The sequence below is a fragment of the Streptomyces sp. ISL-66 genome (assembly GCF_018614135.1).
In the GTDB taxonomy this organism is placed as follows: Bacteria; Actinomycetota; Actinomycetes; order Streptomycetales; family Streptomycetaceae; genus Streptomyces.
This window is the reverse complement of the sequence record NZ_JAGGOW010000030.1, coordinates 1-47,560: the sequence shown is the minus strand read 5'-3', so window position 1 is coordinate 47,560 and position 47,560 is coordinate 1. Positions and strand designations below refer to the sequence as shown.

41 protein-coding genes and 3 pseudogenes are annotated in these 47,560 nt (G+C 70.1%); 21 read left to right on the top strand and 23 right to left on the bottom strand.

What is annotated here, in order from left to right:
- Nucleotides 1-581: 581 nt before the first annotated feature.
- Nucleotides 582-983: an STAS domain-containing protein gene (locus J7E97_RS06235; protein WP_215023215.1), complete on the top strand. Its 402-nt coding sequence runs from the start codon at nucleotides 582-584 to the stop codon at nucleotides 981-983.
- 158 nt (nucleotides 984-1,141) lie between these two features.
- Here J7E97_RS06235 and J7E97_RS06230 read toward each other — a convergent pair whose 3' ends face one another.
- Nucleotides 1,142-2,344: an NAD(P)/FAD-dependent oxidoreductase gene (locus J7E97_RS06230; protein WP_215023213.1), complete on the bottom strand. Its 1,203-nt coding sequence runs from the start codon at nucleotides 2,342-2,344 to the stop codon at nucleotides 1,142-1,144.
- Nucleotides 2,345-2,456: 112 nt separating this feature from the next.
- The gene (gene sigJ / locus J7E97_RS06225) at nucleotides 2,457-3,401 is read right to left on the bottom strand and encodes an RNA polymerase sigma factor SigJ (protein WP_215023211.1); all 945 of its coding nucleotides are present in this window, start codon (nucleotides 3,399-3,401) and stop codon (nucleotides 2,457-2,459) included.
- A 196-nt stretch (nucleotides 3,402-3,597) separates the two neighbouring features.
- On the opposite strand from sigJ, the gene J7E97_RS06220 reads away from it, so the two are divergent.
- The 5 genes from J7E97_RS06220 to J7E97_RS06200 all read left to right on the top strand — a co-directional run bounded on the left by J7E97_RS06220 (nucleotide 3,598) and on the right by J7E97_RS06200 (nucleotide 7,940).
- On the top strand, nucleotides 3,598-4,392 hold the full coding sequence (locus J7E97_RS06220) for a hypothetical protein (RefSeq protein WP_215023209.1): 795 nt from the start codon (nucleotides 3,598-3,600) through the stop codon (nucleotides 4,390-4,392).
- 2 nt (nucleotides 4,393-4,394) lie between these two features.
- Complete coding sequence (locus tag J7E97_RS06215) at nucleotides 4,395-4,835, top strand: phage holin family protein (protein ID WP_215023207.1); 441 nt, start codon at nucleotides 4,395-4,397, stop codon at nucleotides 4,833-4,835.
- Nucleotides 4,811-5,482 (top strand): DUF3618 domain-containing protein, encoded by a 672-nt coding sequence (locus tag J7E97_RS06210; RefSeq protein ID WP_215023206.1) that lies wholly within the window; start codon nucleotides 4,811-4,813, stop codon nucleotides 5,480-5,482. Before J7E97_RS06215 ends, J7E97_RS06210 begins: the two co-directional genes overlap by 25 nt.
- A gap of 258 nt (nucleotides 5,483-5,740) precedes the next feature.
- Nucleotides 5,741-6,964, top strand: a complete 1,224-nt coding sequence (locus J7E97_RS06205; protein WP_215023204.1) for an NAD(P)/FAD-dependent oxidoreductase — start codon at nucleotides 5,741-5,743, stop codon at nucleotides 6,962-6,964.
- A gap of 19 nt (nucleotides 6,965-6,983) precedes the next feature.
- Nucleotides 6,984-7,940, top strand: coding sequence for a sigma-70 family RNA polymerase sigma factor (locus tag J7E97_RS06200; RefSeq protein ID WP_215023202.1), 957 nt, complete (start codon nucleotides 6,984-6,986; stop codon nucleotides 7,938-7,940).
- A gap of 116 nt (nucleotides 7,941-8,056) precedes the next feature.
- On the opposite strand, the gene J7E97_RS06195 is transcribed toward J7E97_RS06200, so the two are convergent.
- Nucleotides 8,057-8,995 carry an alpha/beta fold hydrolase gene (locus tag J7E97_RS06195; RefSeq protein ID WP_215023200.1) on the bottom strand — a complete coding sequence of 313 codons (939 nt, stop codon included), beginning with the start codon at nucleotides 8,993-8,995 and terminating at the stop codon, nucleotides 8,057-8,059.
- A 130-nt stretch (nucleotides 8,996-9,125) separates the two neighbouring features.
- Between J7E97_RS06195 and J7E97_RS06190 the strand changes: the two genes are divergently transcribed.
- Nucleotides 9,126-9,773, top strand: a complete 648-nt coding sequence (locus J7E97_RS06190; RefSeq protein ID WP_215023198.1) for a TetR/AcrR family transcriptional regulator — start codon at nucleotides 9,126-9,128, stop codon at nucleotides 9,771-9,773.
- Nucleotides 9,774-9,874: 101 nt separating this feature from the next.
- Here J7E97_RS06190 and J7E97_RS06185 read toward each other — a convergent pair whose 3' ends face one another.
- The gene (locus J7E97_RS06185) at nucleotides 9,875-12,523 is read right to left on the bottom strand and encodes an RICIN domain-containing protein (protein WP_215023196.1); all 2,649 of its coding nucleotides are present in this window, start codon (nucleotides 12,521-12,523) and stop codon (nucleotides 9,875-9,877) included.
- Nucleotides 12,524-12,762: 239 nt separating this feature from the next.
- Complete coding sequence (locus J7E97_RS06180) at nucleotides 12,763-13,356, bottom strand: TetR/AcrR family transcriptional regulator (protein WP_215023194.1); 594 nt, start codon at nucleotides 13,354-13,356, stop codon at nucleotides 12,763-12,765.
- An 80-nt stretch (nucleotides 13,357-13,436) separates the two neighbouring features.
- On the opposite strand from J7E97_RS06180, the gene J7E97_RS06175 reads away from it, so the two are divergent.
- Both J7E97_RS06175 and J7E97_RS06170 read left to right on the top strand, forming a co-directional pair.
- On the top strand, nucleotides 13,437-14,705 hold the full coding sequence (locus tag J7E97_RS06175) for an FAD-dependent monooxygenase (protein ID WP_215023192.1): 1,269 nt from the start codon (nucleotides 13,437-13,439) through the stop codon (nucleotides 14,703-14,705).
- Nucleotides 14,702-15,163 carry a hypothetical protein gene (locus tag J7E97_RS06170; RefSeq protein WP_215023190.1) on the top strand — a complete coding sequence of 154 codons (462 nt, stop codon included), beginning with the start codon at nucleotides 14,702-14,704 and terminating at the stop codon, nucleotides 15,161-15,163. Before J7E97_RS06175 ends, J7E97_RS06170 begins: the two co-directional genes overlap by 4 nt.
- Nucleotides 15,164-15,304: 141 nt before the next feature.
- Here the strand turns inward: J7E97_RS06170 and J7E97_RS06165 are convergent, their stop codons facing one another.
- Nucleotides 15,305-15,727, bottom strand: coding sequence for a DUF6223 family protein (locus J7E97_RS06165; RefSeq protein ID WP_215023188.1), 423 nt, complete (start codon nucleotides 15,725-15,727; stop codon nucleotides 15,305-15,307).
- Between the two features lie 197 nt (nucleotides 15,728-15,924).
- Here J7E97_RS06165 and J7E97_RS06160 point away from each other — a divergent pair, with 197 nt between their 5' ends.
- The 6 genes from J7E97_RS06160 (at nucleotide 15,925) to J7E97_RS06135 (ending at nucleotide 26,288) form a co-directional block, all read left to right on the top strand.
- Nucleotides 15,925-17,058 carry a sensor histidine kinase gene (locus J7E97_RS06160; protein WP_215023186.1) on the top strand — a complete coding sequence of 378 codons (1,134 nt, stop codon included), beginning with the start codon at nucleotides 15,925-15,927 and terminating at the stop codon, nucleotides 17,056-17,058.
- Nucleotides 17,055-17,732 (top strand): response regulator transcription factor, encoded by a 678-nt coding sequence (locus tag J7E97_RS06155; protein ID WP_215023183.1) that lies wholly within the window; start codon nucleotides 17,055-17,057, stop codon nucleotides 17,730-17,732. The genes J7E97_RS06160 and J7E97_RS06155 overlap by 4 nt, the downstream gene beginning before the upstream one ends.
- 180 nt (nucleotides 17,733-17,912) lie before the next feature.
- Complete coding sequence (locus J7E97_RS35595; protein ID WP_251053935.1) at nucleotides 17,913-18,224, top strand: hypothetical protein; 312 nt, start codon at nucleotides 17,913-17,915, stop codon at nucleotides 18,222-18,224.
- A 363-nt stretch (nucleotides 18,225-18,587) separates the two neighbouring features.
- Nucleotides 18,588-24,728: a DNRLRE domain-containing protein gene (locus tag J7E97_RS06145; RefSeq protein ID WP_215023182.1), complete on the top strand. Its 6,141-nt coding sequence runs from the start codon at nucleotides 18,588-18,590 to the stop codon at nucleotides 24,726-24,728.
- 75 nt (nucleotides 24,729-24,803) lie between these two features.
- A complete protein-coding gene (locus tag J7E97_RS06140; protein ID WP_215023180.1) occupies nucleotides 24,804-25,253 on the top strand; it encodes a hypothetical protein in 450 nt (149 codons plus the stop codon).
- Between the two features lie 576 nt (nucleotides 25,254-25,829).
- The gene (locus J7E97_RS06135; protein ID WP_215023178.1) at nucleotides 25,830-26,288 is read left to right on the top strand and encodes an SCO4225 family membrane protein; all 459 of its coding nucleotides are present in this window, start codon (nucleotides 25,830-25,832) and stop codon (nucleotides 26,286-26,288) included.
- Nucleotides 26,289-26,404: 116 nt separating this feature from the next.
- Here J7E97_RS06135 and J7E97_RS06130 read toward each other — a convergent pair whose 3' ends face one another.
- From J7E97_RS06130 to J7E97_RS06105, 6 genes are all read right to left on the bottom strand, one after another.
- Nucleotides 26,405-26,965: a hypothetical protein gene (locus J7E97_RS06130; protein ID WP_215023177.1), complete on the bottom strand. Its 561-nt coding sequence runs from the start codon at nucleotides 26,963-26,965 to the stop codon at nucleotides 26,405-26,407.
- Between the two features lie 280 nt (nucleotides 26,966-27,245).
- Nucleotides 27,246-27,584, bottom strand: coding sequence for a MerR family transcriptional regulator (locus tag J7E97_RS06125; RefSeq protein WP_215023175.1), 339 nt, complete (start codon nucleotides 27,582-27,584; stop codon nucleotides 27,246-27,248).
- 1,436 nt (nucleotides 27,585-29,020) lie between these two features.
- Nucleotides 29,021-29,335 (bottom strand): SCO5918 family protein, encoded by a 315-nt coding sequence (locus J7E97_RS06120; protein WP_215023173.1) that lies wholly within the window; start codon nucleotides 29,333-29,335, stop codon nucleotides 29,021-29,023.
- A 49-nt stretch (nucleotides 29,336-29,384) separates the two neighbouring features.
- The gene (locus J7E97_RS06115) at nucleotides 29,385-29,789 is read right to left on the bottom strand and encodes a CBS domain-containing protein (protein ID WP_215023165.1); all 405 of its coding nucleotides are present in this window, start codon (nucleotides 29,787-29,789) and stop codon (nucleotides 29,385-29,387) included.
- A gap of 47 nt (nucleotides 29,790-29,836) precedes the next feature.
- A complete protein-coding gene (locus J7E97_RS06110; protein WP_215023163.1) occupies nucleotides 29,837-31,363 on the bottom strand; it encodes a DEAD/DEAH box helicase in 1,527 nt (508 codons plus the stop codon).
- A 330-nt stretch (nucleotides 31,364-31,693) separates the two neighbouring features.
- Nucleotides 31,694-31,897, bottom strand: a complete 204-nt coding sequence (locus J7E97_RS06105; protein ID WP_008734853.1) for a cold-shock protein — start codon at nucleotides 31,895-31,897, stop codon at nucleotides 31,694-31,696.
- 596 nt (nucleotides 31,898-32,493) lie between these two features.
- Here J7E97_RS06105 and J7E97_RS06100 point away from each other — a divergent pair.
- Nucleotides 32,494-32,947 (top strand): annotated as a pseudogene (locus J7E97_RS06100) (tyrosine-type recombinase/integrase); the annotation flags it as partial.
- 109 nt (nucleotides 32,948-33,056) lie between these two features.
- Here J7E97_RS06100 and J7E97_RS36570 read toward each other — a convergent pair.
- Nucleotides 33,057-34,571, bottom strand: coding sequence for a helix-turn-helix transcriptional regulator (locus J7E97_RS36570; protein ID WP_215023159.1), 1,515 nt, complete (start codon nucleotides 34,569-34,571; stop codon nucleotides 33,057-33,059).
- A gap of 331 nt (nucleotides 34,572-34,902) precedes the next feature.
- On the opposite strand from J7E97_RS36570, the gene J7E97_RS06090 reads away from it, so the two are divergent.
- A complete protein-coding gene (locus J7E97_RS06090; RefSeq protein WP_215023157.1) occupies nucleotides 34,903-35,634 on the top strand; it encodes a DUF4232 domain-containing protein in 732 nt (243 codons plus the stop codon).
- A 447-nt stretch (nucleotides 35,635-36,081) separates the two neighbouring features.
- Here J7E97_RS06090 and J7E97_RS06085 read toward each other — a convergent pair whose 3' ends face one another.
- The 6 genes and pseudogenes from J7E97_RS06085 to J7E97_RS06060 all read right to left on the bottom strand — a co-directional run bounded on the left by J7E97_RS06085 (nucleotide 36,082) and on the right by J7E97_RS06060 (nucleotide 41,874).
- Nucleotides 36,082-36,786 carry a restriction endonuclease gene (locus J7E97_RS06085; protein WP_215023156.1) on the bottom strand — a complete coding sequence of 235 codons (705 nt, stop codon included), beginning with the start codon at nucleotides 36,784-36,786 and terminating at the stop codon, nucleotides 36,082-36,084.
- 789 nt (nucleotides 36,787-37,575) lie between these two features.
- Complete coding sequence (locus tag J7E97_RS06080) at nucleotides 37,576-38,820, bottom strand: IS110 family transposase (protein WP_215023154.1); 1,245 nt, start codon at nucleotides 38,818-38,820, stop codon at nucleotides 37,576-37,578.
- A 484-nt stretch (nucleotides 38,821-39,304) separates the two neighbouring features.
- Nucleotides 39,305-39,954: pseudogene (locus J7E97_RS06075) on the bottom strand (contact-dependent growth inhibition system immunity protein); the annotation flags it as partial.
- Nucleotides 39,955-39,967: 13 nt separating this feature from the next.
- The gene (locus J7E97_RS06070) at nucleotides 39,968-40,267 is read right to left on the bottom strand and encodes an RNase A-like domain-containing protein (protein ID WP_215023152.1); all 300 of its coding nucleotides are present in this window, start codon (nucleotides 40,265-40,267) and stop codon (nucleotides 39,968-39,970) included.
- 57 nt (nucleotides 40,268-40,324) lie between these two features.
- The gene (locus J7E97_RS35585; RefSeq protein WP_251053934.1) at nucleotides 40,325-40,654 is read right to left on the bottom strand and encodes a hypothetical protein; all 330 of its coding nucleotides are present in this window, start codon (nucleotides 40,652-40,654) and stop codon (nucleotides 40,325-40,327) included.
- 260 nt (nucleotides 40,655-40,914) lie between these two features.
- Nucleotides 40,915-41,874, bottom strand: coding sequence for an RNase A-like domain-containing protein (locus J7E97_RS06060; protein ID WP_215023150.1), 960 nt, complete (start codon nucleotides 41,872-41,874; stop codon nucleotides 40,915-40,917).
- A 531-nt stretch (nucleotides 41,875-42,405) separates the two neighbouring features.
- On the opposite strand from J7E97_RS06060, the gene J7E97_RS06055 reads away from it, so the two are divergent.
- On the top strand, nucleotides 42,406-43,236 hold the full coding sequence (locus J7E97_RS06055; protein ID WP_215023148.1) for a hypothetical protein: 831 nt from the start codon (nucleotides 42,406-42,408) through the stop codon (nucleotides 43,234-43,236).
- The gene (locus J7E97_RS06050) at nucleotides 43,233-43,757 is read left to right on the top strand and encodes a histidine phosphatase family protein (RefSeq protein ID WP_215023146.1); all 525 of its coding nucleotides are present in this window, start codon (nucleotides 43,233-43,235) and stop codon (nucleotides 43,755-43,757) included. Before J7E97_RS06055 ends, J7E97_RS06050 begins: the two co-directional genes overlap by 4 nt.
- Nucleotides 43,758-43,777: 20 nt before the next feature.
- Here J7E97_RS06050 and J7E97_RS06045 read toward each other — a convergent pair whose 3' ends face one another.
- The 4 genes from J7E97_RS06045 to J7E97_RS06030 form a co-directional block, all read right to left on the bottom strand.
- Nucleotides 43,778-44,050: a hypothetical protein gene (locus tag J7E97_RS06045; protein WP_215016022.1), complete on the bottom strand. Its 273-nt coding sequence runs from the start codon at nucleotides 44,048-44,050 to the stop codon at nucleotides 43,778-43,780.
- A gap of 40 nt (nucleotides 44,051-44,090) precedes the next feature.
- Nucleotides 44,091-44,336: a hypothetical protein gene (locus tag J7E97_RS06040; RefSeq protein ID WP_215016071.1), complete on the bottom strand. Its 246-nt coding sequence runs from the start codon at nucleotides 44,334-44,336 to the stop codon at nucleotides 44,091-44,093.
- A 115-nt stretch (nucleotides 44,337-44,451) separates the two neighbouring features.
- The gene (locus tag J7E97_RS06035; RefSeq protein WP_215016023.1) at nucleotides 44,452-44,682 is read right to left on the bottom strand and encodes a hypothetical protein; all 231 of its coding nucleotides are present in this window, start codon (nucleotides 44,680-44,682) and stop codon (nucleotides 44,452-44,454) included.
- A gap of 5 nt (nucleotides 44,683-44,687) precedes the next feature.
- A complete protein-coding gene (locus J7E97_RS06030) occupies nucleotides 44,688-45,263 on the bottom strand; it encodes a DUF5994 family protein (protein WP_215023144.1) in 576 nt (191 codons plus the stop codon).
- A 223-nt stretch (nucleotides 45,264-45,486) separates the two neighbouring features.
- Here J7E97_RS06030 and J7E97_RS35580 point away from each other — a divergent pair.
- Nucleotides 45,487-45,791: pseudogene (locus J7E97_RS35580) on the top strand (RHS repeat-associated core domain-containing protein); the annotation flags it as partial.
- Between the two features lie 384 nt (nucleotides 45,792-46,175).
- Entirely contained in the window at nucleotides 46,176-46,646 is a 471-nt protein-coding gene (locus J7E97_RS06020; RefSeq protein WP_215023142.1) for a hypothetical protein, read from the top strand.
- Nucleotides 46,647-47,560: the final 914 nt, after the last annotated feature.

Here is a 47,560-nt window from a genome sequence, read left to right as displayed (position 1 = left end):
TGCCGTACGGCACCAGGGCCCCGAAGGAACTGCTACACCATCTACCGGCCTAGTGCTGCGCCGGCCTTCTGTTTCCGCGTACCTGGCCTGAACGCAGCCGGGGGCGCGGGGATCGCGATTGCTTGACCGGAGACCACCTCACTATCGATGTCCTGCGGTACCCGGGCTCAGCCTTCGACCCGGGCGATCCTGATGGCGGTCAACTCCTCCGTTCTTCCCTCTGAATCGATCACTTACCAAACGGGTACTGCGTACTACGGTGCTGCGTACTGCGGGTACTGCCTACTGCGGTACTGCGTACTACTGGTCCTGCATACGACAGCCCCTGATCACTGCGGGCCGCCCGGTCCGGTCGTCAGTTCCGTCGCCTTCCTACAACAGCCTGGCTTCGGAACTCCACCACCGCACCGCTCTGCTTACTGCGTGCTTCTTGCCCGGCAGTTCGTCCCTCCGGGCCTTGCTCGATCTCGGTTACAAGAGAAACCATAGCCACACCGCAACTGAATGTCTACCCTGGCCACGATAGATTTTCGCCTGTCTGACGAGGAAGTAATCGAGATTGCATGCAAGGAGATCCACCCATGGTCGAACGCCCTCCCCGTGAGCCCGGCGGCAGGAACATCGCCGTCGAGGTCCTGGACGGAGCCGTCGCGGTCAGGCCCGTCGGTGAGGTCGACATCGAGACGGCCCCCGTCCTGCAGCGCGCCCTCGCCCAAGCCCTCACCCACGCCTCACCGGCTAAGGCCGTGGTGATCGACTGCAGCCGCCTCACCTTCTGCGACTCCTCGGCACTCAACGCCCTCCTCGCCGCGCGCCGCGCAGCGGAGGAGTCCGGCACCGTCATCCGCCTGGCAGCCCCCCAGTCCCAGCTCCAGCGCCTCCTGGAGATCACCGGGGCCACGGCCCTCTTCCCCGTGGAGGAGCAGCCCCCACCCCCGGTCGCCCCCTCCCCGGGGCCCCTCGTGGACGACCCCACGCCGTAGACCCACGGCCCGAGCCGCAAAGGAGCCGCATGCGCAGGTGTGCGTAGCCTCTGAGCTGCGGGACGCAGGCCTCGGGGCGGCTCCGGCATCGCTCCGGAGCCGCACCGTCGGCGTCCTTGCCGGCCGCGGTTCACCGCGGCGGTTCGACCACCCCGGGGTCAGGCCGCCGCCTCCACCCGTGCACCGCTCCGGGACTCCTGACGCACGACACGTCGCTGCCGGGACGGCATGCCCACGGTCGGGTTGGCGACGCCCCAAGCCGCGCCCTTGCAGATCAGTTCCTTGTAGAAGGCGGCCACGCGGCCCGTCAGGGCCTTGTCGACCGCGCGGTCGTCGGCGGTGACGAACTGAATCAGGCCCTCCTTGCGGCCGAGGGAGACGCACTGCTGGGCGTAGCGGATGGAGATGTGGGGCACCTTGGTGCCGGCGAGCCGGGCGGCGATGGCGTCGGCGGCCTGCCAGGCCATGGGGACGCCCGAGGCGCAGGACATGCGCAGCGGCTTGCCGCCCGGGCCCATCGCCATCGCCGCGTCGCCCACGGCGTACACGTCCGGGTGGGAGACCGAGCGCATGGTGGAGTCGACCACGATCTGGCCGTGGTCGGAGAGCTCCAGGCTGGTGGCCCGGGCGATCGGGTGGACGGCGAAGCCGGTGGTCCAGACCGTGACCTCGGCGGGGACGGTCCGGCCGTCGGCGGTCGTCACGCCGTCCGCCTCCACGGCGGTGACCGCGGTGTGTTCGTGGACCGTGATGCCGAGCTTGTCCACCACCTTCCGCAGGTGGGTGCGGCCCTTCTCGGAGAGCCAGTCGCCGAGGACGCCGCGGGCGGCCAGGGCGACGTCGAGGTCCGGGCGGGTCTCGGCGATCTCGGTCGCGGCCTCCAGGCCGGTCAGGCCGCCGCCGACCACGACCACGGGCCGGCCGGCGTCCAGGGCGGCCAGGCGATCGCGGAGGCGGAGGGCGCCGGGGCGGCTGGAGACCTCGTGGGCGTGTTCGGCGGTGCCGGGGACGCCGCCGTCGTTCCAGCCGCTGCCGAGGGCGTAGACCAGAGTGTCGTACTCCAGTTCCTGCCGCTCGGGGCCGTTCGCGGGGGCGACCGTCACCGTCTTGCGGTCCACGTCGACGGTGGTGACCTTCCCCAGTTCCACTTCCACGCCGGTGCCCGCGAACATCTCGCCGAACGGCCGGGGCCTGAGGTCCTGGCCGACCGCGAGCTGGTGCAGCCGGACGCGCTCGATGAAGTCGGGCTCGGGGTTGACGAGGGTGATGGTGACGTCCTCGCGGTGCAGCCGCTTGGCGAGGCGGCCGGCGGCGATGGCTCCGGTGTAGCCGGCTCCGAGGACGACGATGCGGTGCTGCATGTCCGTGCTCCTGTCTGGGCGGGGGCTGCCGTTGTCCGGCGGGCTTTCGCCCCTTGAACCGGACAGCCCCCCGTTCCCTGACAGGATGGGAACGTGACCTGCGCCACATCCCTCAGAGCGTGTGGAGCGGGGCCTCCCGATGGTCCGCGGCGGCCCACTGCTCGGTCGCGCGGACGAGCTTGTCGGGGTTGACCTGGCTGAGGATCGCGGCGATGCCCTCCGCGGTGACCTCCAGGCAGGTGATCGCGACGACCCGGCCGTCCACGACCGCCACGAAGGCGGGCCCGCCGTTCGCGGTCGTGGCGTAGATGTCGGGCGCGCCGCCGATGTGGGCCCGCTTGGCCGCGCTGGGCTTGAACAGGCCGCGCAGGAACGTGGCGACCGCGCGCGCACCCTCGAACGCCTTCGCGCGGGCCGGGACCTTGCCGCCGCCGTCGCCGACCGAGACGGCGTCCTGGGTGAGCAGGCGTATGAGGGGTTCGGTACGGCCGCTGGTCGCGGCGGCCAGGAACTCCTCGACGATTCGCCGGGCGGTGACCTCGTCGATCTCGGTGCGCGCCTTGCCGTCCGCGATGTGCTTCTTGGCCCGGTGGTAGATCTGCTGGCTGGCGGCCTCGGTGATGTCCAGGATCTCGGCGATCTCCCGGTGCGGGTGGTCGAAGGCCTCGCGCAGCACGTACACCGCCCGCTCGCCCGGCGACAGACGCTCCAACAGGACGAGGACGGCGTACGACACCGACTCGCGCTGCTCGGCGGTGTCGGCCGGACCGAGCATCGGGTCCCCGGCGAGCAGCGGCTCGGGGAGCCACCGTCCCACGTACGTCTCGCGCCGGGCGCGCGCCGAAGTGAGCAGGTTGAGGCACCAGTTGGTGAGGACCTTCGTCATCCAGGCCTCAGGCACCTCGATCCGCTCGACGTCGGCTGCCTGCCAGCGCAGGAACGTCTCCTGCACGGCATCCTCCGCCTCGCTCGCCGAGCCGAGCAGCCGGTAGGCAATGGCCTCCAGCCGGGGCCTGGCGGTCTCGAAGCGCTCCACGTCACTGGTGATCAGGGCCATGGTCGTGATCCTAGGCGTCCCCCGGGGCGGAACGGCAGGGAGACGGCGCTCTCAGGTGAGCAGCGAGGACCAGCGCGGACCAGGCGTCGAAGACGCCCGGTGCCGACCGCGACACGCGGCGCCGGTACACGCGCCGTGCCGGGATGGCTGGCGCAAACGTGGGCAGGCGCCCCGATGGAACGGTCAAAGCGATCGATTGACCAAGATCGACCAAGGAGGAGCCTTGAGTGACTTCCAGGATGTGAGCCGTCAGCAGGAAGGCACCACGACGGCACTAGCACACACCGTTCAGGACAAGGCGGGCGAAGGCGCCGCCCTGGTCGGCGCCAAGGCCGCCGAGGTGGGCGGTACGGCCAAGGAGCAGACGGCCAACGTCGTCGGCGAGGCCACCGCGCAGGCCCGGGACCTCGTCGGGGAGCTGCGCTCCCAGGTGATGGAACAGGCCGAGACGCAGACACAGCGCCTGGCGGAGAACGTGCGTCGGCTCTCGCAGGAGCTGCGGGAGCTGGGCGAGGGCGGCAAGCCGGACTCGACCGTGGCGAGCATGGCCCGGCAGGTGGCTGACAGCGGCCGGCAGGTGGCGGCCCATATGGAACAACGGGGTCCGGACGGGCTGGTCAGCGACCTGCAGAATTTCGCGCGCCGCCGCCCGGGGGTCTTTCTGGCGGGCGCCGCGCTGGCCGGCTTCGTCGTTGCGCGCGCCGGGAAGGGCATCAGCGCGGCCGCTTCCTCGGACACCGCCTCGGGCGCCTCCTCGGGCGTCGGCGGCGCCACGCCTGCGATCGGGCCATCCGGTGGACCCGGCCCGTCCGGTGAACTCGGCCCGTCCGGTGAACTCGGCGCTGGCGGGCGTGCCGCTCCCGGCCGTAGCGGGATCCCGGAGGGTTACGAGGATCCGCTCGACACCTACGGCCAATCCCAGCCGCCACACGTGACCCCCGCGCCGCCGTCCTATCCGCCCGCGAGCTCGCCGCCGTACGGAGGGGTCTGACCATGGCTCTCTCCTCCCAAGAGCGGCCCGCGCCACCCGCCGCGCCCCCGCCTTCAGCGACGCCTCCCGACCCGTCGATCGGCGACCTGATCGGCGAGATCGGCCAGGACCTGTCCCAGCTGGTCCGGGACGAGATCGAACTGGCGAAGGCCGAGATCAAACAAGAATCCGCCAAGGCCGGCAAGGCGGTCGGAATGCTGGGCGGGGCCGGCTACGCCGGACATCTGGTGCTGCTGCTCGGCAGCCTGACCGTCGTGTTCGCCCTGGCCAACGTGATGGACCTCGCTTGGGCGGCTCTGATCGTCACCGCCGTGTGGGCGGCCGTGGGCGCGGTTCTGTACCTCACGGGCCGCAAGCGCCTGCGCACCGTCAATCTGAAACCCGAACAGACCATGGAGACCCTGAAGGAGGAAGCCCGATGGGCACGACACCCGACGAGCTGAGGAACGACGTGGAATACCGGCGCGCGCATCTGGCGCGCAAGGTCGACCTCCTGGCGGACAGGATGGCCCCTCGCAAGGTCGCCCGCCGCAAGGTGAGTTCGATGCGTCACCAGGTGAGCGGGGTCAAGGAGCGTGTGATGGGCACGGCACAGGATGCGGCGCACGGAACGGCGGGGAGCCTCGGCCAGGCCACGGACAGCATCGCGGAAACGGCGAAGGAAGCCGGCAGCAGCGTGCAAGAGGCCGTCCAGCAGGCACCGTCGCAGATCAAGCGCCAGACCCAGGGCAGCCCGCTGGCAGCAGGCCTGATCGCCTTCGGCGCCGGCATGCTCGCCTCCGCCCTCCTGCCGACCACTGAAGTCGAGGAGCGCGCGGGGCAGCAGCTCCGGGAGCACTCCGAGGAACTGCTGGAACCCGTCAAGCAGACGGCCCTGCACGCCGCCCAAGAGGTCCGGGAAGAGCTGCGGGAGCCGGCCGCCCAAGCTGTGGAATCGGTGAAGTCCACCGCGCGGGAAGCCGTCGCCACCACGACGGACCACGCACAGAGCGCCGGCGAGGAAACCGCCGAAGAACTGCGCCAGGTCGGCCGGAACACCGCGGAGGAGGTGCGCGACGCCCCCGGCAGCCAGAGGCCGCCGTCCCAGTGAGGCGGTCGGGCGGATGACGGGAATCGGGCCGCGCGGGCGGGCCTTGGCCCGGAAGCGGGCCAAGGGCCGCACCCAGGGCGGCCTGCCGAAGGACTTCGTTGCCGTCCTCGCCCATCGCGGTGCTGCCCCGGCGTCGCGAGCAGCGTCGGGTGACCCTCCCGCCGTCCCGTGACCCACTTCACACCAGGCTCCTGTCAGGAATCGGGTCGCTGTTCCGCTCAAGTCGCCGAGAGCCAAGCGAACCGACAGGAGCAGCACATGAAGCACCGCATCGTCGTCCTCGGCGCCGGCTATGCCGGGGCCTACGTGGCCGGGACCCTGGCCCGCCGGCTGTCCCCGGAGGACATCGAGATCACCGTGGTCAACGCCGAGCCGGACTTCGTCCAGCGGCTGCGGCTGCACCAGCTCGCGGCCGGCCGGGAGGTCGAGGCTCCACAGCTCGCCGACGTCTTCGTGGGCACGGGGGTACGGCTGCGCGTGGCCCGTGTCGCCGCCGTCGACCCCGAGCGCCAGGTCGTCGTCGTGGCCGACGGCGACGGCAGCGGCAGCGGCGAGCTCGGATACGACACGCTTGTTTACGCGCTCGGCAGCCGCGTCGCCGACCACGGCGTGCCCGGCGTGGCCGAGCACGCCTTCGACGTCGCCGGCCGGCCCTCCGCGCTGCGTCTGCGCGAGCGCCTGGACAGCCTGAGCCGGCTGTCCCGGCTGTCGCGGCCGGACGACGGCGCCAATGTGCTGGTCGTCGGCGACGGGTTGACCGGCATCGAGACCGCCACCGAGATCGCCGAATCCCGGCCCGGCCTGTCGGTGACGCTGGTCGCCCGCGGTGAGTTGGGCGCCCAGCTTTCCACCGGGGCCCGCCGCCACCTGCTCCAGGCCTGCGACCGGCTGGGCATCACGACCCTAGAGCACACGGAGGTCGAAGCCGTCGAAGCGACGCGGGTGCTGTGCGCCGACGGCACCACCCTGACCTCCGACGCGACCGTGTGGACGGCCGGGTTCGCGGTCGGCCCCATCGCCGCCGCCGGCGGGCTGGAAGTCACCGAGAACGGTCGGATCGTCGTCGATCGCACCATGCGCTCGCTCTCGCACCCGAACGTCTACGCCGTCGGCGACAGCGCCTACGCCATCGGCGACAACGGCAGGCCCCTGCCGATGTCCTGCGCCTCGGCCGGATACACCGGCATGCAGGCCACGGCCGCGATCGTGGGACGCCTCACCGGCCGCAAGATCGCGAACACCAAGCTGGAGTACCTGGGCAACCACATCAGCCTCGGACGGCGGGACGGGATCCTGCAGATGGTCGATGACGAAGGGCAGGCGAAGCCGAAGTTCGTGGGTGGCCGGAAGGCCGCGCGGTTCAAGGCGGGGATCCTGAGGATGTCGCTGTGGGCCAGCTCGCACCCGACCTTCCGCACGCCCAGGCGCAAGCACCGCCTGGCCGCCGTGCCGGACGCGTCCCCCGCGAGGGTGGTCGCGTAGGCCCCATAGGGTGATCCGCGTGGACAGCACCTCGATCGATCGCTTCGACACCAGTCGGTTCGAGGCCAGTCGGAACAGGCTGGCCTCGCTGGCGTACCGGCTGCTGGGCTCCGCCGCCGACGCCCAAGACGCCGTACAGGACGCGTTCCTGCACTGGCAGGCCGCCGACCGGCAGCAGATCAAAGTGCCGGAAGCCTGGCTGACCAAGGTCGTCACCAACCTGTGCCTCGACCGGCTCCGCTCGGCACAGGCCCGCCACGAACGAACCGCCGGTGCCTGGCTGCCCGAACCGCTCCTCGACGGCGACCCGATGCTCGGCCCAGCCGACACTTTCGAGCAGCGCGAGTCGGTCTCCCTGGCCATGCTGACTCTCATGGAGCGACTGTCACCCGTCGAGCGGGCCGTCTACCTCCTGCGCGAAGCGTTCTCGTACGGCCACGCCGAGATGGCCGAGATCCTCGACATCACCGAGTCCGCGAGCCAGCAGCACCTCCACCGCGCCCGGACCCGCATCGCAGCCGGGCGCCGCCGCGGCGGCGGCGAAGTCGACCCGGCGTCCGCCCGCGGGATCGTCGAGGAATTCCTCGCCGCTGCCACCTCGGGCCGCACCGAACGGCTGGTGGCGATGCTCACCGACGACGTGATCGCGATCTCCGACGGCGCCGGCCTGGCCAAGAAGCTGCTGCGGTACGACACTCCGCAGCGCGTCGCTGCCATCGCCCGGGGCGGCTTCAAACCCACGCCCGCGAAACGACGGCTCGCCGGCGGCGCGCCCGCCATCCACTACGCGCTCGTCAACGGCGCCCCGGCCATCCTGTTCGTACTCGGCGACCAGGTCATCGGCGCGGTGACGTTCGACATGGCCAACGACAAGATCTCAACCCTGCGCGGCATCGCCGCCCCCACCCGCCTCGTCCGCCTCACCGAAGCCTGGCGGCAGCAGGGACCGAACACCCCGCTCATCGCCACGTGGTGACCTGACACCGACACCGACACCGACACCGACACCGACACCGACACCGACACCGACACCGGCACCGGCACCGGCGCCGGCACCGGCGCCGGCACCGGCGCCGGCACGGCCGTGATCATTTATGCGTCGACCATGGTCGGGTCGAGGGAGTCGACGTCCTCCATGAAGCTCAGCATCCGGGCGTTGACCACGTCGGGGTGGTCGATCTGCGGCCCGTGGCCCGTCGCGGCGATGATCTCGGCGCGGGCCCCGGGGATCAGGCGCGGTACCCGCTCCAACTGCCGCTGCGGGTGCACCAGCAGGCTGCGCTTGCCCATGATGAGGGAGAGCGGGGTCCGGATGGAGCGCAGCGCGTCCTCGGTCAGCGGCAGTGGCGCGGGGCGGCGGATCCGGAAGGCGCGGGCGCCCACCTGGACCCACTTGCGCAGCTCGGGAACGGCGATGACCGGCTGCTCCAGCCAGGAGGCGAGGCGCGGGCGCAGTGCCTTGGGGGCGAAGCTGGCGAAGAGGCTGGCGAAGACCCAGGCGAAGAAGCGCAGGCCCACCTTTTCCAGGCCGCCGGGGTCGAGGGTGGTGACCGAGGCGAGCCGGCCGGGCCGGCGGTGGGCCTGGTTGAGCACCAGCCAGCCGCCGTAGGAGGAGCCGACGAGGTGGACCCGGTCGAGGCCGAGCGCGTCGAGGGCCTCGTCCATCCACTGTGCGGCGCGCTCGGGCTGCCACATGGGTTCGCGGTGGATGCTGCGGCCGGCGTCGCCGGGGGTGTCGAGTGCGTAGACGGGGCGTTCGGCGCTGAGCGCGGGGGTGTTGGGGTACCACATGGCGGAGCAGTAGCCCGCGCCGTGGATCAGGACGATCGGCGTGCGGGACTCGGCGGCGGGGTCCGTGGGGCCGTAGCGGTAGACGTGCGTGGTGCCGAAGCTGGTCTCGACGTCTGTCTCGGAGCGGATGGGCGCGCCCATCGCGTAGAGCGCGTCGCTGGCGGCGAAGTAGCGGTCGCGCAGGGTTTCGTTGACGTAGCGGCCGACGTCGCGGCGCACACGGGTCGTGTTCTCGGGCACGGGGCACCTCCGGGAAGATCCGTTCTTCGTGATACGACCGTACCATGATGGTGGTACGGCGGTACCATAAAGGTGTCCGCCGTCAAGGCCGGACCGCGAACCCACCACCGACGGGCGGAGACATCGGCACATGCCAAAGCGCGTGGACCACGAGGAACGGCGCGCCCAGATCGCCGAGGCGCTCATCCAGGTCGCGGGGCGCAGAGGACTGCACGCCGTCGGCATGCGTGACGTGGCCGCAGAGGCCGGCGTGTCACTCCGGCTCGTGCAGTACTACTTCGAGACCAAGGAGAAGCTGCTCTTCTACGGGCTCCAGCACCTGACCGACCGCTTCACCGCGCGGGTGGGTGCCCGTCTCCGCGCCGCCGGTGCGAACCCGGGCCCGCGCGCGACCGTCGAGGCGCTCCTGCTGGCCTCCCTTCCGACCGATGACGAGAGCCGCACCTTCCATCTGCTCTACAGCTCGTACTCGATCCTGTCCGTGACCGACGAGGCGCTGGCTGCCCAGCCCTTCATCGACAACCCCGACGCCGCCGAGAACGCCCTGACCGGGCTGCTCGAACAGGCCCGGGCGACAGGCCTGGCCGATCCCGGCATCGCCGCGCGCACCGAGGCGATCAGTCTGCTCGCAATGGCGGCGACCATGGGCACCAGCATTCTCGTGGGTCAGCGGAGTCCGGAGTCGGCCATCGCGGTACTCGAGCACCACCTGGACCGAATTTTCAGCAGTGCTCCTACTCCTCCGCCCCCCGGGGGCTCCAGGGCGCTGACCGCGTGACCGCGTGACCGTCTTACCCCCTAACCGCCTTACCCCCTGACGGCCATGGCGGGGCCGCAGGCCGTTGTGTGCCTGCGGCCCCCCCCGCTCGGGCGTTGGGGTCAGGACGGGTCGCCGTACTGGAGGCCGCGTCCGTTGGTGCCGACGTAGACGCGGCCGTAGGTGTCGGGGTCGCCGGAGATGACGCCGACGCCGCCGATGCTGCCCCACTGGTGGGCGTCGTCGTTGACGCGGAGCCAGGTGGCGCCCTTGTCGGTGGAACGGAAGACTCCGGTGACGTCCTTGACGGTTCCGATCAGGTACAGGGCCTGATAGGTGCTGCCCGGCGCGGCTTTGCCGAAGCCGAGGGCGGAGGCGGACCGCACCGTCCCGAGCGTGGTGAAGGTGCGGCCGCCGTCGGTGGAGTGCAGCAGCCCCTTGGCGCCGTCGGCGATCCACAGGTCCCCGGCGATGCCGGGGACGGCCACGAGCCGGCCGGCGGGCAGGTTGGTGGCGCGGGCGGTGAAGCTCGCGCCGCCGTCGGTGCTGGCGTAGAGGATGCCGCCGGTCAGTGAGTAGAAGGTCTGGGCCGAGGAGCGGTCGGCGACGACCGCCGCACCGGTGCCCAGGCCGCTGACCTTCGACCAGCTCGCCCCCTTGTCGGTCGAGCGGTACGGGGCCTGACCGGCCTCGGTCCAGACGATGGTGGAGCCGTCCGCCGCGAGCGCGACACGGCCGCTGTCGGCGCTGCCCACCGGCTCCGCCGTGAAGCCGCTCCAGCTCTTGCCGCCGTCGGTGGAGTAGGCGCCGTCCTTCGCGCCGCCACGGCCGACGCGGACCATCACCGCGGGGTGGGACTGGGCGAAATCGATGTCGGTGCTGGTGATCATCATCGGGTCCTCCAGCCGCCCGGCGGGCACCGCGGTCAGGGAGTCGTGGCGGAAACCGCCCAGGTCGCCCATGGCGGTCACGGCGGTGGCGCCGCCCGGCGGGGCGATCACGTCCATCAGCGCGGTCTCCTCCAGCCCGCGGGTCCCCACGGTCCAGTGGCTGGTGCCGCCGCTGTCGGTGGCGGTGGCGTCCGTGCTGCGCCAAATGCCGCTGCCGGTGCCGTACAGCGCGTGCCCGGAGTTGAAGGGATCGATGGCCAGAGCGGTCATCCAGTGCCCGGTGCCGGAACCGACGTAAGGAGCGGCGGAGGCGTTCCGCGCCGACTTCGCGGCCTGCGCCTTCCAGGTCGTGCCGCCGTCGGTGGTCCTGTAGAGCTCGTCCTCGGGCCACCAGCGGTCGAGGGTGGTGACCATCACCGTGGACGGCTTCTGCGGGTCGACCGCCAGACCGGAGAACCCGTAACTGCCGCTGGAGGGCGAGACGTTCCTCCACGCCCCGCCCGCGGGCGTGTACTTCCACACCGAACCCGCCGTCGCGCCGCTGGGTCCGACGGTGTTGGCGTACGTCAGGTACAGCGAGCCGTCACCGGAGAGCACGCCGTGCTGCGGCATCTGCCCGGTGGGCTGCCCCGGCACGGCCTGCCAGGTGCTGCCGCCGTCGGTGGAGCGGTACAAGGAGGTGGACTTGTCGGCGACGCCGACATAGACCGTCTTGCTTCCGGCCGGGCCGTACGTCACGAAGGAGATGCCCGCGCCGCTGCTCGCCCCGTCCTTGACGGGGAACGAAGGAACCTGACTCCACGTCACGCCGTGGTCGGCGCTGCGCCACAGGCCGTTCTTGCGGGTGCCGAGCAGCAGGGTGCCGGGGTCCGCGGGATCGATCGCCAGCCGTTCGCCCGCCCCGCGGCCGTCCTCGTTGGCGCCCAGCTTGAAGGGCAGGTCGGTGCGCTGGAAGGTGCGGCCCCGGTCCGTGGAACGCAGGATCGCGCCGTTGCCCGCCCAGTCGTTGGTGTAGGTGCCCGTCGCGAGGTAGAGCCGGGCGGGGTCGACGGGGTCGGTGGCCAGCGAATCGATGCCCAGCAGGTTCCAGTCCTTCTCGCCGAGCCAGTCGGTCAGCGGGATCCACTGCTCGGCCGCGGCGTCCCAGCGATACGCGCCGCCCATGTCGGTGCGCGCGTACAGCAGGCCCTTCTCCCGCGGGTTGAACACCAGCCCGGTGACGTAACCGCCGCCCACCACCTGGGCGTTCTTCCACGCGTACGGTCCGGCCGCGGCCGTCTGCGCCCCGCCGGCCGCGGCCGTCTGCGCCTCGGCCGTTTTCACCAGCTTCCACTGCTGGTTGGTGCTGCCCTTGCCGGGATACTGGATGACCGCCCCGCCGTCGGCCGTGGAGCCGCCGGAGACGTCCAGGACCTGGCCGCTGCCGCGGGAGGTGAAGGTGACGGCGCCGGAACCGCTCACATCGTCGATCCGCCACTCCTGGGAGGCGGAGGAGCTGTCGGTCTGCTGCTCAGCGGCGGCCGCCCGGGCGGTCGAACCGCCCGCTATGCCCAGCACTTTGCCGCTGTTGCGGTTCACCAGCTCGTAGTACCCGTCCCCGGTGGGTATCAGCTTCCACTGCTGGTTGGCGGTGCTCTGGTCGGTCCACTGCTGGATGCGGGTGCCGTCGGCGGTGGAGAAGGCGTTGACGTCCAGCGCCTTGCCGCTGCGTACGGAAAGCAGCCGGTAGTAGGCATTGCCGTCGACCGTCGCGGCCTGCGAGTCCTCCTGCACGAACAGGAGGTAAGGCACGACGAGGGCGGGCACGCCGAGCAGCAGACCGGTCGCGGTCCAGCGACGGCGGTGACGCCCGCGGCGCCCGCCGTTCGTGGGGTTCTTCATGGGGGAGGTGCTCTCCTTGCATGCCGTTCATCAGGGAAGGGGACCCAGCTACCAGCACGGCCGGGTCCGACTCCTTGTGGTCACAGGCCCGCAAAGGGGTTGCCTCGAACCGGGAACTTCTTGCAGATCACCTCGTGGTGCGGTAGCACCTTCGCCCGGGACGACGCCCCGGAACAGCCCTGACGAGCGCACCGGCGGATTCTGCGCATCGGGTACGGCGTCACCGCAGCGGTTGCCCGTCAGGTGGTGAGCGCGGCCGCGAGCATCTGTCGGACGACCGCGGTCAGTTCGGTCGTGTCGGGAAGCGGTCGGGTCTCGGCCAGTGCGCCGGCGAGCCTGTCGTACAGCAGGCCGTCGGTCCAGGCGGCCAGCAGTTCGGCTGCCGGTGCCGGACGGGGAGCACCGAGCGCTGCCAGCAGGGTGGCGGCCCTGGAACGTGCGGCGAGTCCGGCGGTGTGCAGGTCGGCGCGCAGCTCTGGACGGCGCGTTGCCTCGAGGGTGAGTTCGAAGCGGGCGAGCTGGCGGTCGCGCGCCACCGTCAGCCAGTGGTGGAGCAGTGCGGCCAGCGCCGCTGCGGCGGACTCCAGGTCCGGTGGCGCGTGGCTCGCTTCAAAGTGATCGACATCGGCGAGTGAGAGCTCGGCCAGGCGGAGGTAGCAGGCGCTGATCAGAGCGCTGCGGGTGCGGAAGTAGTACGAGGTGCTGCCGGTCGGCAGGCCCGCGGCGGCGTCGACCGCGCGATGGGTGAGGCCGCGCAGTCCGGCAGTGGCCACGGTGCTGATGGCGGCATCGGCGATCAGCGCGCGGCGGTCTCGGAGGTCGGGGAGGGACACGCTTCCACTCTACATGTGTAGAGTCCCCCTCAGCCTCTACGGATGTAGAGGCTGATCGGGGTGCGAAGGAGGCAGTCGACATGGGAGTTCGTCACGCCGTTGTGGCCGGAGGGGGAATCGGGGGCTTGACCGCGGCACTGGCCCTGCGTCGAGGTGGATGGCGCGTCACCGTATGCGAACGGGCCACCGAACTCACCGGCACCGGGGCCGGCACCGGGGCTGGCACCGGGGCCGGCATCGTGCTGGCCCCGAACGCCCTTCGCGCCCTGGAGTCGATAGGCCTGGACCCCGCGCTGTGGCCGGGTGACACGCTGCCCGGCAGCGTGGGACTGCGCAGGCCCGACGGCACATGGCTGAGTCGATCGGACAGCGGGGCACTGTCCGCCCGCTTCGGGCGTCCCGCGCGTGCCGTGCACCGCGGCTTCCTGATCGCGACCCTCGCGGCCGGTCTGCCGGCCGACGTCGTGCATCTCGGCGTATCGGTGACCGGCGTGGACGACGCCGGTGACGTCGGTGACGCCGTCATCGTGCGCACATCGGCGGGCGACCTGCGGGCCGACGCCGTAGTGGCGGCGGACGGCATCCGCAGCGTTCTGCGCAGGCAGCTCTTTCCCCACCACCCCGGGCTGCGCCACGCTGGTGAAGCCGGATGGCGGGCGGTGGTGCCCGGTGCGGGCGGGCCTGCCTGGCCGCCCGCCGAAACCTGGGGACGAGGCGAGCGGTTCGGCGTCGTTCCGCTCGCCGACGGCCGCATCTACCTCTACGCCACGGCCAATGCCGCCGCTCGCGAACCCGGCACGCCGCCGACCGGCCACCACGCGGAGCTGGCCCGGCGCTTCGCCGCGTGGCACGACCCGATACCCGAACTGCTGGACCGGCTGGACCGGCTGGACCCGGCCGACGTACTCCACCACGAGTTCTACGAACTGGCCGCGCCCCTGCCCCGGTTCCATGCCGGCCGAGTGGCCCTGCTCGGCGACGCCGCCCACGCCATGACCCCCAACATGGGGCAAGGCGGTTGCCTGGCCATCGAGGATGCCGTCGTCGCAGCGCACCACCTCCTGTCCGACGACGTACGGGCCGCGCTCGCCGCCTACACGACGGCCAGACACCGGCGGACCACCCGAATCAGCCGTCAGTCCCGGCGCATCGGCGAACTCGCCCGGCTGTCCCACCCGATGGCCACGTCCATCCGGAACCTGGCCGTACGGGCCACGCCGCAGGCACTCACCCTCAGAGCCCTGGACACGGTGCTCGGATGGCATCCACCTCTCGATCCGGGCCGGCCGTCGCCAGCCCCTCCCTCCGCACCCATCAGCGCCAACGTCGACGCCAAGGAGCACAGGTGAGCATCACGGACACGCCCCTCCCCATCCGCCGGGCCGACGCGGTCCGCCCCTTCGTGGTCGGCGCCCGCGGCTTCGTCTTCCTGGGCATCGGCCACCTCGCCCTCGCCGCGACCGCGGCGACGCTGGTCACCCGGACCCCGCAACAGCGCGCTGCCGACACCGCGATGCGGGAGTCCTCCTTCACCCTGCTGGGTCTGGAACGCAGCACCTTCGACGTCTCCAACGGCATCAGCATCGTCATGGCCCTCTTCACCATTGCCTGCGGTCTCCTCGTCCTCGCCGCCGTCCGCCGCGCGCCGGCCCTCGTCGAACGCCGCACAGCCTTCGGATGGATCGCTCTCGCGGTCTCCCTGACAGCCCTGGTCACATCCATCGGCCTGCTGCCCCCGCCGCCGATCGCCGTACTCGGGATCACCACCTGCGCCTTCGCGCTGTCGCTGCGCAGGGCGACCCCCTGAGCGGACGCCGGGCAGTCCCACCGGCTCCGGGGAGTCCCACCCGCTCGGACCGGTCGTGCCCCGACTCGGATGGGGGTGCTCATGCCGCGACCGCTCCACCGCTGCGAACACGTGTCCGCTGCGAACACGGCTCCGCTGTGGTCAACGGGTGCGGCGGGAGCGGGTCAGGGCCCGGCCGCCCAGTGCAGTGCCGGTCAACCCGAGCAGCAGGGCCACGTAGGCCCCGCCGAGCCCGTTGCCGGTGCCGAGTCCGCCGTCGGCGGTGGCCGCGACCAGCCCGCCGAGAGCCATGGCGATCAGCCCCGCGACCACGGCCGCCGTGGCCCCGAGCGACCCGTTGGCAATGCCGAGACGACCGGCGGGTCGGGTCAGCGCCAGCACGGCGATGACCACGGCGGCCAGCCCCAGCAGCCCGCCGGTGGTGGCTCCGAGCCTCCCGAGGCTGAAGTCGGTGACGCCGGCGGCGACGGGCTGGATCGAGGCGTGCGCTGCCGCCGGTGTGGCAAGACCGAGCCCGGCGAGCAGGGCGGTCGCGGAGGCGGCGAACAGGCGGTGAGCGGACATCAGGGTGCTCCTTCTCTTCCCACGACTGGATGTGGTTCGAGCATGTCGGCCGGCCCCCGCCAGGTCGTCCGGCAGCCGCAGGCACTTCGCGCTACCGCGCTCGCGGCAGGTGCTGCGGAGCTACTGCGTGCGTGGTAGTCACCCGCTCGTCCGCGAGCGGGATTCGCCCGCGGCGGCCGAGGGCTTACGGTGCGCGCATGAGCAAAGGACGGTTCCGCGTACGGGCAGGTGTCAGGGACTGGCTGATCGCCGTTGGCGTGGCGGCGGCGCTGCTGGTCACCGGGCTCTCGGGGCAGCACGCCGCCACGGGCCTCGGCCTGCTCGGCTACGTGCTCTTGGCGGTCGGCGGCCTGGCGCTGGCCGGGGGCCGTCGGGCTCCGGTCGCCGTCCTCGCCGTCACCGGGCTCTGCGCGGTTGGCTACCAGGCGGCGGGCTTCGACGTGGCGGCCGTCGCGTTCCTCTTCGCGGTGTACGCGGCCATGCGGGCGGGACACCGCACCGTCACGGTGGCGGTGAGCGTGGCCGTGCTGGCCGCTCTCCCCCTCGCGGCCCTCGCCTCGGGCCTGCACGACACGGGCGAGGCGTTCGCGCAGGCCCGGGGCGCCCTCCAGATCGCCTGGCTGATCGCAGCCGGCGCCGCCGGTGAAGCCCTCCGGCAGGCCGAGCGGCGGGCCGACGAAGCCGAACGCACCCGGGAGGAGACCGCGCGGCGCCGCGCCGACGAGGAGCGGCTGCACATCGCGCGGGAGCTGCACGATTCGCTCACCCACCAGATCTCGGTCATCAAGGTGCAGTCCGAAGCCGCCGTCCACGTGGCCCGCAAGCGCGGCGAAGAGGTCCCGGATGCCCTCCTGGCCATCCGCGAAGCCGGCCGGGAGGCGTCCCGCGAGCTCCGCGCCACCCTGGAGGCCCTGCGCGACGACGACACCACCCCACCGCACGGCCTCGACCACATCCCCGAACTGGTGGAACGGGCCGGCAAGAGCGGTGTGCGGGCGACACTGACGATCCAAGGCCGAGGCCGGCAGCACGAGGTACCGGCCGCGGTGGGCCGTACGCTCTACCGGATCGTCCAGGAGTCCCTCACCAACATCGCCCGTCACGCGGACGCCACCACGGTATCGGTCCGCATCGACTACCGCCCGGACGCCGTCGCCCTCCAGGTCGACGACAACGGCAAGGCCACGCCGGAGTCCGTCCCCGTGCCCGGCATCGGACTGCTCGGGATGCGCGAACGCGTCACCGCCCTCGGCGGTCGCCTCCGGGCAGCACCGCGCGACGAGGGCGGCTTCACCGTCCGGGCCGAACTCCCCGTGGAGCGTGCCTCGTGATCCGTGTCCTGCTGGTCGACGACCAGGCGCTCATCCGCAGCGGATTCCGCGCGTTCCTCGACCTCGAAGACGACATCGAGGTCGTGGCCGAAGCCGCCAACGGCCAGGAAGGCCTGGCGCTCGCCAGAGAGCACCTGCCCGACATCGCACTCATCGACATCCAGATGCCGGTCCTCGACGGGATCGAGACGACCCGGCGCATCGCAGCCGATCCGGCACTGACCGGCGTCCACGTCGTCATCCTCACCAACTACGGCCTGGACGAATACGTCTTCGACGCCTTGTCCGCAGGCGCCGCCGGCTTCCTCGTCAAGGACATCGTGCCGGAGGACTTCCTGCACGCCGTACGCGTGGCGGCGCGCGGCGACGCCCTCCTCGCACCCTCGATCACCCGCAAACTGATCAACCGGTACGTCACCCAACCACTCCCCACCGACACGAGCACGGCCTTGGAAATCCTGACCGGCCGCGAACGCGAAGCAGTCGTCCTGGTCGCGTACGGCCTGTCCAACGACGAGATCGCGGACCGCATGGTGATCAGCCCGCTGACCGCGAAGACTCACGTCAACCGGGCCATGACCAAACTCCACGCCCGCGACCGCGCCCAGCTCGTGATCCTCGCCTACGAATCCGGGCTGGTCATCCCGCGCAGCTCGCCACCCCATGTCGGGTAGATGCGCCGCAAGGCTCGTATCGTGCGGTGATCCACGAGGTCAGGGCCTGGGACGGATCGCAGGTCTCGTCCCTGTGACCTGGTGCGATCGTCCACTGGGTAGGGCCTCTTGGGTCCGTCAGACTGCCCACATGACTGACACCGAACATCCGGTCGCTGCCCTGACGCGCGCAGGACGGGCGTGATCGGTGTGACGTCGGACAAGAGCCTGGTGGCATCCGCACGGCTGCGATCGGCACCGCTGGTCTTCGGCGCCGGCGCCCTGGTGGGTGTGCTGGGCGGGATGATCGGCCTGGGCGGCGCCGAGTTCCGGCTGCCGTTGCTGATCGGGATGTTCGGGTTCGCGGCGTTGTCGGCGGTCATCCTGAACAAGGCGATGAGCCTGGTCGTCGTAGCCACCGCCCTGCCGACCGCAGTTCGGGTGCCGGCCGCAGTGGCCGCCGGGTTCGGCATCGGTGTGGTCGCCGCGATCAAGGTCGCCCGCCACGCCTGACCGGCGGGAGCAGCCGGCCGCCTGGACCGGCGTCTGCCCCAGGCACCTGTGCGCGGCGGGTTCGTCCTTAACGGAAGGCGGGCGGAGGCGGGTTCGGCTGGGCCCGTGTCGCGATCTCGCTACCGATCGGTAGATCAAATTCCCGCAACGATGGTTCGGTCGTGATCCGATTCGGGCCAATTGGGAATACTTTTCAGCCTAGCTGGAACATTACATTCCCCTTGCCGTCTGTAGATCACACGCGGCCAAGCGCCTGCTTGAAGTCCCTTTCTTGGGGGGAACTTGCTTTCCCAGTCGCACCGGTACGGCCCACCCGGCCGTACCCCCGCCCGCCGCGTCACCGCGGTGGGCCTGGCAGTCCTGATGGCTGCCACGTCCATCTACGGCGCCGAGTCCGCACTCGCCACGGTTCGCCCGCAGGCCGTCGACCGTGCGCCGGAGCCCAGCAGGCCCGCGCCGGCCTTCGCCGCCGACATCACCTCCGCCCGCGTGGCGGCCCGGCTCTCCGGCAAGCGCGTCGAGGCACTGTCCGAGCGCACCGAGTCATCGACCACCTGGGTCAACCGCGACGGCTCGCTGACGACCGAACTGGCTGCCGGTCCGGTGCGGTTCAAGGACGCGGAGTCCGACGAGTGGCGTGATGTCGACGTCGACCTCACGGCCCTCCCGGACGGTTCCGTCGCCTCCAAGGCGCACCCCGGCGGGCTCCGGCTCTCCGGCAAGTCCGCCGCCAAGTCCACGGACCTGGTGACCCTCGGCTCCGGGGACGAGGCGATCACCCTTCAGTGGCGGGGCGGCCTTCCCGCGCCGAAGCTGGACGGCACCCGGGCCACGTACGCTGACGCCGTGGCCGGCGCAGACGTGGTCGTCGAGGCCACCCGTACCGGCTTTGAGCAGTTCGTCGAGGTCAAGGCCAAGCCTGCGGCGGGCTTCTCGTACACCCTGCCGCTGAAGACCAAGGGCCTGAAGGTCACGCAGCAGGCCGACGGCAGCCTGCTGTTCACCGACGGGAAGTCGAAGAAGAGCGCCGTCATGCCGGCCCCCGTCATGTGGGACGCCACCGTCGACAAGGCGTCCGGTGAGCACGTCCGGCGCGCGAAGGTCGGCCTGACGGTCGTCAAGGCCGAGGGCGGCGTCGACCTGGTCCTCACCCCCGACGAGGCCTTCCTGGCCGACCCGGCCACGAAGTACCCCGTGACAGTCGATCCGTCGACCTCCTCGCTGGGCAACCTCTTCGACACGTACGTCCAGCAGGGCGAGACGGTCGACTGGTCGGCCGACACCGAGCTGGACCTGGGAAACCCGGGCACGAAGAACGGGGACGGCACCTACCGCACCGCCCGCTCCTTCGTCACCTGGAACACGGCCCCCATCGCCGACGCGCTCATCTCGGACGCCGACCTGAGCCTGTGGAACTTCCACTCCGGCAACACCGACTGCACCGCGCAGCCGTGGGAGGTGTGGTCCGCGAACAACGCCTCCACCTCCTCGCGCTGGACCAACCAGCCGGCGATGGTGACGAAGTACGCCACCTCCACGGAGACCAAGGGCAACTCGGGGTGCACCGCCGACGGGTGGGTGAACGCGGACGTCACGAACCTGGTGCAGTACTGGGCGAACAACAAGTGGTCCTTCTCGGGCCTGGGCCTGCGGGCCACCGACGAGAACAACATCAAGCAGTGGAAGCGGGTCAACTCCGCCAACGCGGCGTCCAACCCGCCCAAGCTGGTCGTCACGTACAACTACCGGCCCAAGACCGGTACCAAGCAGGAGGCCGGTCCGCCGTACTTCTCCTACGGCGGCGCCTACACCGTCAACACAGTCACCCCGACGTTGCGTGACACCTTCACCGACGCCAACGGTGACAAGGTCAACGGCACCTTCGAAATCCGCGACTCGGTCACCGACATCCAGGTCGGCAACTACCTCGTCTCCCCCTGGGTGAACTCCGGGCAGGTTGCCGCCGTGACCGTCCCGGCCGGAGTGCTGGCCAACGGCAAGACGTACAAGTTCCGCACGTCCCCGTACGACGGCACCCACTTCAACCTGGGCTGGTCGGCCTGGAAGACCTTCACGGTCGACACCACCGCTCCGTCCGCCCCCACCGGCATCATCTCGACGGACTACCCGTCCGGGTCCTGGGTCAAGGGTGCGGGCCAGGTCGGCACGTTCAACGTCACTCCACCTGCCGCCGACCACAACTGGCTCGAATGGTCCCTGGACGGCGTGACCTGGACCAAGGTCGCCACCGGCGGCGCCGCCGGCACGAAGGCGATATCCGTCGCCCCGCCCAAGGACGGCACGCACACCCTCCGGGTCCGCACGGTCGACAAGGCGGACAACAAGTCCGAGTCGATCGAGTACACCTTCCACGCCGGCCCTGGCGGCTTCGTCCAGCCCGGCGGCGGCGAGATCACGGCACGCCGCCTCCCGCTCGTCGCCGAGGCCGACGCCACCAAGTACGACCAGGTGTCCTTCTCCTGGCGCCGTTCCGAGGCCGACCCCTGGGTGCAGATCCCGGCCGGGCACGTCACCTCCGCCGGCTCCCCGCTGACCGCCTGGCCCGTCCCGCTGACCGGCGGAAAGAACGCCCCGCTGGTCTGGAACGCCACCGACACCGTCAACCCCGACGGCACCGTCCAGATCAAGGCCGACTTCACCGGCCCCAACAGTGCCTCCGGCAGCACCCAGCCGCTCACCGCGGTCATCGACCGCAACGCGGAAGGCGCCGACTCGGACGAGATCGGCCCCGGCACGGTCAACCTGCTGACCGGCGACTACACGCTCTCCGGCACCGACGTCTCCGCCCTGGGCCTGTCGGTCTCCCGCACGGCCTCCTCCCGCACTCCGGGCAAGGGCGCGGAGCAGGAGGGCCAGGCGGCCATCTTCGGCAAGGAATGGGTCTCCGGAGCCACCGCCGAGCGCGTCGAGTCCGACTACACCTACGTCCGCCGGGTCTCCGACACGGCCGTGGACGTCGTGACCACCGTCGGCGACTCGATCCACTTCACCGCGAACGCCGCGCAGAACGGCTGGATCCCCGAGCCCGGTGCCGAGCAGCTGGTGCTGACCGGCGGCGTCACCGGCTCCTTCATGCTCACCAACAACCAGGGCACGGTCACCACCTTCACCAAGACCGATCCGGCCGTCGCCACCTGGCAGGTCTCCAGCATCGTCCAGGACGGCCTGACCAACTCCACGACGACCACGCTCTCCGAGACCGTCGTCGTCAACGGGAAGACGTACGCGCGCCCCAAGCGCATCGCCGCCCCCACCTCGGCGGCGAGTGCGGGCACCTGCACCTCCGCGCCGGGCACCAAGGGCTGCCGGGTACTGGAGTACGTCTACGCCAACACCACCACCGCGACCTCCCTGGCCTTCGGCGACTTCGCCGGCCAGGTCAAGGAGATCAAGCTGTGGTCGACCGAGCCCGGTGCGGCCACCGCGACCGCCAAGACCGTCGCGAACTACCTCTACGACGACGCGGGCCGGCTGCGCCAGTACTGGAACCCGCAGATCAGCCCCGCGCTGAAGACCGAGTACGGCTACGACTCGGCGGGCCGCGTCACCGGGCTCACCCCGGCCGGCGAGCTGCCCTGGACTTTCACCTACGGCCAGGCCGGCAGCTCCGCCACCGCCGGTGACGGCATGCTGCTGAAGGCGTCCCGCTCCGGGCTCGCCCAGGGCAGCGCCGATGTGCAGCAGGGCACCGCCCAGATCTCGGTCGTCTACGAAGTGCCGCTGACCGGTACGAAGGCCCCGTACGCCATGGGCGCCACGGACGTCCGCACCTGGGGGCAGGTGGAGGCGCCCACCGACGCCACCGCCGTCTTCGCTCCCGACAGCGTCCCGGCCGCCAACTCGGGCGACGCCCTCACCGCCACCTCCTACGGCCGCGCCGGAATCCACTACCTCGGGGTATCCGGCCAGGAGGTGAACACGGCCGCCCCCGGCGGCCACATCACCAGCCGCGAGTACGACCGGTTCGGCAACTCCGTGCGCGAGCTGACCGCCGCCAACCGCTCGCTGGCCCTCGGCCTGACCGCCCCGGACCGCGCCAAGCAGGCCGAGCTGGGCATCGCGCAGCTGCCGTCCGGGGAGCGCGCGAACCTGCTGTCCACCACATCGGTCTACGACGGCAGCGGCATCCGCGAACTCGAGGAGTTCGGCCCGCTGCACCGGATCGACCTCACGGCGGACCTGAAGGACGGCGCCACCCTCCTGGTCACCGCCGGCACCTCCGTCACCGCCCGCTCCTGGACGGTCAACGAGTACGACGCGGGCCGCCCCACCGACGGCACCGCCAAGGTCAAGAACCAGATCACCAAGGTCACCACGGGCGCCCAGGTGCGTGAGCACCCGACCGTCCAAGGCGAGGTCCGCGTCGCGCAGACCGTCTACGACTGGGCCAAGGGCCTGCCCACCCAGCAGATCAAGGACCCGGCCGGACTGGCCATCACCGAGAAGACCGAATACGACGCCCAGGGCCGCGTCACCAAGAAGCTGCTGCCCGGCGCCACCGGCACCGACGCCGCCACCCGCGTGACCACGTACTGGTCCGGCACCGGCACCGGCACCTGCCAGGGCCGCCCGGAGTGGGCCGACCAGGTCTGCACCACCGGTCCGGCGGGCACCATCACCGGCGGCGGCACCAACCCGTCGCAGCTGCCGACCACCACCACCGAGTACAGCTGGTGGGGCACCGCGGCCAAGAGCACCGAGACCGCGAACGGGACCGCCAGGACCACCACCACCACGTATGACGCGGCAGGGCGCCCGACCAAGGTCACGATCACGGCGGGCATCGGCCAGGCCGTCCCCGAGGCGACCACCGAGTACGACACGGCCACCGGCCGTCCGGTGAAGACCACCTCCGCTACCGGGGGCACGATCACCAGGGCGTACGACAAACTGGGCCGCCAGATCTCGTACGGCGACGCCGACGGCGGCATCACGACGACCGAGTACGACCTGCTCGGCCGCCCCGTCAAGATCACCGACAACGCGCCGTCGACCACCACGCTCACCTACGACACCACGGCCGACCCCCGCGGCATGGCCACCGCGGCCGGCGACTCCGTCGCCGGCGCATCCGCGATCACCTACGACGCGGACGGCCTGGTCAGCACCGAGAAGCTGCCCGGCGGGTACACCCTCGGCATCGTCACCGACGCCACCGGCACCACCACCGCCCGCACGTATACCCGGGACAGCGACGGCACGACCGTCTACACCGACACGGTGGCCCAGTCCGCGCACGGCCAGGTCGCCAACCACGCGGGCTGGTCGGGACAGTCCTACGGCTACGACGCCGCCGGCCGCCTCAAGACGGTGGACGACACCGCCGACACGGTCTGCACCCGGCGCACGTACGCCTTCGACAACCGCAGCAACCGCACCTCGCTCACCCGCGCCGTCGCCGCCCCCGGCGCCGACTGCACGTCCACCGGAGGCACCTCCACCACCTTCACCTACGACAGCGCGGACCGGATCGTCGACGCCGGCTACGGCTACGACAACCTCGGCCGCACCACGGCCGCCCCGGGCAGCACCAACGCGTACTACGTGAACGACCTCGCCCAGCAGCAGACGGCCGGTACCCTGCGCCAGACCTGGCAGCTGGACTCCGCGCTGCGCTACCGTTCGTGGACGACCGAGACCGGCAGCGGCTCCAACTGGACCCAGACCGCGTCCAAGGTCAACCACTACAGCGGTGACGGCGACAGCCCGCGCTGGATCACCGAGGACATCACCACCGGCGCCGTGACCCGGCACATCACCTCCGCGACCGGCGCGCTGGCGGCCACCACCGGCAAGACCGGCAATGTGATCCTCCAGCTCACCAACATCCACGGCGACGTCGCGATGCTGCTCCCGCTCGACACGTCCAAGGCCCCGGTGGCCCTGGACGCCGACGAGTTCGGCAACCCGCGCACCGGGCAGCAGTCCGCCCGCTACGGATGGCTCGGCGGCCAGCAGCGCTCCTCCGAGACGGTGACTGGCACCATGCTGATGGGCGTGCGCATGTACAGCCCCGCCACCGGGCGCTTCCTCACCTCGGACCCGGTGTACGGCGGCTCGGCCACCGCGTACGACTACGCCAACCAGGACCCGGGCAACCAGTTCGACCCCTCGGGCCGGATGGCGTACGTCCGCACCTGCGGAACCAGCTGGAGATGGTGGGGGTACACGTTCTCGTGCACCTTCTACGTCACCCGCTTCCACACCAAGATGCTCAAGGAGGACCTCGGCACCCTGGGCAGCGCAGGCGCGGCATTCGCCGAGGCCTACCTGTGTGCCCGCCTCACCCACCCCGTCGCCGTCGGCGTGTGCGTCGCGCTCGCCTGGGCCTACACCTGGTGGTCGGTCCACCACATCAACGCCGCGGCGGAACGCGGTGGGTGCTTCACCTGGCAGATGGGTGCCACCGTCAGCTACGGCTGGGTCTGGGGCTGGGCCCGCCCCGGCAACGTGAGCTCCGGAAACCGCAACTGTAGGGGTTAGCCGAGTGGGGCGTGGGGACCCGGTCGGGCCCCCACGCCCCCCACTCCCGGCAAAGGAAAGGCAGGTGATGCCGCGGTGCGGCACACGGAAGAAACCGTTGAACTGCGGCTGACCGCCGCACAGGTCGCCGTCCCGGTCGTCCTGGGCCTTGCCCTGGCGACGGGCCTGCTCCAGCTGGGCCTGCGGTGGACCGCGGACCCCATGACGGCCGCCGAGCTTCGGGACTGCGCGTACGCGGCCGGCGCGGGTGTCGTGGGCGCGCTGGTCATGCCGCGCCTCAGGGGGGTCCGGCTGACCCCCGAATGCCTGGTGGCCTTCACGGCCTTCGGGCAACGGGAGCGCCGCATCCCCTGGGCGAACGTCTCGGGCATCGACGTCCACCGCACCGCCGGAGTGCGCCGGGTGAGCGTCTGCCTCGTGACCGGCGAACGCCTGACCCTGGCGGCGCCGATGTCGTTCCTCGACCGCCGGTTCGACGCCCGCGTGGCGGAGCTGACCGGCTGGTGGGAAACCCATCGGCCGTGAGCGCGGGGCCCACGGAGGGCAGGGCGGGGGCTGAGAGGTCCAGGCAATGAAGAAGGCCCAGGTCGCTGACCTGGGCCTTCTTGTTTGAGCGGATGACGGGAATCGAACCCGCTCTACAGCTTGGGAAGCACCCGGCACTTGACCATGTCCATGGCTGCCGACCGAGTAGCACTCCTAGTCCTCCGCCCCGAGAGTCTCCATGGGCAGTCCTCGACCGTCAGGTCGTACGCGCCCTGGAGTTCCTTCCCGGGCGTGACCTCGTCGATCGAGACGGCGGTGCCGTCCGGGCATCGACCTCAAGCCCGAGGAGATCGCCCACGTCCTGCGGGGCGCCGTCCGTGCCGGCGGACTCGGGGCCGGGGCCGTGGCCCAGTCGCGGAATCCTCCGGCGCCGTGTGCCGGACATGGGGGGATACGTTGCGCGGTGTCCCCGGCGTGCTTGCCGTGCACGGCTCTGACCAGGTACTCAGGGCCGAGCAGGATGAGTAGGCGTACTCAGGTGGCGGTCCTCGGCAGCTCCGAGACTGGGTGCAGGTCGAACGAAGCGGAACGAAGCGGAACGGAACGGGGAACGTCATGGTGCGGCGCTGGTCGAAGGCTGAGATGTGGGTGCCCGGTGCGTACCTGGCGCTGGTGGTCGCGATGCTGGTCTACCTCGCGGTCGCCCAGTGGAACGGATACAGCGGGCTCTTCGGAGTCTGGCCGATCCTGGCCACGGCGCCGGTCAGCGTCTTGCTGCTGACGTCCTTCGGACCCGCGGCGGACGCCCTGGACTCGGCCCCGCCCATGGATCCCCATCCCCAGTACGGCTCCGAGCCGCCCACGAAGCTGCCCACGGACTACCCCTCGGAGTCGGACCCGCTCCCCGCGGACTGGGTGGCGCCGGACACTTCCGAGTCCGCCAAGCTCGACATGCTGGACGGCTTCGGCTTCTACGCCACGGTCCTGGTCAGCGCCCTGGTCAACGCCGCGGCGATCTGGGCCCTGCTCCGCTACGTAGCGCGGCGGCGCGACGCCAGGAGTGCGCAGGTCTAGCCGTACGGCCATGCGGACATGCCGCCGGGGGTGAGGGGAGGGGGACGCCAGTGATCCCTCCCCTCACCGGTTCTACGGGTGCGGCCGGGGCCGAACGGCACGGGTGACGTTGCGGATCAGACGCTCGTCCACGCGTCGAAGAAGGCCTCCCGCCTGGACGGATCGGCTGATTTGTGGTTCGCGTGCAGGACGCGCCAGGCGGTGAGTTCGAGGTCGCGGAGCCACAGCTCACCGATGACCTGCGTTTTCAGGTCGGGGAGGCGGTCGGACTCGGCGAGTGCCTGGCCGATGACTTCTCCGGCCGCGATGCGCTGGGGCGGGGTCATCTCGTCGAAGGCCGAGAGGATCTGGCCGGCCAGGCCGGTGCCTTCTCCTGCCAGTGAACTCAGCACGCACGCCTTGATGTTGGCGGGCAGCAAGTAGAGGGAGCCCGAAGACCTCCACAGGTCCGACCAGAAGTGCTCTCCGGACTCGGTGGGGGCGGGGAGTGCTGCCAGTAGGCCGAGGAGGTGTGCGGTGGCCGCGTATCCGTCGGAGTGTGCCGATGCGACGACGGCGATGTTCGCGACGCGCTCCACGTCGATGCGGCCGGCTTCGAGACGTGGATCCAGCCCCAGCCGCTGTTCCAGCTGATGGGAAAGGGGGACGGACGCGTGGGAGCGGAACTCGGGAAGCATCGGCGGTCCTTGAGCGTAGGAGAGCGGAGAGGCCCGTTCGGAAGCCCAGATCGTTCCCCTGACCCGCCCGAATTACACGAGTTCCACAGCCTCAGTTGATGTCTTCCTGCGCAGCCGAGACTTTCACCGCCTGCGCTGCTGTATCGATGTGGGTGATGGCGCCGTCCGGGATCAGGACGCTCCTGGGGAGAAGCCGAAGAGGCCACGCGCCCGCGCACCCCCGTCACCTCGAGGCTGCTTCAAGATCGGGTGCCCGCCGATGCCGACGGGCACGATCACCTCAGGCCGATGCCGCTGGAGCGGAAGATTTGCCGGCGTGGCGGTATTCGGCGTTGATGCGCTGGGCTTCTTCGAGCTGGTCTTCCAGGATGATGATCCGGCAGGCGGAGTCGATCGGGGTTCCGTGGTCGACGAGTTCGCGGGCGCGGGCGGCGATGCGCAGCTGGTAGCGGGAGTAGCGGCGGTGGCCGCCGTCCGAGCGCAGCGGGGTGATGAGGCGGGCTTCACCGATGGCGCGCAGGAAACCTTGGGTGGTGCCGAGCATCTCGGCGGCCCGGCCCATGGTGTAGGCGGGGTAGTCGTCGTCATCGAGCCGGCCGAACGAGTCATCTGCTGTCATTGCACCTCTTTCCGGAACACGTGGAGGGGCCCTGGTGCCTATGGCACCAGGGCCCCGAAGGAACTACTACACCATCTGCCGACCCTGATACTGCGCCGGCCTTCTGTGTCCGCAGACCCGAGTCATACGTGGTCGGGGTGCGGGGATCGCGGTTGCTTGACCGGAGACCACCTCACTAACGATGTCCTGCGGTACCCGGGTTTCAACCTGCCGACCCGGGCGATCCTGATGGCGCTAAGCCCCTCCGTTCTTCCCTCGATGATCAACTACTTACCAAGCGGGGGACTGCGTAATGCTGGTGATGCTTACTGCTCTACTGCGAACCGCTTGTACTGCTCGCGGCCTGATCTAGCGCCGCTTCGGCAGCCAGCCCCGTCGCCCATCCTGCGTCTGCTCTGGCTTGGAACCCCACTGCCGAACTTCCTGGTGGCCGCGCCTGCACTCGACGCCTTCACCAAGGTGCTGCTCACTGACTTCACTGCTGGGCACTGCACTTACAGGTACTGCACTTACGAGAACTGCACTTACAGGTACTGCACTTACGGGTACTGCCACTGCGATAACTGCGGTACTGCTCGTGGTGGCCCCTGATCACTGCGGGCCACCCGGTCCGGTCGTCAGTCCCGTCGCCGTCCTGCAAAGCTCTGGCTTCGGAACTCCACCACCGCACCGTCCTACGCACTGCAACTGCGGGTACTACGGGTGATGCCTACTGCCGGTACTGCGTACTGCTTCTCCTACTCGTGGCCTGACCTAGCACCACGCTTCGGCAGCCAGCCCCGTCGCCCATCCTGCGTCTGCTCTGGCTTGGAACCCCACTGCCGAACTTCCCGGTGCGCGCGCCCGCAGTCGACGCCTTCACCAGGGTGCCGCTCACTGACTTCACTGCTGGCTACTGCTCGTGGTGGCCCCTGATCACTGCGGGCCACCCGGTCCGGTCGTCAGTCCCGTCGCCGTCCTGCAAAGCTCTGGCTTCGAAACTCCACCACCGCACCGTCCTGCGCACTGCAACTACGGGTACCGCATGTACTGCTGCCCGGCAGTTCGTCCCTGCCAGGCCCTGCTGTCTCTCTGGGCTACGAGAGAAACCATAACCACGCCACCGCCCAATGTCTACTCCGGCCAGGATAGATTTTTGGATGCGTGTCTGTGAGGTAATCGGGCTCAGTCGGATCGAACATTCATCGCGCCCTCTTGCCCCGCCGGACCCGCGGACAGGAGCGGGCCCGCGGGCGGGGACGGCGGCGACTGCGATGTCGCCTCGGCGGTCACATGTGCCCTCGGCCGACCGGAGCGGCCCGAGTGCGGCCGTCCTGCGCCGCGGAGGGGGCGGCCCACCATCCGCGCTTGCCCTGTGGGTACGCGGAAGGGCCCGACCGGCACGCCGGTCGGGCCCTCTTCGCTGTTCGGGTGGCGGCTTGCGCCGGGCCCACCGGTCAGGCGGTCGCGGGGGTGCCGAGCATGGCGGAGGCCCGCTGGAGGGGACTGAGTACGCGTGTGGCCACGGCGGTTCGGGGAAGGCTTCCGCGGCACGTGAAGCCGAGCTGGGTCATGGCGCGGAGGACTTCGCCGGCACTGAAGTCGCGGCGGTCCTGGCGGGTGAGGACCTGACCGACCTGCTTGACGGGGTAGGTGCGGCGGCCGATGATCACGGACTCGCCGAGGACCTGCTCAGGCTTGATGCCCTTCATGGACTCCAGGACGCCCGTCTTGGTCAGGTCGAACGGGAAGCGGGCGATGACACAGCGCATGTTGCCTCACAGGGAGAAGAGGGGGACGGTCCGACCACGGTGAGGTGGTTCAGCGGGCGAGGGCGAGGATGCCCACAGCGCTGCCTTGTTCATCGACGACGGGCAGGGCGGCGAGCTTGCGGTAGCGCATCGCGTGCTCGGCCTCGGCCATCGTGGTCACGGGCGAGCTGAACGGCCCATGGTCGCTGGGGACATCGCGCAGACGGAGCCGGTCGGTGTACGCGGCGCTGTCGCGGATGGTGCTGAGCCGCTCCCGGGTGATCAGCCCGGTGCAGAGGCCGTCCTGGTCGCAGACGAGCAGATGGTCCGTGCGGGAACTGGCCGTGACGGCCAGGGCCACCTCGACGGTCATGTCGTCGCAGACCTGCGGACCGGCCGCTTCCATGGCGTCGTCCACCGTTCGGTGGGCGAGGTCGGCATGTGCGGAGCGGGGCTGCATCTGAACCAGCGTCAAAAAGTGCCTCCTGCAGAGATGGGTGAGCGTCCTGATCACCTGGCTTCTCAGGCCGCCGCGTCGAAGGCGGACAGCCGCGCGCTCGCGCGCCGGGCGGCCGAAGCGGGCCCGCGCCGGCCGCGGGAAGCCGTGCTGCGCTTGGGCCGCTCGGACACCGGGGCGGTGATGGTGACCGGGATGCCGGAAGGTGCCTGGGCGCCGGTGATCCGGGTCAGAGCCTCGTCGCCCGAGCGGACCTGGGTGGTCTGCGGGGTGATGCCCGCGGCCATCATCAGGCGGGCCATCTCGCGGCGCTGGTTGGGGGTGACGAGGGTGACGACACTGCCGGACTCGCCGGCACGGGCGGTACGGCCGCCGCGGTGCAGGTAGTCCTTGGGGTCGGTCGGCGGGTCGACGTTCACGACGAGGTCCAGGTTGTCGACGTGGATGCCACGCGCGGCCACGTTGGTGGCGACCAGCACGGTGACGTGTCCGGTCTTGAACTGGGCCAGGGTCCGGGTCCGCTGCGGCTGGGACTTCCCGCCGTGCAGGGCCGCGGCGCGGACCCCGTTGTCGAGGAGGTCCTGGGTGAGGCGGTCCACGGCGTGCTTGGTGTCGAGGAACATGATCACCCGGCCGTCGCGGGCCGCGATCTCCGTCGTCGTGCGGTGCTTGTCGGCGCCGTGGACGTGCAGGACGTGGTGTTCCATCGTGGTGACGGCGCCGGCCGAGGGGTCGACCGAGTGCACGACCGGGTCGGTCAGGTAGCGACGCACCAGCAGGTCGACGTTGCGGTCGAGGGTGGCGGAGAACAGCATCCGCTGACCCTCGGGGCGCACCTGGTCCAGGAGGGCGGTGACCTGGGGCATGAAGCCCATGTCGGCCATCTGGTCGGCCTCGTCCAGGACGGTGATGGCGACCTGGTTCAACCGGCAGTCACCACGGTCGATGAGGTCTTTGAGGCGGCCGGGCGTGGCGACGACCACTTCGGCCCCGGCGCGCAGTGCAGCGGCCTGGCGGTAGATCGGCATGCCGCCGACCACGGTGGCCAGGCGCAGCTTGACCGCCCGGGCGTAGGGGGTGAGGGCGGCGGTGACCTGCTGGGCGAGTTCGCGCGTCGGTACGAGGATCAGCGCGAGCGGCTGGCCCGACTCGGCGTTCTGGCCGGCGGTGCGGGCCAGCAGGGCGAGGCCGAAGGCGAGGGTCTTGCCGGAGCCGGTGCGGCCACGGCCGAGGACGTCACGGCCCGCGAGGGTGTTGGGCAGCGTGGCGGCCTGGATCGGGAACGGCGTGGCCATGCCCTCACGGCCGAGCGTGGCGAGCAGCTGGGCCGGCATGGCGAGGTCGGCGAAGGCCTCGACGGCGGGCAGTGCGGGGGTGATCGTCTTCGGCAGTGCGAACTCGCCCTGGATCGCGGCGGGCCGGCGGCCGTATCCGCCCGAGCGGCTCGGGGCTCCGGAACGGCTCTGGGCTCCGGAACGGCTCTGGGTCGAAGAGCCGAAGCGGCTGCCCCGGCCCGAACCAGCGCCGGTGCCGAAAGCGGGGCCGCCGGTGCGGCTGCGGGAAGAGCGCTCGTTCGTACGTGTGGGGTTCATGCGGAACCTTCCTTGATGCGGCACGTATCAAGGAATTCCCGCAGCGTAGGAGCGGCGCAGGGAATTGCGAGAACGCGCTGGATTGATGCGAAAGCGGATCTGGCGGACAGAAAATCTGTACGGGCTCAGGCGCTGGAATGAGGTGGCGTCATGTGGACGCGACAGACAAAGCAATTGACTCGGGTGCAGCTCGGAGAGGGCTGGTTGGCCGAGTGTCTCAATGCTCGTCTCAATGCTTAATGCCGCGGGTGAACGCACCGCGGGAAATGCATGCAGCTGGGGCCCGCACCCCGAGGGATGCGGGCCCCAGCTGCAGAATGCGTGTCAGCGTCAGGCGGGAACGATGTTCTCGGCCGTCGGGCCCTTCTGGCCCTGCGCGATGTCGAAGGTTACCTTCTGGCCCTCGTTCAGCTCACGGAAGCCCTGGGCGGCAATGTTCGAGTAGTGGGCGAACACGTCAGCGCCGCCACCGTCCTGCTCGATGAAGCCGAAGCCCTTTTCCGCGTTGAACCACTTAACGGTACCAGCAGCCATGTCATATCTCCTTTGGGGCAATACATCAGCGACTGCACTGTGCAGACGCCGTGTCGCCGCGATGATGCCCCGCCCGGTAAATGACCGGGAAATACAAAGCACTTCCAGCGGAATGAATTCCGGCTGGAGGCGCTTGAAGTTCTTGGGTACCAAAACTGCAACCGAGATCGACAGTAGCACGCTGCGGCGGCCTGTGTGCGTTGAACATTCCCTCGGCCGTGTTGCGGTAGAAACTCTCCCGGCGGGATCCATTAAATTCTTAGGCCGCGGCGACAGATATTGATTCGCCCCCAGCGCAGCTTTCTACGTGCTCGCCACCGGCTCCGGCGCGCGGTGTCGGGACCCCGCACGGCAACGACCGGGAAGTCGCTGTCGGGTCACGCGAATTGCCGCCCGCGGTGCGAGGCGACATCGCGCTCCTGCGACGCAAGGGGTGCGCGAAGAGGCCTCCGGCCAGGCCCTCCAGGGCGAGCCAGCGAGCCCGCCCTGCTTGTACCCGGACAATGGGTCGTTCGGGTCCACCGGCTGCTTGCTCACGCTGTGACCGCTGGTCTCGCCGTTGGGTGCCGTCGCGTAGAACGACTTGACGTCGCCGTCGGACGCCAGCGGCGGCCCCGGAGCTGAACACCGGCCGTCGCGTAGAGAGGGGACACCAAGTCGGCGGCGGGCGTCCGCACCATCCACCTGCCCGCCTTCCTCTCCATGGAGGTCAAGCGGCACCTTGACTGGTTCGCGGAGAAGGAGCCCGACGGGCTGCTGTTCGTAGGGGAGAAGGGAGCACCGTTCCGGCGCACGACGTTCGGGCGGAAGTGGGCCAAGGCCCGCGCGAAGGCCGGCCTGCCGAAGGACTTCCGCTTCTACGACCTGCGCCACACGGGCCACACCCTGTCGACGCAGTCGGGGGCCACGCTGAAGGACACGATGGTCCGTGCCGGCCGGTCTTCGGAGAAGGCCGCGATGATCTACCAGTACTCCGACGACGAGCGCCAGCAGGAGGTCGCCGGAGGCATCGTATCGACGGTATCGACGGTACCGACGAAGTGGACGTAGAGGCGGTGACGGCTGCGTTCGGCACGGTCGAGTTGGTGGCGAGAGGCCGACTGTCCGGGGCGGAGTGTCCGGACTGCGGCCGTTTTTCGGACCGGGTGCAATGGGTCTTTCATTCCGTGTCCGGCAGCCAGGCGTTGTTGTTCGCGTTGTACCAGTAGCTGTGGCCGGCGTTCAGGGCGACCGTGCGGAACGGGCGGCCGTGGTCGTCGATGCGGGTGGTGCCCTGGCGGTCGCCACTGCTCCAGGCCAGCTCCAGGTACCAGCTGACGTCCTGACCGAGTGTGGCGGCGTCGATGTTCAGCACCTGGGGGTCGGTGGCGGAGACCTTGTACGGGAAGTCGGTCGAGGCCGTCGGCCGCTCGCCCTCCTTGCCAGGTACGGGCCTGGCCCTCGGGGAGGCGTCGTCCAGGTCCACGGCGAAGGACGCCGGCACCAGCGCGCCGCCGCAACCGGCGCCCATGGTGTACGCGTTCCAGCCGGGAGCCTTGCGGCCGCTCACGACATGGACGTACAGCGCGTGCAGGACCGCGGGCTTGCCCTCGGTGCCCTGGACGGTCAGCTGCATGCGCAGGTGCCCCGCCGGGACGGCGTCCAGGGCCCGGGCCCACCCTTCGGTCGCCGGCCCGGCGGGGGGCGGGGGGACCGTGCCGGGTGCCTTGTCCAGGGCGAACCACTGGTCGCAGGGGCTGTCCCAGTTGTCGGGCAGGACGTTGACCGTGAACGGGGCGGTGCGGGAGGCCCCCTCCTTGGCGGTGGCCGGCGAGGTGGACGCGGACGTCGCCGAGGGGGACGACGGTCCGGGGCTGGACGGCGGTGCGGAATCGGCTGTGGGCGTGGGTGACGACGACCCGCCGGACGGCAAGGCCGGGCCCGCCGCCGCCCGCTCGCGCGAGGACGGCTGGACGGCGCCGTGGCGCGTGTCCCCGTGACCCGTATCTCCCATGGCGGAGACGGCGGCGGCGGTCCCCGCCACCGCGGCGGTGGCCACGGCGGCCGCAACGGCGAGCAGCAGCCGAGGACGCCGGGCCCCCGGTACGGAGGCCCGGGCGGGGCCCGGCTGGATAAGGGCGGCGGGGGCGTGTGCGGGTGCCTCCGTTGCCGGTGCAGGGGCGGGGGCCTCCGCCGGTGCCAGCGCGGGAGCGGGGGTAGGCGCCCAGGCGGGTGCCTCCGCAGCGGCAGGTCCGGGCGCCGGGGCGGACCCGGCTGCGGACGCCGGGGCCGGTGTGGGGTCGGTACCCGTCTGCGGCCGGACCTCCGAGGCCTCCCCAGCCACCACCACCGCCGATGCGGGCGGCACCTCCGGCGCGGCGTCACCGCCCCGCGGCGCCGCGGAGTTCACCGCCCCCGACCCCGAGGCCTGCCACTCCGTCACCCCCCGCCGCCGCTCCACCAGCGCCAGCAGCCACTGCTGGTGCAGCGCGAGCAGTTCGTCGGCCGAGGCACCGCAGACTCGGGCGAACCGCTCCACCGGGGCGTAATCCGTGGGCACCGCCGCGCCGCTGCAATAGCGGTGCAGCGTCGAGTTGCTGGAGTGCAGACGCTTCGCGAGCGTGCCGTAGCTGCGCCCCGAGCGCTCTTTGAATCCGCGCATCAGCTCCGCGAACCGCTCCGTCTCCGTGGCCATTCCACCCTCCCCCTCATCCCGGAAGCACGTTCCAGGCTCGCCCGATCGCCCAGGTGAGAAGGGTCGGGAGCGTTCCAGGGTTCCTACTATCCCGGTCCAGACGCCACTGGGACAAAACCGGCCCCACAGTTGCGTCATCAGCCCGTCGGTCCGCCGATCGGATCGGCGGTCGGATTCGGCGGTCGGGGCGGGAGGACCCCCCACCCGCCCCACCGGCCGCCCTCGGCCGCCTGCGGCAGCAGCCGACCGGAACAGCAGCCCCACCCAACGTCTCGTCAGGCGGAAAGCGGAAGCCTCCGTCTGACGACCACACCGATACGGAGAGTTCCCCATGCGCACTTACCGACTCCGCACCACTGCCCTGGCCACCGCCACCGCCGGCCTCGCTCTGGCCCTGACCGCCTGTGGTGGCTCGGACAGCGCCGGCGGGCCGACCGCGAACCCCGCCGCGACCAAGAGCGCGGACAAGCCGGTCTCGACCGGGACCGTGACGCCGTCCGGGAAGGGCGCCTCCGCCGCCCCGTCCGCCGCCCCGTCCGCCGGCAAGGTCACCGGAACCGGCACGGCCACCGCCGCCCCGGCGAAGGCCGGTTCGGGCGGCAAGGACACGGGGGACACCACCGGTGACTCCTACGCCTACGCCCACCCCTGCTCGGCGCGCAACCTGACCGTCAAGGTCACTTCCCCGACGGGCACTCCGGCCACCGTCCGCGTCATCACCGTGACCAACAACGGTTCCACCTCCTGCGGTCTGGACTACTTCCCCACCGTCGGCTTCAGCGCCAAGGGCGGCGCGCTCGGTCTCCAGGCCACTGCCCCCGGTGGACTGGGCGGCGCCCCGGCGTACCCGGTGCACCCGGGCGCCACCGCGTACGCGGCCGTGGACCTCAACCCGTCGGGTGGCAACGGCCCCGTGGCCGACGAGGTCAGCGTCCTGGCCGACAAGGAGCACATGCCGAACGCGGACGGCGTCAGCCTCCGGCTGGCCAAGCCGGGCAGCGTCGCCAACCCGAAGGTCGGCCTGTACCGCACCAACATCCGCGAAGCGCTGAGCGCCTTCTGAACGGAGTTCCGGGGGCCGCGGCCCCCGGCCGTCCCACGGGGCGTGTCGCCGGCCGGGCTCAACTGTCCTGGGCGAGGAAACGCTAGACGACTGCCTCGCCGAACTCAGGGCAGTCCGAGACGAGCTCAAGCCCCTGGTTTCGATCTCCTGCTGGGTGGCCGCATGCCTTCGTCGATAAGGGCGTCCCACTTCCCTGTGGCGAGCTCGACGCGGCAGGGCAAGTCCTTGATGATCTACCCGTCCACGGTGAGGTAGTTCGATGCCCGGCTCCCGGCACGACGGGCCTGAGGCACGTAGGCGGGCCGCCTTGTGGGCGACTGAGATCTCTCCCTTGGATGGCTCCGTTCCCCCGTACGGCGGATACGTGCTGGTCGCCATTCCGACAGTTCGGCGATCGCGCGGGTTTCCTCGGAGTCCGCAGCTCGTCACCGACCAGCGGAAAGAGTCCTAGGGGAGCGATGTGGGCTTTGGGGGTGGTGGGACGGCGCGGAGGAGTTCCCACAGGGGGCGCGAGCCGCTGGCCCACTGGGCGAGGATGTGGCGGTCGACGAGGTGGAGGCGCTGGGACTTGGCGAAGTCGAGGGCGGGCCGGGAGAAGCGGCCGTTGGTGAGCATGACGAGGACGTCGCCGCCGTGTATCTGGCGGCCGGTGCCGTTGAGGACCTGGAGATCCGGGGTGCCGACCGCGGACCCTTGCCAGCCGGCCTTGCGGTGCTTGCACTGGATGACCCAGCGGCGGCCGTAGGGGTCGGTGGCTTTGACGTCCGCGCCGTTGTCGCCCCGTCCGCCGACCTTCTGCGCGTCGGCGCAGCCGTCGCGGTGCATGAGGTCCCGTACGGCGAACTCGAAGTCGTTGTGGTGGAGGCTGTCGAGGTGTTCGACGGCGTAGCGCAGGCCCTGGGCCCGGACCTGGTCCCATCGCGCGGCCTCTTGGCGCCGACGCAGCCACAGCGTGCCCACGGCACCGGCTGCGAGGAGGCCGAGTACCAGGACCCAGGGATGGGCAGCGAGCCACGACATCACGGCCACGACGAGACCGAGGGCCACGAGGCCGGCCAGGCCGATGAGCCACAGCTCCTCCGAGCCGGTGGCCTTCCGGCGCCGCGCTGTGCTGGTGCGCTTGCGCCTCTTCGCGGGTGGGCGGCGGCTCACCTGCCGTTCCCCGTGCTGGGGAAGACGATCGGATAGGAGACCGTCGGTATGGGTTGGGGCGCCGGGCGGTTTTCCCACGCCGGCCACTTGATCGGGTAGATCACTGTCGACTGCGGCCTGGGTAACTCCTGACCCGAGCCTGCTCCAGCCCCCGCAGATGTTGTTCCGTTGCCGAAGACGATCACGCCGGCGACGATCAGGCCGAGCAGCGCGGTCTCCCGCCGGGCCCCGGCAGGGAGCCGGACGTGGCCTTTGACCCGAGTGCCGTCTGACCGGAAGTACTCATTGATCCAGGGCACAGCTGCATCCCCCCACCAGTCGCGATGTGCCTCCCTGCGCACCGGACCCATGAAAGCACCCACCACTGACAACGCGTCACCTACTTGTCACCACTCGTGATCATCTGCTGAATCGGGGCGAGCCCGCCTGTGCTTCGACAGGGATCGCCTTCGGCGGCATTCGGAGGCGTAGGGGGAGTGTCGCGCCGTCGCCAACTTGGCCGCGCAAGCGATGTGGTTGAGGGGTTGCCTTCAGGGTTGCGAACAGGCGAATCCGGGCGCTCATGTGGTGCGGGTCGCATGAAATGTGTCTCGCGATTCGAGACGGCTGCGCTTCATCGAGGGACAGGTGGCACGCCAGGGGCCTCCAGGCAGGGTATTTATGCGAGTTGGGGCACACGGAGGGCACGGCAAGGTCTGACGCGTAAATAGCAGCAGGTCAGGGTGGGTGTGGGCATGGCTGGGTGCCCGGTGGCCGTTGTCGGCTGCCGGGTGTCCGGTGCGGGGAGGGTCAGGCGGCGGTCTCCAGCGGGTTGAGGGTGACGGTGTAGCCGAGCTGGTTGAGCTGGGTGATCGCGCGGCGGGTGGCCCGTTCGGGGTCGCGCTGGGTGAAGTAGGTGCCGCCGAGCTCGGCGTAGGGCTTGTGGTCGGTCAGCATGTGCCAGATCGCGGTGATGATCGAGTGCTCGACGGCGACCAGTGCCCTGAGCGGGCCGCGGCGGGCGGTCAGCCGCCGGTAACGGGCGGCGAGGTAGGTGTCTTTGGTTCTCACCGCGCAGAACGCGGCGAGGCCGAGTGCGCCTTTGAGGTAGGGGTTGCCGGGCCGGACCTTGGTGTTCTTGGTGCGGCCGGCGGACTCGTGGTGGCCGGGGCAGACCCCTGCCCAGGACGCGAGGTGCTTGGCCGTCGCGAACCGGGTCATGTCCCCGCCGGTTTCCGCGATGATCACTTCGGCGGTTGCCTGGTTGATTCCGGGGATGGTGTCGAGGAGGTCGAGGGCGTCACGAAAGAGGGCCATCGCCTCCTCGATGCGTCCGCTGAGTTGCTCGATCATGCTGGTGAGCTGGTCGTACTGGTCGAGGTGCAGGCGGACCAGGAAGGCGTGGTGCTCACGGAAGCGGCCGGTCAGCGCCTCGGTGAGTGCGGGAATCTTGTGGCGGAGCCTGCGTTTGGCCATGTCCGCGAGGGTCTGCGGGTCGCGTTCGCCGTTGACGAGGGCTTCGAGCATGGCCCGCCCGGAGACGCCCATGATGTCGGAGGCGACCGCGGACAGTTTGATCCCGGTGTCCTCCAGGAGCTTCTCCAGGCGCTGGACGACCCGGGAGCGTTCCCGGGTCGCGGTGGTGCGGGCCCGGGTCAGGTCCCGCAGTTCCCGCACCGGCTGTGGTGGGACGAAGGAGGGGCGCACCAGGCCGTGGGCGCCGAGCTGGGCCAGCCAGGCGGCGTCGGAGACGTCCGTCTTGCGGCCGGGCAGGTTCTTGACCTGGCGGGCGTTGACCAGGATCACGTTCAGATCGTCGGCCAGCACGTAGTAGAAGGGTTTCCAGTAGTCCGAGGTCGCCTCGATCACCACAAGCGTGACCTCAGCGGCCAGCAGATGGTCGAGCAGGGCCAGGACCGCGTTCGTCGTCGAACCCCAGGTCGTGGTCTCGGTGGTGAACGATCCCCGCCGTTTCGTACTCGGGATCCGGACGCACACCTTGGCGTCCTTCTTGCTGATGTCCAGGCCGGCGCACCGTTCGTGCAGTACGTCCACGCTCCCGCTCCCTCCCCATCGGTATGCCGTTCCGGGAGGGCCAGGGTGAATCAGGAATTCTGACGCACGTGCTCACAGCAACACTCCACGGTTCCCGTGGACGGCCCCCAGCACCACGCTGACCTGCGAGCTCACAGGCATCACAGAGGCATCGGTTTCGGCCGGAACGAACCCCACCAGCATCCCGGACCAGCAACAGGCCCCGTCAGAGCGGACAGAAGCACCCCCGGCGCGCGCCACGGGATTTACCACGCCCCCGGCGCGCACCGAAGGTGCGCTGGATCGCTGACCTGCGAAAACGTACTCTGAGGGCCCTCGTCCCGCAGGCTCGTGGATACTCGTGTCGACCGCTGCTGTCCGCTCTGAAGGGCACGGTTGGGGCACGAGTGCGGACGGCCGGCCGCAACTCCGACAGAGCTCACCGGACGGCCGCGGCCCCGCCCAGAAGGAGCGGCGGGGCCAGCCGCGAAGGTTGGCTTCAGATACTGGACAGCGTCGTCGCCAGCGACTGGAACCAGGCGCCGTGGGAGAACGGCTCTGGCGGGCCGACCTCCATGCCGAGTTCGGCGGCTGCCAGTGCGTAGTCCCCCTCGTCCAAGGGGAGGGCGAGCAGCTCGTGGAGTTCACCGACGAGGCGCGCGACCACGTGGGGGTGGGTGGTGCCGGCGTAGTCGGCGACGGCGGCGTCGTGATCGGGGAACTCGTCGACGATGTCCTGCGAGAACCAGCCGCCGAGCAACTGCGCGGTCTCCGGAAAGCGCGCGTGCCACTCCCAATGCGTCTGCGGGGACGACGGTTCCGGTACGTCGCCTGCCTCGATGCTCTGCTTCAGATGGTCGGCCAGCACGATCAGCCAGTCGCCGATCTCCGACTGGGGCATCCCGGTGTCGGGGATCGCGTAGAACTCGCCCAGGCCCTGCCGGATCCGGCCCGGAGGGTTGCGGCTGTACTCGCGCAGCTGGCGCTCCGCCTCCGCGATGGCCGAGGGCGGGTGTGCCATGTGTGCCGGAGGTACGCCTCCAGCGCGCGGCTGCGCCGCTCCGGGGTGTCGTCGGCGGGCTGCCCCAGGTAGGCGCGCATCACCTGGTCCAGCTCGCCGTACCGGCGGTCGTGTTCGAGGGGCTTCATGGACATGTGCGTGCGGCCCCTACAGGTAGAACGGGACGGTCGTGCGGACGACGAAGCCGTGCGGGCTCGACGGTTCGCGGCGCAGCACGACGCGCGCCGCCCGGACGTCGACGGGCCCGTGCCCGGCCAGCAGGTCGGCTTCCAGCTGGAGCCTGCCCACGGGCTCCTCCCGGGAGGGCCAGGCGGCCTCGACGGTGAGGCGGGCCCGGGTGTTCTGGGCGAGCCAGCGGTGGATGGCCTGCTCGTTGGCGGTCACCACCTGCTGGGTGGCCCATTGGGCGGTCTCCCGGTCGGGATAGGAAGCGGAACGGGTGAGCACGGGGAGATCCTGTCAGTCCGCGCGCGGCAGCCGCGGTCATGTCGGCGGGCGGGCGGATCAATAGTCGGAGAAATTCCAGAACATGCCCACTTCGGAGTCCGAGACGACGATCAAGCCGCAGTCCTCCGAGTAGAAGCTCAGCGGGCTGTACCCCCAGTTCGATGCTGTGAAGTCGAGGGTTCCGGGGACGGGTCCGGGCCTGTCGACGTTGGTGTGATAGGTGGCGGTGTCCCCGTAACGCGCGAGGATCGTGCGTGCCATCGTGCGCAGTTCCTCCTCGGTCTCCGTGAACCGTCTCAGGTTGGACAGGGTGCAGCAGTCGTCCGTGAGGGCCAGCAGCAGGGTTTCGGCACTGTCCCGGTCGATCTCACGGAGCCGTACGGCCACGTACTCCGGGGGGGGTGGACTTTGAAGGGGTAGGTGGGGTACCCCTCACGTTGCGGGTCTTGCGCCGCGTCGTCGAGACCGGCCCAGCCCCGGGGGTCCGGGACCCGGGCCATCAGTGCGAGGAGGTCGTGGATCCAGTCCTCGTGGAGGCGCGGGCCCGTGGCGTCGTACGGGTACGCGTCCTCGTAGAGGTGGCGTACCGCGGTTTCCCAGGACGTCTGGTCGACGTGCATGTGGTGCTGGCCTTTCTCGGCGGGCCGCTAGGACTTCGAGGGCATCGACGTCATGACGGTGAAGGGCGGGTTGCGGCTGCTGTCGTACTTGATGCGCGTGTCGATGCCGTTCACGTCGTACGCCTTGGCACCGAGCCCACCCTGCTTGTACCCGGACAGCGGGTCGTTCGGGTCCACCGGCTGCTTGCTCACGCTGCGGCCGCTGGTCTCGCCGTTGGGTGCCGTCGCGTAGAACGCCTTGACGTCGCCGTCGGCCGCCGGTGGTGGCCCTTTGATCCACGCCTCGATGGCGGCCTTGTTGTTGTTGAGGTTGTACTCGGTCAGGTCCTCCGCCCGCCGGTAGTTCGGGAAGGCGGAGGAGCCGCTCGGCATCGGCTTGCCGTACGGCCATGCCTGCGTCGGGCCGTTCGACTGCTGGTCACGCAGGCGCTGCGCCAGCTGCTCGTCCGTCTTGCCGACGTGCTTGTCCAGCGAGTGGCCGTCCGCCGAATACTCGTTGGCGCCGAGGTTCAGGTCGTAGTTCCCGTTCGAGTCGATCTTCAGCCAGATCTGCGAGTCCTTGAACTCTTCCAGGGACCGCATGCCGAAGCCGTGCGCACGGGCCACGCCGGCCTCGAACTTGGGGGCGCTCAGGTACGCCTCGTCCAGCGGGCCCTTCAGCGCCTCCATGCGGGTGGTCAGGCCCCCGAGAATGCCGGTGTACGTGTCGACGATCCGGTTCAGCTCGGCCGTGTCGATGTTCAGTACGGTCTTGACGTCGAACGAGAGGATCAGGCCCACCCCCTTGCCGAGGGCGGAAGTGACCGTGCCGAGGATGTTCTTGGGGTCCTTGGGCTTGGCCAGGTCCTCGACGATCTCCTTGGCGGCCTTCAGCATGGCGCGCTCGAGCTCGTCATTGACGTCGCGGTTCAGATCGACCGCGGCTTCCGCGTACTCGCGCAGGATGGTGGCCATGTTGTCGGCCGTGTCCTTCAGTACGGACAGCACGGGCTCGCTGTTCGTGGGGAGGCGGGGCGTGCCGCGGCCGGAGTCGGCGGTGTGCGCCCACTGGTAGCCGTGCCGCTGCTGTCCCCATGACGTGCCGCCCCACAGGGCGCCGCAGAAACGGATGGGGCACGCGTCCGTTGGTCTGGGTCGTGCGGCACGTCCTTGCCTCAATGGTTGCGTCTTGGCTCCCGAACCCGTGAGGCTTGACGCAACCTTCCGGCTCATCGCCTGGGGAGGGAACTCAGCGGCCAGTCATGGCGGCGGCGGGTCCCGCAACGGCCCCGACGCATTCACGCCGCCGAGGCCGCCCTTCCGGGTCGTAGCACGTGAGAGTGTTCGACCCGAATCCAATGGTACGGCTATGGGGCAGTTCGAGCAGTTCGGGGCTGTATGCGCCAGTGCCGGGCTCGCGGACTCCGGGTCGTACGGTGCACACCGACCAGGAACTATTGAAAGCAGCGAATGACAAACGTCGGCGTCGTGGTCAGGTCCTCCCCGGTACCGGGGGTTTGCACGACTAGCCTCCGCATCATGCTGCGTATCGCCGACACCCGCACCGGCCGTTTCGTGGAGATCCCCTCCGGGCACCGTCACCTGCTGCGCATCTGCGTCCACCTGTCGGCCTCCGACGCCGGGGTCGGCACGGTGCACCTGCGGGCGCCCCTGGTCGGTGACGTACTGGCGCGTGCCGCGGAGCTGCATGGCCTGGAGTCCCTCACGGTCCTCACCACACCGGACCTGCCTCATGAGCAAGCCCAGGCACTCGATCGCGCCATGTCCGCTCTCGGCATCCACCCGCCCGCCACCGTCGGTGTCCACCATCTGACCGAGACGTTCTGTGCGGCTGCTGACGTGCACCTGCTCGCTCACGGCGCCGCCGCCCAGGACGCCGTCGGCGGGGCCTGGATCGACGTGGGCCAGGTCAGGCCGGCACCCCCGGACGGGGGCGCCCCAGGCCGTGGCCATCGCCTCACCTCGGGCCTCCTGGACGAATTCGCCCCGGAGGGGGCCGATCCGCTGGCTGTGAGGATGCTGTTGCTCGGCCACTGCTACCGCACGCCGGTCACGGTCAGCAGCGCAGCGCTCGCCGAGGCGCGGCGGACGCTGCGGTACTGGCGGCAGCAGGTGGCCGACTGGGCGCAGGAGCCGTCCAGGCCGATCCCTGCCGATGTGCTGCGACAGGCTCATGCCGCGCTCGCCGATGATCTCGGTGTCCCTGCTGTTCTGGACCTGCTGGTCAGCGTGGCGAGGCGCGCCGACGTGCCGGCCGGAGCCAAGTTCGAGACGTTCGCCTTTCTCGACCGCGTCCTCGGGTTGGACCTCGCGCGCGAGGTGGGCCACCAGCACCCGGCGACGCCATGACTTCGGGCAACGCCCGGCGCCTGGTCGTCGTGCGGCACGCCAAGTCCGCCTGGCCGGACGTGGCCGACTCCGAGCGGCCACTCGCCCCGCGCGGCCGCTGGGACGCCCCTGCGGCCGGCCGCTGGCTGCGCGAGGCCGACTGCGTTGCCGACCTCGTCGCGTGCTCCTCCGCCCTTCGCGCCCGCCAGACGTGGGACCTCGTCGCGGTCGAGCTCGGCGTCACCGTGCCGGTGATTCACGAGGCACGCCTCTACGGGGCGAGCGCAGGGGAGTTGCTCGGGGTCGTACGGGAGATCCCCGCGCAGGTGCGGACGCTGATGCTGATCGGGCACAACCCCGGCGTACAGGAGCTGGTTCTGTTGCTGGCCGGTGAGGCGGACGGCTACGCGCTGGAGCAGACCCGTTCGAAATTCCCGACGTCCGCGATCGCCGTGCTGCGCGTGCCAGGGCCCTGGTCGTCCCTCGAACCGGGTGCCGCCCGGCTGACCGAGATGGTCGTACCCCGTGGCGCGAACCCCTGACCGGTTCTGAAGGACCGGGCTCAGCCGCTCTCTTCCTCCTCGGTCTCCATGCGCCGGATTCCCTCGTGCGTGAGGGTGACCATCGCGGGTGTGTTGCCCGGCTCCCAGTCGACGGTGATCAGGCCCTCGCCTGCCAGGTAGGTGCAGGCGGCGGCGAGATCCTGCTCCGGTATGTGGAGGTCGCTTTCCAGCTTGGCCCCGGTGATTCCGAGAAGACGATTGCCTTCGATGGCTTCGTACAGGATCCGCAGAACCTGTTCGCGGTAGGTCTTGCGCTCGCGCAGTGTCGCCATGGCCGCGTCCTCTCGTGCGGGGGGCGGGAGCCGGCTCCGGTCAGACCTCGTCGGTGTGGGCGCCGGTGCCGGCGGGAGATCTGCTGGCGGTCAGCCAGGAGCGGGCGGGTCCGGCCGCGGATTCCGTGTCCACCGTGAGGTGGAGCCGGGTGCCGCCGTCCGAGGCGGGGTAGCTGCGCTGTTCCATGCCGGCGAAACAGCGGCGCAACACCTCGGCGACCGCGCGGGCGGCTTCGGGGGAGGCCGCGATGATGCGGACTTCGGCGTGTCCGACCGACGGCAGCATCTCTGTCTGGGTGCGCTTCAAGATGACGTGATCCCTTCGGGGCGAGGTGAGAAGTCGGCGGGTGGGACGCCATCGCGTCCCGCCCGCTGCCCCTGGTCAGAGGAAGGTCTGTCCCTCACCGGTCGGCATCCGTGCGGTGGGCTCGACGACTGGTGCCGGCCGGCTGACCGGGGGCTTCTGGCGCCCGCCAGTGATGCTTCCTGCTTCGTCGGCCGACGACCGGCAGGGCGTCGTTGAAGTGGTAGGCCGCGATCCGTGCGTCGGGCTGGGCGTTGAGCAGGTGGATCAGGTGCATTCCGATACCGGTCACGAGGATGATCGCCGCGATGAGGACGATGATCTCCACGCTCCTCACCTCCAGGTGTTCCCGGGCAGGGGCAGGGAGCGTCGCCCAACGAGGTTCCCGAAGGGCGACATGCACGCCCCGCCTTCGCTCTCCCAGTCTTCTACGCGGCTCCGGGCGTCCCGCATTCCACCGCCGATGACGGCTTCGGCGGCCATCAGCGCGCGGGCGGTGAGGACGCTTCCCGGGATCGCGGCGGCGGTCATCAGCCGGGCCGCGGCGGCGGGTGCGGTTTCGGGCGGGATCACCAGCAGGTCCCAACGGCCGACGGTGCCGGAGAGCAGGATCAGCTTGTCGGGGTCCTGTTCGGCGAACCAGCCCACGTGCAGGGTGTGCCCGGCGACAGGCACCGTGTGCGGGATGACGGGCCAGCGGGTGGGGTTCACCGTGACACGAGTGATGCGTCCCCAGGGTTCGTCCAACGCGTCGGCGAGCGCCGGAAGCTCGGCTTCGAGGTCACGGGAGCGTGGCCACCATGCTCCGTCCAGCTGGCCGGCGAGCGTGGTCCTCGGCGTGAGCGACAGGCGCGCCGGGAGAGTGGGAGACAGGACGCGGGACGTGGCGCGGTCAGTGGTCGCTGTCATGACGCGGACCCGTCTCCAGGCCGTCCGAGAAGGGCCCGGTGCCTTGATCGCCGGAAACGACGTCCGCGTGGGAGCGGGCGTACGAAACACTCCCGGTTCCTTCACCCTACTCCGGTCTGCGGTCCCGGAAGACGGTTCTGACCAGGTGTTTTCCGGTTCCGTCGGGAGTTCCGGGGCGTGCGGCCGTGAGTATCACTGCGGGCACGCGGAGTACCGTGAAACGATCGTCACGGACCTGGTTGGCACGCCCATCGAACTGGTCACTTCCGACGGCACTGTTGCCTGGCAATCCCGCACCACCCTCTGGGGGCACGCCCCTCCCCGCTTCAGGGGATGGGGTGGACTGCCCGCTCCGCTTTCCCGGCCAGTACGCGGACGAGGAAACCGGCCTCCACTACAACTACTTCCGGCACTACGACCCCGAAACCGCCCGCTACACCACACCGGACCCGCTCGGGTTGGTTCCGGCCCAACGCAGTGGCGTATGTTCGTAACCCCCATAGCTGGGCTGACCGCCTGGGGCTTGCCGGTGAGCCGGAATGGGCCAACCCGGACGAAATAAACTTCTCCCAACGCACCGTATCGCCGACGACTACGTGGAGAAGATGTGCTCCGGTGAGTGGGATTGGCGACGCCCCGGTACAGCGTTGAAGGTCATGGAAGTAGACGGTCAGCTGGTGTCGTACGACAACCGAAGGCTTGACGCGGCGCGCGAAGGGTAGGCCGGTAATCATCGAGCGCGTCGACCCGAACGCGGTTCACCCTGATTCGACGACCGGACGGACCTGGGCGGATCAATTCAAAAGGCGCATGAAATTCTTCGCGGAACAGAAATGAACTAGGTGAGCCAGTTCCCCCGACTGGACTCCAGGAGAGGCCAGAGCACGTCCGCAACGGGAAGTGTAAGAATAGATGACCACGATCGAAAGCCTGTGGGAAGACTTTGAGCTTCCCATCAAGGATGCCCTCCACTACGCCGACGGGCACTCTTACGATGTCGCCCTCGACCGCGCCGCACCGAGGGTTTTCACGGTGCTCGCCCCCTTTGGCCTCAATGAGATGCTGGAAAGCGATCCGTCTTGGGTGTCTTCGGTCGATGGGCTTGCCGCCGTAGACCTGGGAGAGAAGGGGCTGCTGTGGGGCGGCGAGGGTTCGTACGGTTCGGAGGGGTTCATTGCACGTTTGACTGTCGACCGTGCGCTGATCTGGGCGATGTTCTTTATGGAATCCAATCCATTTGATCGGATTCGGCTGTCCGAAAACGTCGCTACCTTTAGTTCGGCCTCGGGGTTCGAGATCGCCGTCGACATCGATGATCCGCGAATCCCAATCTCTGGACCCGCATCGGAGCGAACGACGCAAGGATCATTTCCCCGGTCGTAGGAGAGCGATGCGGGAGCAAGAAACAGGTTGCATGGGTCCGGTGTAGGTGTGCAGCGTCTCGAAGCCGACGCGGTCCACTGCATCGCGGTGGCCAGGCCGAGTTTGGTGACCAGGAATGGGTGACGAAGACGTCGACGGAGAGGTCGGCCCACCGCGCGAGGGCGGCGTGTGGTGGCGGGTCGGCCGCCAACAGGGCCAGTCCGGCCTGGGCGCTCCCCGACGCCCACGTCGACCTCCCCATCGGAGGCGACGCCGCCCGGCCTCGAGGGTTCGGGCAGGGGCGGGTCGTTGGACCGGTAGCCATTGGTGATCATCAGCTGAGTCGCGGGGGCGGGCTCGCAGTCCGCCCCCCGCCAAGTTGTTTTTCCAAGTGGCTGATTGACCGTCCGCCTGCGACGTGGCGAGTGCGAATCCGCACAGGAGCGTGACTCGGCATGTCCGGACAACGACGAAGGCCTAGGTCGCTGACCTGGGCCTTCTCTCAAGAGCGGATGACGGGAATCGAACCCGCGCTATAAGCTTGGGAATCACCCGGCACTTGACCATGTCTATGGGTGCTGACCTGCGAAGACACGTATTGGCGGGACCTTCGCGGATGCCTCATCCGGCCCCTCGTTGCCCGATGTTTACCGCTGCTACTGGCACGTTGTGGCACGCGCCGCTGGATGAATCGGGACCTGAGCAGCGCGATGAGGGCCCGCAACCGTCAGAGGTTGCAGGCCCTCCGTGCGTTTGTCAGTCAACGAGGTAGTGGGCCTCGATGTCGGCGACGGTGGAGTCGTACGGCTCTCCTGCCAGTTTCAGTGCGTACCGGCGGAAGACTGCAGCGGTGGCGCGGCGGGCGCCTCGGTTGTGGGCGTCGGCTTTGTCCCACCGACCAAGAAGTAGCGCTCCTAGGTCCTGTCTGGAGTCCA

What these genes read in the sequence shown, in the direction of transcription:
- J7E97_RS06185 (WP_215023196.1), bottom strand. Translation starts at nt 12,523, where the DNA reads ATGAAGAACCCCACGAACGGCGGGCGCCGCGGGCGTCACCGCCGTCGC.
- J7E97_RS06145 (WP_215023182.1), top strand. Translation starts at nt 18,588, where the DNA reads ATGGCTGCCACGTCCATCTACGGCGCCGAGTCCGCACTCGCCACGGTT.
- J7E97_RS06190 (WP_215023198.1), top strand. Translation starts at nt 9,126, where the DNA reads ATGCCAAAGCGCGTGGACCACGAGGAACGGCGCGCCCAGATCGCCGAG.
- J7E97_RS06135 (WP_215023178.1), top strand. Translation starts at nt 25,830, where the DNA reads ATGGTGCGGCGCTGGTCGAAGGCTGAGATGTGGGTGCCCGGTGCGTAC.
- J7E97_RS06165 (WP_215023188.1), bottom strand. Translation starts at nt 15,727, where the DNA reads ATGTCCGCTCACCGCCTGTTCGCCGCCTCCGCGACCGCCCTGCTCGCC.
- J7E97_RS06090 (WP_215023157.1), top strand. Translation starts at nt 34,903, where the DNA reads ATGCGCACTTACCGACTCCGCACCACTGCCCTGGCCACCGCCACCGCC.
- J7E97_RS06235 (WP_215023215.1), top strand. Translation starts at nt 582, where the DNA reads ATGGTCGAACGCCCTCCCCGTGAGCCCGGCGGCAGGAACATCGCCGTC.
- J7E97_RS06055 (WP_215023148.1), top strand. Translation starts at nt 42,406, where the DNA reads ATGCTGCGTATCGCCGACACCCGCACCGGCCGTTTCGTGGAGATCCCC.
- J7E97_RS06215 (WP_215023207.1), top strand. Translation starts at nt 4,395, where the DNA reads ATGGCTCTCTCCTCCCAAGAGCGGCCCGCGCCACCCGCCGCGCCCCCG.
- sigJ (WP_215023211.1), bottom strand. Translation starts at nt 3,401, where the DNA reads ATGGCCCTGATCACCAGTGACGTGGAGCGCTTCGAGACCGCCAGGCCC.
- J7E97_RS36570 (WP_215023159.1), bottom strand. Translation starts at nt 34,571, where the DNA reads ATGGCCACGGAGACGGAGCGGTTCGCGGAGCTGATGCGCGGATTCAAA.
- J7E97_RS06205 (WP_215023204.1), top strand. Translation starts at nt 5,741, where the DNA reads ATGAAGCACCGCATCGTCGTCCTCGGCGCCGGCTATGCCGGGGCCTAC.
- J7E97_RS06175 (WP_215023192.1), top strand. Translation starts at nt 13,437, where the DNA reads ATGGGAGTTCGTCACGCCGTTGTGGCCGGAGGGGGAATCGGGGGCTTG.
- J7E97_RS06020 (WP_215023142.1), top strand. Translation starts at nt 46,176, where the DNA reads ATGACCACGATCGAAAGCCTGTGGGAAGACTTTGAGCTTCCCATCAAG.
- J7E97_RS06050 (WP_215023146.1), top strand. Translation starts at nt 43,233, where the DNA reads ATGACTTCGGGCAACGCCCGGCGCCTGGTCGTCGTGCGGCACGCCAAG.
- J7E97_RS06120 (WP_215023173.1), bottom strand. Translation starts at nt 29,335, where the DNA reads ATGCGCTGTGTCATCGCCCGCTTCCCGTTCGACCTGACCAAGACGGGC.
- J7E97_RS06030 (WP_215023144.1), bottom strand. Translation starts at nt 45,263, where the DNA reads ATGACAGCGACCACTGACCGCGCCACGTCCCGCGTCCTGTCTCCCACT.
- J7E97_RS06105 (WP_008734853.1), bottom strand. Translation starts at nt 31,897, where the DNA reads ATGGCTGCTGGTACCGTTAAGTGGTTCAACGCGGAAAAGGGCTTCGGC.
- J7E97_RS06230 (WP_215023213.1), bottom strand. Translation starts at nt 2,344, where the DNA reads ATGCAGCACCGCATCGTCGTCCTCGGAGCCGGCTACACCGGAGCCATC.
- J7E97_RS06160 (WP_215023186.1), top strand. Translation starts at nt 15,925, where the DNA reads ATGAGCAAAGGACGGTTCCGCGTACGGGCAGGTGTCAGGGACTGGCTG.
- J7E97_RS06040 (WP_215016071.1), bottom strand. Translation starts at nt 44,336, where the DNA reads ATGCTGCCGTCGGTCGGACACGCCGAAGTCCGCATCATCGCGGCCTCC.
- J7E97_RS06110 (WP_215023163.1), bottom strand. Translation starts at nt 31,363, where the DNA reads ATGAACCCCACACGTACGAACGAGCGCTCTTCCCGCAGCCGCACCGGC.
- J7E97_RS06045 (WP_215016022.1), bottom strand. Translation starts at nt 44,050, where the DNA reads ATGGCGACACTGCGCGAGCGCAAGACCTACCGCGAACAGGTTCTGCGG.
- J7E97_RS06130 (WP_215023177.1), bottom strand. Translation starts at nt 26,965, where the DNA reads ATGCTTCCCGAGTTCCGCTCCCACGCGTCCGTCCCCCTTTCCCATCAG.
- J7E97_RS06125 (WP_215023175.1), bottom strand. Translation starts at nt 27,584, where the DNA reads ATGACAGCAGATGACTCGTTCGGCCGGCTCGATGACGACGACTACCCC.
- J7E97_RS06210 (WP_215023206.1), top strand. Translation starts at nt 4,811, where the DNA reads ATGGGCACGACACCCGACGAGCTGAGGAACGACGTGGAATACCGGCGC.